57 protein-coding genes (2 of these 57 running past the window's edge) are annotated in these 55641 nt (G+C 68.4%); 29 read left to right on the plus strand and 28 right to left on the minus strand.

From position 1 onward, the window contains the following. Positions 1–176, plus strand: the final stretch of a protein-coding gene (locus tag AC5Y6X_RS10725; RefSeq protein ID WP_499986396.1) for a Gfo/Idh/MocA family protein. The gene continues 832 nt to the left of window position 1, outside the view; the window shows 176 of its 1008 coding nt (coding positions 833–1008); its start codon lies beyond the left edge, outside the window; it ends in the stop codon at positions 174–176. 5 nt (positions 177–181) lie between these two features. Here AC5Y6X_RS10725 and AC5Y6X_RS10730 read toward each other — a convergent pair whose 3' ends face one another. Both AC5Y6X_RS10730 and AC5Y6X_RS10735 read right to left on the minus strand, forming a co-directional pair. Continuing rightward, the gene (locus AC5Y6X_RS10730) at positions 182–1021 is read right to left on the minus strand and encodes a sugar phosphate isomerase/epimerase family protein (RefSeq protein ID WP_499986397.1); all 840 of its coding nucleotides are present in this window, start codon (positions 1019–1021) and stop codon (positions 182–184) included. Beyond that, the gene (locus AC5Y6X_RS10735) at positions 1018–1590 is read right to left on the minus strand and encodes a preprotein translocase subunit SecD (RefSeq protein ID WP_499986398.1); all 573 of its coding nucleotides are present in this window, start codon (positions 1588–1590) and stop codon (positions 1018–1020) included. Before AC5Y6X_RS10735 ends, AC5Y6X_RS10730 begins: the two co-directional genes overlap by 4 nt. A 142-nt stretch (positions 1591–1732) precedes the next feature. Here AC5Y6X_RS10735 and AC5Y6X_RS10740 point away from each other — a divergent pair, with 142 nt between their 5' ends. From AC5Y6X_RS10740 to AC5Y6X_RS10770, 7 genes are all read left to right on the plus strand, one after another. After that, positions 1733–2404 (plus strand): TetR/AcrR family transcriptional regulator, encoded by a 672-nt coding sequence (locus AC5Y6X_RS10740; RefSeq protein ID WP_499986399.1) that lies wholly within the window; start codon positions 1733–1735, stop codon positions 2402–2404. After that, entirely contained in the window at positions 2401–3615 is a 1215-nt protein-coding gene (locus AC5Y6X_RS10745; protein ID WP_499986400.1) for a cytochrome P450, read from the plus strand. The genes AC5Y6X_RS10740 and AC5Y6X_RS10745 overlap by 4 nt, the downstream gene beginning before the upstream one ends. After that, positions 3615–4451: a mycofactocin-coupled SDR family oxidoreductase gene (locus tag AC5Y6X_RS10750; protein ID WP_499986401.1), complete on the plus strand. Its 837-nt coding sequence runs from the start codon at positions 3615–3617 to the stop codon at positions 4449–4451. Before AC5Y6X_RS10745 ends, AC5Y6X_RS10750 begins: the two co-directional genes overlap by 1 nt. Before the next feature lie 18 nt (positions 4452–4469). Beyond that, positions 4470–5441: an enoyl-CoA hydratase/isomerase family protein gene (locus AC5Y6X_RS10755; RefSeq protein ID WP_499986402.1), complete on the plus strand. Its 972-nt coding sequence runs from the start codon at positions 4470–4472 to the stop codon at positions 5439–5441. A gap of 19 nt (positions 5442–5460) precedes the next feature. Beyond that, on the plus strand, positions 5461–7776 hold the full coding sequence (locus AC5Y6X_RS10760) for a CaiB/BaiF CoA transferase family protein (protein WP_499986403.1): 2316 nt from the start codon (positions 5461–5463) through the stop codon (positions 7774–7776). Next, complete coding sequence (locus AC5Y6X_RS10765; RefSeq protein WP_499986404.1) at positions 7773–8537, plus strand: SDR family NAD(P)-dependent oxidoreductase; 765 nt, start codon at positions 7773–7775, stop codon at positions 8535–8537. The genes AC5Y6X_RS10760 and AC5Y6X_RS10765 overlap by 4 nt, the downstream gene beginning before the upstream one ends. Positions 8538–8693: 156 nt before the next feature. Beyond that, on the plus strand, positions 8694–9887 hold the full coding sequence (locus AC5Y6X_RS10770) for an ATP-binding protein (RefSeq protein WP_499986405.1): 1194 nt from the start codon (positions 8694–8696) through the stop codon (positions 9885–9887). Between the two features lie 352 nt (positions 9888–10239). On the opposite strand, the gene AC5Y6X_RS10775 is transcribed toward AC5Y6X_RS10770, so the two are convergent. The 5 genes from AC5Y6X_RS10775 to AC5Y6X_RS10795 form a co-directional block, all read right to left on the minus strand. Continuing rightward, positions 10240–11232, minus strand: a complete 993-nt coding sequence (locus tag AC5Y6X_RS10775; RefSeq protein ID WP_499986406.1) for a threonine ammonia-lyase — start codon at positions 11230–11232, stop codon at positions 10240–10242. 17 nt (positions 11233–11249) lie between these two features. Then, positions 11250–12389: a M24 family metallopeptidase gene (locus AC5Y6X_RS10780; protein WP_499986407.1), complete on the minus strand. Its 1140-nt coding sequence runs from the start codon at positions 12387–12389 to the stop codon at positions 11250–11252. After that, a complete protein-coding gene (locus AC5Y6X_RS10785) occupies positions 12379–13548 on the minus strand; it encodes a M24 family metallopeptidase (protein WP_499986504.1) in 1170 nt (389 codons plus the stop codon). Before AC5Y6X_RS10785 ends, AC5Y6X_RS10780 begins: the two co-directional genes overlap by 11 nt. A 62-nt stretch (positions 13549–13610) precedes the next feature. Then, positions 13611–14192, minus strand: coding sequence for a hypothetical protein (locus AC5Y6X_RS10790; protein WP_499986505.1), 582 nt, complete (start codon positions 14190–14192; stop codon positions 13611–13613). Between the two features lie 88 nt (positions 14193–14280). Then, a complete protein-coding gene (locus AC5Y6X_RS10795; protein WP_499986408.1) occupies positions 14281–15225 on the minus strand; it encodes a LysR family transcriptional regulator in 945 nt (314 codons plus the stop codon). A gap of 180 nt (positions 15226–15405) precedes the next feature. Between AC5Y6X_RS10795 and AC5Y6X_RS10800 the strand changes: the two genes are divergently transcribed. Continuing rightward, a complete protein-coding gene (locus AC5Y6X_RS10800; RefSeq protein ID WP_499986409.1) occupies positions 15406–16509 on the plus strand; it encodes a sulfite oxidase in 1104 nt (367 codons plus the stop codon). A gap of 11 nt (positions 16510–16520) precedes the next feature. Here the strand turns inward: AC5Y6X_RS10800 and AC5Y6X_RS10805 are convergent, their stop codons facing one another. Then, positions 16521–17153 (minus strand): hypothetical protein, encoded by a 633-nt coding sequence (locus AC5Y6X_RS10805; protein ID WP_499986410.1) that lies wholly within the window; start codon positions 17151–17153, stop codon positions 16521–16523. A gap of 107 nt (positions 17154–17260) precedes the next feature. After that, positions 17261–18070 (minus strand): SigB/SigF/SigG family RNA polymerase sigma factor, encoded by an 810-nt coding sequence (locus AC5Y6X_RS10810; RefSeq protein ID WP_499986411.1) that lies wholly within the window; start codon positions 18068–18070, stop codon positions 17261–17263. Between the two features lie 415 nt (positions 18071–18485). On the opposite strand from AC5Y6X_RS10810, the gene AC5Y6X_RS10815 reads away from it, so the two are divergent. The 4 genes from AC5Y6X_RS10815 to AC5Y6X_RS10830 are packed head-to-tail and all read left to right on the plus strand — an operon-like array spanning position 18486 to position 21916. Beyond that, positions 18486–19430: an SDR family NAD(P)-dependent oxidoreductase gene (locus AC5Y6X_RS10815; RefSeq protein ID WP_499986412.1), complete on the plus strand. Its 945-nt coding sequence runs from the start codon at positions 18486–18488 to the stop codon at positions 19428–19430. Between the two features lie 39 nt (positions 19431–19469). Next, entirely contained in the window at positions 19470–20705 is a 1236-nt protein-coding gene (locus AC5Y6X_RS10820) for an FAD-dependent oxidoreductase (RefSeq protein ID WP_499986413.1), read from the plus strand. Further along, complete coding sequence (locus AC5Y6X_RS10825) at positions 20702–21283, plus strand: DUF4389 domain-containing protein (RefSeq protein ID WP_499986414.1); 582 nt, start codon at positions 20702–20704, stop codon at positions 21281–21283. The genes AC5Y6X_RS10820 and AC5Y6X_RS10825 overlap by 4 nt, the downstream gene beginning before the upstream one ends. A gap of 12 nt (positions 21284–21295) precedes the next feature. Further along, a complete protein-coding gene (locus tag AC5Y6X_RS10830; protein ID WP_499986506.1) occupies positions 21296–21916 on the plus strand; it encodes a class I SAM-dependent methyltransferase in 621 nt (206 codons plus the stop codon). Positions 21917–21920: 4 nt separating this feature from the next. Here AC5Y6X_RS10830 and AC5Y6X_RS10835 read toward each other — a convergent pair whose 3' ends face one another. Together AC5Y6X_RS10835 and AC5Y6X_RS10840 are read right to left on the minus strand one after the other, a co-directional pair. Then, positions 21921–24428 carry an FtsX-like permease family protein gene (locus AC5Y6X_RS10835; RefSeq protein ID WP_499986415.1) on the minus strand — a complete coding sequence of 836 codons (2508 nt, stop codon included), beginning with the start codon at positions 24426–24428 and terminating at the stop codon, positions 21921–21923. Then, positions 24425–25165, minus strand: coding sequence for an ABC transporter ATP-binding protein (locus AC5Y6X_RS10840; RefSeq protein ID WP_499986416.1), 741 nt, complete (start codon positions 25163–25165; stop codon positions 24425–24427). Before AC5Y6X_RS10840 ends, AC5Y6X_RS10835 begins: the two co-directional genes overlap by 4 nt. A gap of 320 nt (positions 25166–25485) precedes the next feature. Between AC5Y6X_RS10840 and AC5Y6X_RS10845 the strand changes: the two genes are divergently transcribed. From AC5Y6X_RS10845 to AC5Y6X_RS10855, 3 genes are all read left to right on the plus strand, one after another. Further along, positions 25486–26895: a WS/DGAT/MGAT family O-acyltransferase gene (locus AC5Y6X_RS10845; RefSeq protein WP_499986417.1), complete on the plus strand. Its 1410-nt coding sequence runs from the start codon at positions 25486–25488 to the stop codon at positions 26893–26895. A gap of 104 nt (positions 26896–26999) precedes the next feature. Then, entirely contained in the window at positions 27000–27785 is a 786-nt protein-coding gene (locus AC5Y6X_RS10850; RefSeq protein ID WP_499986418.1) for a heavy metal-binding domain-containing protein, read from the plus strand. Between the two features lie 10 nt (positions 27786–27795). Continuing rightward, entirely contained in the window at positions 27796–28173 is a 378-nt protein-coding gene (locus AC5Y6X_RS10855) for a DUF5073 family protein (protein ID WP_499986507.1), read from the plus strand. Positions 28174–28231: 58 nt separating this feature from the next. Here the strand turns inward: AC5Y6X_RS10855 and AC5Y6X_RS10860 are convergent, their stop codons facing one another. Further along, complete coding sequence (locus tag AC5Y6X_RS10860; protein WP_499986508.1) at positions 28232–28642, minus strand: hypothetical protein; 411 nt, start codon at positions 28640–28642, stop codon at positions 28232–28234. Between the two features lie 149 nt (positions 28643–28791). On the opposite strand from AC5Y6X_RS10860, the gene AC5Y6X_RS10865 reads away from it, so the two are divergent. Then, complete coding sequence (locus AC5Y6X_RS10865; protein WP_499986419.1) at positions 28792–29337, plus strand: class I SAM-dependent methyltransferase; 546 nt, start codon at positions 28792–28794, stop codon at positions 29335–29337. Between the two features lie 3 nt (positions 29338–29340). On the opposite strand, the gene AC5Y6X_RS10870 is transcribed toward AC5Y6X_RS10865, so the two are convergent. The 3 genes from AC5Y6X_RS10870 to AC5Y6X_RS10880 are packed head-to-tail and all read right to left on the minus strand — an operon-like array spanning position 29341 to position 31243. After that, entirely contained in the window at positions 29341–29682 is a 342-nt protein-coding gene (locus AC5Y6X_RS10870; RefSeq protein ID WP_499986420.1) for a thiocyanate hydrolase, read from the minus strand. Further along, positions 29679–30389: a thiocyanate hydrolase subunit gamma gene (gene scnC / locus AC5Y6X_RS10875; protein ID WP_499986421.1), complete on the minus strand. Its 711-nt coding sequence runs from the start codon at positions 30387–30389 to the stop codon at positions 29679–29681. Before scnC ends, AC5Y6X_RS10870 begins: the two co-directional genes overlap by 4 nt. Next, positions 30386–31243: an SH3-like domain-containing protein gene (locus AC5Y6X_RS10880; RefSeq protein WP_499986422.1), complete on the minus strand. Its 858-nt coding sequence runs from the start codon at positions 31241–31243 to the stop codon at positions 30386–30388. The genes scnC and AC5Y6X_RS10880 overlap by 4 nt, the downstream gene beginning before the upstream one ends. Positions 31244–31344: 101 nt before the next feature. Between AC5Y6X_RS10880 and AC5Y6X_RS10885 the strand changes: the two genes are divergently transcribed. After that, a complete protein-coding gene (locus tag AC5Y6X_RS10885; RefSeq protein WP_499986423.1) occupies positions 31345–32187 on the plus strand; it encodes an enoyl-CoA hydratase-related protein in 843 nt (280 codons plus the stop codon). A 48-nt stretch (positions 32188–32235) separates the two neighbouring features. Here AC5Y6X_RS10885 and AC5Y6X_RS10890 read toward each other — a convergent pair whose 3' ends face one another. From AC5Y6X_RS10890 to AC5Y6X_RS10925, 8 genes are read right to left on the minus strand one after another with little or no spacing between them, the layout of a single operon-like run. After that, positions 32236–33936 (minus strand): FAD-binding protein, encoded by a 1701-nt coding sequence (locus AC5Y6X_RS10890; RefSeq protein ID WP_499986424.1) that lies wholly within the window; start codon positions 33934–33936, stop codon positions 32236–32238. After that, positions 33933–35294, minus strand: a complete 1362-nt coding sequence (locus tag AC5Y6X_RS10895; RefSeq protein ID WP_499986509.1) for an aromatic ring-hydroxylating oxygenase subunit alpha — start codon at positions 35292–35294, stop codon at positions 33933–33935. Before AC5Y6X_RS10895 ends, AC5Y6X_RS10890 begins: the two co-directional genes overlap by 4 nt. A gap of 19 nt (positions 35295–35313) precedes the next feature. Then, entirely contained in the window at positions 35314–36843 is a 1530-nt protein-coding gene (locus AC5Y6X_RS10900) for an acyl-CoA synthetase (RefSeq protein ID WP_499986425.1), read from the minus strand. Positions 36844–36851: 8 nt separating this feature from the next. Continuing rightward, complete coding sequence (locus tag AC5Y6X_RS10905; protein ID WP_499986426.1) at positions 36852–37724, minus strand: enoyl-CoA hydratase/isomerase family protein; 873 nt, start codon at positions 37722–37724, stop codon at positions 36852–36854. A 38-nt stretch (positions 37725–37762) separates the two neighbouring features. Beyond that, the gene (locus AC5Y6X_RS10910) at positions 37763–37999 is read right to left on the minus strand and encodes a lipoyl domain-containing protein (RefSeq protein WP_499986427.1); all 237 of its coding nucleotides are present in this window, start codon (positions 37997–37999) and stop codon (positions 37763–37765) included. Continuing rightward, entirely contained in the window at positions 37992–38996 is a 1005-nt protein-coding gene (locus AC5Y6X_RS10915; RefSeq protein WP_499986428.1) for an alpha-ketoacid dehydrogenase subunit beta, read from the minus strand. Before AC5Y6X_RS10915 ends, AC5Y6X_RS10910 begins: the two co-directional genes overlap by 8 nt. Beyond that, entirely contained in the window at positions 38993–39979 is a 987-nt protein-coding gene (locus AC5Y6X_RS10920) for a thiamine pyrophosphate-dependent dehydrogenase E1 component subunit alpha (protein ID WP_499986429.1), read from the minus strand. The genes AC5Y6X_RS10915 and AC5Y6X_RS10920 overlap by 4 nt, the downstream gene beginning before the upstream one ends. A 43-nt stretch (positions 39980–40022) precedes the next feature. Beyond that, complete coding sequence (locus AC5Y6X_RS10925) at positions 40023–40886, minus strand: mycofactocin-coupled SDR family oxidoreductase (protein WP_499986430.1); 864 nt, start codon at positions 40884–40886, stop codon at positions 40023–40025. Between the two features lie 205 nt (positions 40887–41091). On the opposite strand from AC5Y6X_RS10925, the gene AC5Y6X_RS10930 reads away from it, so the two are divergent. Further along, positions 41092–42321: a CaiB/BaiF CoA transferase family protein gene (locus AC5Y6X_RS10930; protein WP_499986431.1), complete on the plus strand. Its 1230-nt coding sequence runs from the start codon at positions 41092–41094 to the stop codon at positions 42319–42321. A 21-nt stretch (positions 42322–42342) separates the two neighbouring features. Here AC5Y6X_RS10930 and AC5Y6X_RS10935 read toward each other — a convergent pair whose 3' ends face one another. Then, positions 42343–42717, minus strand: a complete 375-nt coding sequence (locus tag AC5Y6X_RS10935; RefSeq protein ID WP_499986432.1) for a thioredoxin family protein — start codon at positions 42715–42717, stop codon at positions 42343–42345. 114 nt (positions 42718–42831) lie between these two features. Between AC5Y6X_RS10935 and AC5Y6X_RS10940 the strand changes: the two genes are divergently transcribed. From AC5Y6X_RS10940 to AC5Y6X_RS10970, 7 genes are all read left to right on the plus strand, one after another. Then, a complete protein-coding gene (locus AC5Y6X_RS10940; RefSeq protein ID WP_324677469.1) occupies positions 42832–43101 on the plus strand; it encodes a metal-sensitive transcriptional regulator in 270 nt (89 codons plus the stop codon). A 45-nt stretch (positions 43102–43146) separates the two neighbouring features. Beyond that, positions 43147–43569: a DUF302 domain-containing protein gene (locus AC5Y6X_RS10945; protein ID WP_324677467.1), complete on the plus strand. Its 423-nt coding sequence runs from the start codon at positions 43147–43149 to the stop codon at positions 43567–43569. 12 nt (positions 43570–43581) lie between these two features. Beyond that, the gene (locus tag AC5Y6X_RS10950; RefSeq protein ID WP_499986433.1) at positions 43582–43941 is read left to right on the plus strand and encodes a carboxymuconolactone decarboxylase family protein; all 360 of its coding nucleotides are present in this window, start codon (positions 43582–43584) and stop codon (positions 43939–43941) included. 119 nt (positions 43942–44060) lie between these two features. After that, positions 44061–45425, plus strand: a complete 1365-nt coding sequence (locus tag AC5Y6X_RS10955) for a wax ester/triacylglycerol synthase domain-containing protein (protein WP_499986434.1) — start codon at positions 44061–44063, stop codon at positions 45423–45425. Positions 45426–45672: 247 nt separating this feature from the next. Then, complete coding sequence (locus AC5Y6X_RS10960; RefSeq protein ID WP_499986435.1) at positions 45673–45963, plus strand: ANTAR domain-containing protein; 291 nt, start codon at positions 45673–45675, stop codon at positions 45961–45963. A gap of 226 nt (positions 45964–46189) precedes the next feature. Then, a complete protein-coding gene (locus AC5Y6X_RS10965; protein ID WP_499986436.1) occupies positions 46190–47545 on the plus strand; it encodes an FAD-binding oxidoreductase in 1356 nt (451 codons plus the stop codon). Further along, positions 47546–48352, plus strand: coding sequence for a DAPG hydrolase family protein (locus AC5Y6X_RS10970; RefSeq protein WP_499986437.1), 807 nt, complete (start codon positions 47546–47548; stop codon positions 48350–48352). Here AC5Y6X_RS10970 and AC5Y6X_RS10975 read toward each other — a convergent pair. Next, positions 48345–48890: a TetR/AcrR family transcriptional regulator gene (locus AC5Y6X_RS10975; protein ID WP_499986438.1), complete on the minus strand. Its 546-nt coding sequence runs from the start codon at positions 48888–48890 to the stop codon at positions 48345–48347. The two genes, AC5Y6X_RS10970 and AC5Y6X_RS10975, sit on opposite strands and share 8 nt — an antisense overlap. A 188-nt stretch (positions 48891–49078) precedes the next feature. Here AC5Y6X_RS10975 and AC5Y6X_RS10980 point away from each other — a divergent pair, with 188 nt between their 5' ends. After that, a complete protein-coding gene (locus AC5Y6X_RS10980; RefSeq protein ID WP_499986439.1) occupies positions 49079–50287 on the plus strand; it encodes a cytochrome P450 in 1209 nt (402 codons plus the stop codon). A 17-nt stretch (positions 50288–50304) separates the two neighbouring features. Here the strand turns inward: AC5Y6X_RS10980 and AC5Y6X_RS10985 are convergent, their stop codons facing one another. After that, positions 50305–52062, minus strand: coding sequence for a DUF4407 domain-containing protein (locus AC5Y6X_RS10985; protein ID WP_499986440.1), 1758 nt, complete (start codon positions 52060–52062; stop codon positions 50305–50307). Between the two features lie 199 nt (positions 52063–52261). Here AC5Y6X_RS10985 and AC5Y6X_RS10990 point away from each other — a divergent pair, with 199 nt between their 5' ends. Beyond that, entirely contained in the window at positions 52262–52819 is a 558-nt protein-coding gene (locus AC5Y6X_RS10990; RefSeq protein ID WP_499986441.1) for a hypothetical protein, read from the plus strand. A 78-nt stretch (positions 52820–52897) separates the two neighbouring features. Beyond that, entirely contained in the window at positions 52898–53326 is a 429-nt protein-coding gene (locus AC5Y6X_RS10995; protein WP_499986442.1) for a type II toxin-antitoxin system Rv0910 family toxin, read from the plus strand. Positions 53327–53363: 37 nt separating this feature from the next. On the opposite strand, the gene AC5Y6X_RS11000 is transcribed toward AC5Y6X_RS10995, so the two are convergent. Together AC5Y6X_RS11000 and AC5Y6X_RS11005 are read right to left on the minus strand one after the other, a co-directional pair. Further along, positions 53364–55169, minus strand: coding sequence for a molybdopterin-dependent oxidoreductase (locus tag AC5Y6X_RS11000; RefSeq protein WP_499986510.1), 1806 nt, complete (start codon positions 55167–55169; stop codon positions 53364–53366). Between the two features lie 257 nt (positions 55170–55426). Then, positions 55427–55641: the end of a nuclear transport factor 2 family protein gene (locus AC5Y6X_RS11005; protein WP_499986443.1), read on the minus strand. Its footprint extends 259 nt past the window's final position; 215 of the gene's 474 nt are visible here — the last part of the coding sequence; the start codon falls outside the window, past its right edge — the gene reads right to left on this strand; the stop codon is at positions 55427–55429.

The following is a 55641-nucleotide window of genomic DNA, read 5'->3' on the forward strand; positions in this document are numbered from 1 at the left end:
AACGTGCGGAGCGATTCCCGCGCCGCGCCTCCTACGCGTACCAGCTCGACGCTTTCGCCGCCGCCGTGCTGCGGGGCGAACCGATCAAGACGACCCCGCAGGACGCGATAGACAACATGACCGTCGTCGACGCGATCTATCGCGCCGCCGGCCTTCCGCTGCGCGAGCCGAGCTGAACGCGCTAACCCGTTGACCCACTTGACACTTCGGCCAGCAGACGGCGCGCCGCATCGACACACGGGCGAAGCCGGTCCAAGGGACCGACGCCGGCCAGCGCCAGCGACCGCCGGGGCACTTCGAGCTCGATCACGACGCCGGGCGGCAGCGCGGACAAGATGTCGTGTAGCGGCAGTTCGCCCTCACCGGGAACCATGCGTTCATACATGGCCTCCTCCATGTAGTTGTGGATGGAGTTGTCCACGCGCGGTTCCAGCGTCGTGTCGCTGAGTTGGGCGTAGCCAATGCATTCCGGGTCCAACGCCGCAAGGTCCGCGGCGCCTGCCCCCGAGCGCACCAGGTGCATGGTGTCGATCAACAGCCGGAACTCGGGACGCCCGACCTGTCGCACAGCCGCGACCGCGGTGGCCAGGTCGCCGACGGTCAGCCCCGGCACCGGTTCGACGTTCGTCTCGATGTTGCGCTGCGCAGCCAGCTCGGCCAGCGCGCCGAACTGGTCGAACGTGCGACCGAGATCGGGGTCGAGGCTGACGGTGTTGATCCGCGGAACGCCGAGCTCGGCCAGGACGTCGAGATCGGCACGGAAATCCCGCATGTCGGCACCGGGTTGCACCAGGAAGCCGTCGCCGAGCGAGATCGTCACGCCGCGGTCGCTCATCGCGGCGAGCAGCTCCTTCCTCGTTGTGGCGTCCTTCAGCGAGAACGGCGGAAAGCCGAGCGGCAGCAACGGCCGCCCCCGCACGCTAGTCGAGATGTGCCGGCAGCCAAGGTCGGCCGCGATGCCCACGAATTCCACTGGCGGAAGGGCGAATACGCTGAGCAGGCCGATCGCGAGCTCCGTCACCCGGGGCGGCCCGCCAGACGGGCCAACTGGTCCGCGGCCTGAATCGTCTGCGTGGTCAGCGCGATCTGACCGGAGGCGACCTGGTATTCGATCAGCGGGGCTTCCAGGACGAGATCGTCACGGGTGAAGGCGACATGGTCGTGCAGGTTCGCGGCGGTGAACGACGCCCAGGCGGTCGCCGACGGCGGGTCCAGCGTCAGCAACACCTCATAGAAACCCGCGGTCAGCGACTTGGGCGGGTCCACGTGAGTCAGGCCCAGCCGCATCGCCTCCGGGCCCAACGTGTAAAGAGTGGTCCGGGCAACGTCACACGTGGTGAGAACCTTGTCCGGCGCCGCGGGCGCACCCGGATTCGTGGCGGGGCACTTGTCGGGCCTACTCGGTTGCGAGTTCCGCACCGGCCGAACCGGCAGCGGCTGAATGTTGACGGCCGGCGCGGGCGGTTGCGTCGTCGTCGACGTCTCGGCGGTCGACGTGGCGGGCGAGGCCGGGTGTTGGGCCGTGTGGCATCCGCACGTCACCGCGCCGAGCAGCACGATGCCCGTCAACGCGTTCTTGGCCCTATGCATCGCACCCCCTCTCGCAGATCAACCGGATTTAGCAGGGTAGCTCGCGGTCGCGTCCGGCGCGCGTTGCCCTCGCCGAAGCGCGTCAGATCCTTTACCGACTCCTTTACTGACACTACGAACATAGAGTATTGTCGTCCGTCTCATGGTCCGATACACGCCCGCCGCGGCGAAACGCCGCAAGCCCAATCCAGCGGAGCGCCGCCGCGACCTGTGCGATGCGGCGATTCAGCTGCTGGCCGACGACGGGGCCAAGGGCCTGAGCCATCTCAAGGTCGACCGCAAGGCCGCCGTTCCCGACGGCACCACCTCGTTCTATTTCCGGACCCGCTCGGCGCTGTTGCGCGCCGTCGCCGAGCGGCTGGCCGAGCTGGACCTCGCGACGTTGCAGTCCGTCGCCGACAGCGCCGGCGGGCCGGGAGAACATCCGTCGCCGTCGCGGTTGTCTCAGGTGGTGATTCAAGCGGGCACCGCGCCGCAGTTGTCACGGACGAAGGCGAGGTACGAGCTCACCATGCAGGCCGCCCGCGATCCCGCGATCGCCGCGATCCTGCAGCAAGCCACCGACGGCTTCACCAAGCTGCACCGCGAGATCCTGGTGCAGCTCATGCCGCGCGGCGCCGAATTGGAGTCGGCGGTGGTCGAGGACCTGAGCAACATCACGCTGACGTTCATCAACGGCCTGCTGCTGCGATACGTCCAGGGCGACCGGATCATCGACAGCCCAGCGCAACTCGACAGGATTCTGGCCGCGATCGCCGCCGGCATCCTGAAGAGCCCGGACAAGGGACGCCTGACCTCAGGAGGGATTTCGTGACGGCCGGCACCGATAGCCAGGTTCATTTCGACCCGTACTTCGATCCATACAATGTCGACCTCATCGCCGACCCGTATCCCATGTTCAAGCGGTTGCGCGACGAGGCACCGCTCTACTACAACGCGGAATACGACTTCTTCGCGGTGAGCCGGTTCGCCGATGTCAACAAGGCCGTGATCGACTACCGCACCTACAGCTCCGCGCGAGGCGTGATCCTGGAGCTGATCAAGGCCAACCTCGAAATCCCGTCGGGCATGCTGATCTTCGAGGATCCGCCGATCCACGACGTGCATCGCAAGCTGCTGTCGCGAATGTTCACCCCCCGAAAGATCAACGCGCTGGAGCCGATGATCCGCGACTTCTGCGCGCAACTCCTGGATCCGCTGGTGGGATCGGGGCGATTCGACTTCGTCAAGGATCTGGGCGCGATCATGCCGATGAAGGTCATCAGCATGCTGCTCGGCATCCCCGAGGACGATCAGGAATACATCCGCGACCGCGCCAACGCGCAGCTGCGCACCGAGGCGGGCAAGCCGATGAAGGCCGTCGAGCAGGGCTTGTCCGTCGGCGAGCAGTTCGAGGCCTACATCGACTGGCGCGCCGAGCATCCGTCCGACGACATCATGACCGAGCTGCTCAACGTCGAGTTCGTCGACGAAACCGGCACGACACGACGGCTGACGAGACAGGAAATACTGGTGTACCTCAACGTCGTGGCCGGCGCCGGCAACGAGACGACGACGCGGTTGATCGGTTGGGCCGGAAAGGTTCTCGCGGAGCATCCCGACCAGCGCCGCGATCTGGTGCGCAATCCTGGGCTCATCCCGCAGGCGATCGAGGAGCTGCTGCGTTACGAGCCGCCCGCTCCGCACATGGCTCGGTACGTGACCCGCGACGTCACCCTGCATGACCGCACGGTGCCCGAAGGCAGCGTGATGCTCATGCTCCTCGGGTCGGCGTGCCGGGACGAGCGCCAGTTCGGGCCCGACGCAGCCGAATTCGACATCCGTCGCGAACCCCGCCCGCACCTCGCATTCAGCGTGGGCACCCACTTCTGCCTGGGCTCGGCGCTTGCGCGCCTGGAAGGCCGGGTGGCTCTCGAGGAGATCCTCAAGCGGTTCCCCGAGTGGGAGCTCGATCTGGCCAACGCCAGGCTCAGCCCGACGTCGACGGTGCGTGGCTGGGAAACCCTGCCCACGGTGGTGGCGTGATGGCCGGCCGGGTTGAGGGCAAGGTCGCGTTCATCAGCGGCGCCGCCCGCGGGCAGGGCCGCAGCCACGCGGTGCGCCTGGCGCAGGAGGGCGCCGACATCATTGCGGTCGACATCTGCGGGCCGATCGACAACCTGGCCTACCCGCACTCCACGCCCGCCGATCTCGCCGAAACCGCCGACCTGGTGAAGGCCCAGAACCGGCACATCGTGACCGCCGAGGTCGACGTGCGCGACTACGACGCGCTCAAGGCGGCGGTGGACAGCGGCGTGGAGCAGCTCGGCCGGCTCGACATCATCGTCGCCAACGCGGGCATCGGCACCTTCGGCAACAAGCTGCACAAGATCGGCGAGAAGGTCTGGCAGGACATGATCGACGTCAATCTCTCCGGCGTGTGGCACACCGTGAAAGCCGGTGTGCCGCATATCATCGCCGGCGAACGCGGCGGCTCCATCGTGCTGACCGGTTCGGTCGGATCGCACAAGGCGATGGCGTACACCGGCCACTACATCGCCGCCAAGCACGGCGTCATCGGGCTGATGCGCAGCTTCGCCGTCGAGCTGGGGCAGCACCGGATTCGGGTGAACTCGGTGCACCCCAGCCAGGTCAACACACCGATGACCATGAACGACGTGACGTTCAAGCTGTTCCGGCCGGATCTGGAGAATCCCGGGCCCGACGACTTCGCCCCGTTCTCGCAGATGACGCACACGCTGCCGGTGCCCTGGGTGGAGGCCATCGATATCAGCAACGCCGTCCTGTTTCTCGCCTCTGACGAATCTCGTTATGTCACCGGCGTTTCCCTGCCCGTCGACGCGGGCGCCTTGCTCAAATAACCGAACTGGAGAGAACCCATGCCCGAGTACGACTACGAGAAGTTGAAGAAGGAAGCCGAGCAATACATCAAGTTCGAGAAGGACAAGAAGAACAGGATCGCCTACATCACCTTCGACCGTCCCGACGCGCAGAACGCCACCACGCTGGGAATGCGGCAGAACTACGCCGATCTGATCCACAAGTGCAACGTGGACGACGACGTGAAGGTGGTCGTGATCCGCGGGGAGGGCGAAGATTTCGGCAGCGGCGGCGACCTGCCCGAGCAGCGCCCGATGCTGGAGAACCCCGGCCTGCCGCTGCTGCACGAGCTCGCGATCAACGACGACGACGTCAAGTACCCACCGGGTGGCTCGTACCGATACCTGTCCACCGTCACCGACTTCTACGCCAAGGCGCGCGCGGGAAACCGGCCGCTGCAGGAACTTCGCAAGATCAGCATCGTCGAGGCCAAGGGTTACTGCTACGGGTGGCACTTCTACCAGGCCGGCGACGCCGATCTGGTGATCTCCTCCGACGACGCCCTGTTCGGGCATCCGGCGTTCCGCTACGTGGGCTGGGGCCCGCGCCTGTGGTGGTGGGCCGAGACGATGGGCCTGCGAAAGTTCTCCGAAATGCTGTTCACCGGGCGGCCTTTCAGCGCAAAGGAAATGTACGAGTGCGGCTTCGTCAACAGCGTGGTGCCCCGCGACAAGCTGGAGGACGAGACGCTGAAGTACGCGATGGCGTGCGCCCGCTCCCGCCCGACGGATACCGTCGCCGTGCAGAAGACGTTCCTGGAGCTGTACAAGCAGCACAAGGGCGAGTACTTCGGCAGCCTGCTCACCGGCCTGGTCGAGGGCATGCTGCCGCTGATCGCCAACGACCAGGAGAATGAGGTCGACCTCACGGAAGGCACCTTCGGCAAGGGGCTCAACAACGTGGTCAAGGACAACGACCTGAACTTCCCGCCGGAGTGGCGGCTGAGTCGTTCGGGACGCAAGAAGCCTTGACCGTCCTGCGAGTTCGCGCATGTCGGCGCTGAAGGGCGTTCGGGTCGTCGAGCTGGCCGAGTCCGTCGCGGGGGAGTACTGCGGGAAGCTGCTGGCCGATTTCGGCGCCGAGGTCGTCAAGGTCGAGGCGCCGGGCCGCGGGAGCCGCACCCGGGCGATGGCGCCCATCCTCGGCGACGGGCGCGAGGCCAGCGCGCTGTTCGCCTACCTCAACACGAACAAGCGCTCGGTCGAGCTCGCTTCGGGCCAACTGGATCGGCTAATCGTCACGGCCGACGCGGTCATCGAGGACCGCGCGACGGACCTGTCGGAACGAAACCCCGGCGTCGTGTTCTGCTCGATCACGCCCTTCGGCCTCGGTGCGCCCGCCGAGTTCGACAACGCCAAGAGCATCAACGTGTTCCACGCCAGCGGCTGGGGTTACCACACCCCCAGCCACGCCGATCCGTGCCGGCCGCCGCTGCAGGGACCGGGCCGGTTTCTCGCCGACTACGAGGCGGGGCTGGACGCGGCGCTGTGCATCGCGTCAGCGCTGTTCGGTCGCCTGCACACCGGCCGGGGCGAGTCGATCGACATCTCCGCACATGCCGTGCTGGCCTCCCGCGCCGACTGCATCCTGGGCCGCTTCATCACGGGCGAGGTTCCGGCGGCGGGAACCCGCGACGACTACGACCAGCAGGGCCCGGCGGCGTTTATCCCGTGCGCCGACGGCTTCGTGTATCTGTACATGACCAGTCGCGCACACTGGCGCGGCGTCAAGACGCTCATGGGGCATCCGGAATGGCTCGACGCATTCGACGACGATTGGCTGGAGTTCTCGGTCACCCCGGAAAAGGTCGCCGCGTTTCAGCGGGGATTCGCGGAGTGGGTCCGGGACTTCGCCAAAGAGGAGGCGGCGGAGCGGGCCCAGCGGTCCGGTGTGCCGCTGGTCCCGGTCAACGACGCCGCGGACCTGCGCCGCTCGCCGCAGTACCGCCATCGCGGTTTCTTCCGGGACGTGACACACCCCGTCCTGGGTCGCGCGGCGTATCCCACGGTGCCGTACCTGCTGAGCGCTTCGCCCGCCGAGATCACCAGTGCCGCACCCAGTCTCGGCCAGCACACCGCCGCGGTGTTGCGGCGCCTCGATGCGCCGCGGGCGGTGGCGGCGGTGAAGTCGCCGCAACTCAAGCCGCCCGGCAACCCGCGCGGTGGTCCTCTCGAAGGGGTGCGCGTCGTCGAGCTGACCAAGGTGTGGGCCGGTCCGTATGCGGGCAAGCTGCTGGCCCTGCTGGGGGCCGAGGTCATCAAGGTCGAAACCGCCGCCAGCCCCGAGGAGATGCGCGCCTACGGCGGCACCGACGTCAACCAGGCCCCATACTTTCTGAGCATCAACCCCGAGATCCTCAGTGTCGATCTCGACATCAAATCGCCGGACGACATGACGCGGCTGCGCGAGCTCATCGCCCGCAGCGACATCGTCATCAACAACCTTCGCCCGGGCGCGATGGAGCGCCAGGGTCTTGGTTACGAACAGCTCGCGGCGATCAAGCCGGACATCATCTCGGTGTCGATCAAGATGTGGGGCAACGACGGACCGCTCGGCCACCAGACCGGCTACGCCCCGTGCTTCGCCGCGCTGGCGGGCCTCGCGTCACTGGTGGGCTATCCGGGCGGGCCTCCGCTCGGGACGAGCATGCGCTACGGCGATTCCACCGTCGGGGCGGCCGCCGCGTACGCCGCGGTGGTCGCGTTGCTGCATCGCGAACTCACCGGCGAGGGACAATTCGTCGATGTGTCCGCCGTGGAGACGCTTTCGTCGATGATCGGGGACCGCCTCCTCGAACAGAGCCTCACCGGCATGCGCCTCGGGTCCGACGGCAACCATCACCCCGACATGTGCCCGCACGGCTGCTATCCCTGCGCCGACGGCGCCTGGGTCGCCGTGGCCGTCGCCGACGACGACGAGTGGCGCCGGCTGTGCGAGGTGCTCGACGCTTCGGCACTGGCCGCCGACCCGCGGTACGGCACGATGACGGCGCGGCATCGTCACGCCGAGGCGCTCGACGCGGACCTCGCTGTGCTCACCCAATGCCACGACGCCGAACAACTGGCGCAGCGTCTGCGCGCGGCGGGCGTGCCGGCGACCAAGAGCGCCACCGCGATCGACGTGATCGGCGATCGGCGGCTGTGGGACCGCGGGCTGTACCGCTTCGTCAGCGATCACCGCGAGGGCCAACGTCCGATCCTGGGGCCGTCATGGCGGCTGGCGCGGGCGCCGGCCCGGATCGCGCGTGGCGCACCCGATCTGGGCGAGGACACCCACTACGTGCTGCGCGAGATACTCGACTCATGACGGCCGCACTCGCGGGCACGGCGGCGCTGGTCACCGGCGCCAGCAGCGGCATCGGCGCGGCGACGGCGCGGGCGCTGTCCGAACAGGGCGCCGCGGTGGCGCTGCTCGCCCGTCGCGCCGACCGGCTGACCGAGCTGAAACGAGACATCGAATCCGTCGGCGGCACAGCGCTTGTCGTGCCCGCCGACGTGACCGACGCCGAGCAGGTCGCCTCCGCCGTGCAGCGCACCGTCGCGGAGTTGGGACGCCTCGACACGCTGGTGAACAACGCCGGGCTGATGCAATCGGGGCCCGCGGCCGAGGCGGCACTGCGGGACTGGGACGACATGGTCGCGGTCAACGTGCAAGGCGTGCTCTACGCCACCCGCGCGGCGCTTCCGCACCTGATCGACGCGGCCGCCGACTCCCCGCGCGGCGTGGCCGACCTGGTCACCATCAGCTCGACGGGCGGCTGGGTGGCCCGACCCGGCACCGCGGTCTATTCGCTGACCAAATTCGGGGTGAACGCGTTCAGCGAGGGCATCCGGCAGGAGCTGCTCGGCAAGCGGGTCCGCGTGGGCGTGGTGGGCCCGGGAACCGTCGACACCGAGATCTTCACCCACTTGCCCGCACCATCGCGCGAAGTGTTCGAAAAGCGAACCGCCGGCATGGTCAAGTTACGGCCTGAGGACATCGCGGATGCGGTGCTGTACATGGTGACTCGAGACCGCCGGGTGGCGGTGAATCAGATGCTGGTGCGCGCGGCCGAACAAACCTGGTGATCCGTGCGTGCAGAGACTGACCGTTGGGTTGCCGGCGATCGAGTGTCCAGACATTTGATCACCTGATCGATCGAGCGGTGGCGCCCACGCAGCGAACTATAACATTCTCTAATTCCGTATAATGCTCTACGTTATACGCTATGATAGAGTCTGATTATGGATCCTGTGCAGAACCCGTATCGGCCTGGTGCTGGGCGGCGCCCGCCAGCACTGGCTGGTCGTGATGCCCTGCTAACTGCGTTCGACGTGGTAATGCGGCGCTGTGAAGACTTGGGGGAGGGTGATCGCGGTTGGATTCTGAACGGGTTACGCGGGGTCGGCAAGACCGTATTGCTCAACGAGCTACTCCGGCGGGCAGGCGAGCGAGATTGGATTACCGCGAAAGTGGAGGCGGGCGCAGGCGAATCCCTGCCGGTCGCGTTGTCGCACGCGTTGGTGCGGGGAATGCGCACGGCAACAGGGCGGCATCCAGAGTCACGGCTACGCCGCATGCTGGGGGTGTTCAAGGCATTCAGCATCAAGGCCGACGCGACAGGAATGGTGTCACTCGGTGTGGAAGTCGAGCCGATCGGCGGCGTGGCAGATTCGGGACGCTTCGCAGACGATCTAGCGGCCCTGTTTGAGGTGATGGGGGAGACCGCACGCGAGCTCGGCATCGGTGTGCTCATCCTCGTCGACGAACTGCAAGAGGCCGACGCGACCGAGCTGGCGGCGATCAACACGGCATTGCACCAGCTCGGCCAGGCCGAGACACCGTTGCCTCTGATGCTCGTCGGGGCTGGTCTGCCCTCGTTGCCAGCTCTGCTGGCCGACGCCACCAGCTATGCTGAGCGGCTCTATGACTACCGCCCGATCGGGCTGCTTGATCAGCCCGCCGCGGCGGCCGCCTTGACGATCCCCACGCAGGCGCTTGCAGTCGATTGGGACGACGGGGCATTGACGATGGCCGCCGACGTCGCCGGCGGATATCCGTACTTCCTGCAAGCGATCGGGAAACATGTGTGGGACAACGCGATCAGTTCCCCGATCAGTGCTGACGACGTACGAGTCGGACTACACGAGGCCCGCCGGGAGGTCGACGACGGTCTCTACCGCTCCCGCTGGGAACGCGCCACCCCCGCCCAGCGCGAACTGCTGCGCGCGCTCGCCGACCTAGCCGGCGATGGTCCGGCAACGGTGTCCGCCTTGGCCTCTCGGATGCATAAATCGCGCGCCAGCGACCTGTCTGTCGCCCGCAACGAACTAATCAAGAAGGGCCTGGTCTACCCCCCCGAACGCGGCATGTTGGCCTTCACCGTGCCTGGCATGCACGAGTTCATCCTTCGACAAGACGTACCAGACGTCGGCTAGCGCGATGTGGTCACCTTTCGGACCCGGAAGTTACCCACAAAGTTGGCCTATCGGTCCGTGATTGGAGCTCGCATCGCACTGGGCCGTTTCGCGTCTCTGGATGTAGTCGAGGATGCAAGCGTCGTGGGCAGCGGGATCGGTGATGCCGATACAGGGGTCGTCGGTGCGTGCTTGTGCCGGTGGAATGCAGATGGATGCCAGTGCTATAGCCACCGCCGACACGCGCAGTATTGCCTTGTTCATCAGTTATTCCTTCTGTGGCCCCCTGATGGCCGCGTTGTCGTCACCTACCCAGTGTCGCACCTTTTTTGCTGACGGAGCAGACGTTGCGCCCGGCCGCTTGGCGCGCCTGCTAGGAACCCTCTCGGTCGCGCCTGGGGACAGGGGTCACGCCGACCCAGCGACGGTAATTGTCTGGGTCGACGTTGCTGCCGCACACGATGGTGACGATGTGTCGGCCAGCGAAGCGGTCGCGGTCTTCGAGGACCGCCGCGACACCGAGCGCGGCCGAGGGTTCCACGACAAGGCCAGCGCCATCGAGCAGCACCCGCATGCCCGCGACGATCGATGCCTCCTGCACCAAGACGGCGTCGTCGGCAACCAGCAGGAGGTCGTTCAGGACAGCCGGAAGTGGACGCCGCTCGACGACAGCATCTGCGATGGTGTCAGACGACTCGGTTGTGACAACGCGCCGCTGGCACCACGAAAGTGTCATCGCCGGCGCACCGGCCGGCTGAACGCAGATCACCTCCACCGCGGGCGCGAAGGCCTTCAGCACATGCCCGACGCCGGTAGCCAGCGCTCCGCCGCCCAGAGCGATCAGTACGGCGTCGAACGACGATGCAGCGTCCACCAGTTCCAGGCCAATGGTCGCCGCGCCCTCACAGGTTTCGATGTCCAAGCTGTCTTCGAGCAACCGGATGCCGTCATGCCGCGCGATGGCTGCCGCTCGCGCACGGGCCATCTCGGGGCCCTCGACTAATTCCAATCTGGCGCCCAGTGCGCGCATGCGATCGAGCTTGACCTTGGGCGAAAACCGCGGCGCCACGACCGTGACGGCCAGACCCCTCCGGCGACCAGACCAAGCGAGGGCCTGGCCGAGGTTGCCGCCGCTGGCACACACCACGGCGGGCGAGCCATTGTCCGCGAGCAGGCTTGCGACGACCTCTGCGCCGCGGGCCTTGAAGCTGCGCACCGGGTTCGCCGTTTCAAGCTTGATGCTCACCGCGCACCCGAGGTCGGGCTCCAGCGCCTCGCAGCGGTACAGCGGGGTGTCCAGAAAAACCGGGTCAATTACCCGGCGGGCGGCCCGGATCCGAGCTGTGTCGAGGCGTGTCCCTTCCACGACACAGCAGCGTAGCGCTATCTGCGCTGGTCATCTGCCTTGTCCGACCGCGACGGGCTGGCAGTCAACACGTCGGCGCCGTCGTCGGTGATGTGGACGGTGTCTCTGCGGAACACCGCCCCGACGCCCTGCTGCCACGCGTAGCCGGTGATGGCCAGCACCATCCCGGCCTCGAGGCGGTCGTGCTCGCCGGCGGCCCAGAGCGGCTCGGACACCACCGGCGGGTCGAACCCCAATCCCAGACCATGCGCGACGGGCATCGGCGGCACCGGCTCGCCGGCGGCCTCGTAGGCGGCGAGTAGCTCGCTAGTCGACGCGCCGGGACGGCACGCGGCAAGCATCTTGTCGTACAACGTCTTTGACCGCCCGAACAGGTCGCGAACAGCTCCGCCGGCCTCGCCGGCCGGCCACGTCCGGCCCACCTCGGCGACATAGCCGCCCGCCAGCGCGCCCGCGGCGAACGCGACGAGATCACCCTGCCGCACCTCGCCCCCGTGAGCGCGCCGCCACGGCTGGTCCCGCGACGTGACCCACGCACCATCCTGGGTGGCCGGGGTGCTCACCCCGCCCGCAGCCATGGCCTCCAGCATGGCCCCGGTCAACGTCCGCTCGGACACCCCCGGCCTCAATCCGCCGACGGCGGCGGCGAGCCCGGCCTCCGCGACGCGCAGCGCCTGGCCCATCGCGGCGATCTCGTCGGCCGTCTTGATGCGGCGCGCCGCACGCATGGCCGGCTCGGCGTCGACGATGTCGGCGTTGGGAAACGCGTCGGGCAACAATGCGGCGAAAGTGGGTGTGATCGCGTCGGTTCCGACCCGGCGTGCCGCCTCGGCGCCCTCGACCTTCTTCAACACGTCGATGAGCGTCATCGGATTCCAGGCCAGCCCGTAGAGATGATCGTGGCCGATCTCTTCGGGGACGCCCTCGTCGTCGGTGCTGTTGAGGTAGATGTCCCCGGTGGCGCGCACCACCACGCACATCGGCCCGAACGGCCGCGTCCCGGCGATCCACAGCTGCGGGGCCCCGGTGACATAGCGAATGTTGGCTTGCCGGCCGAGGACCAGGATGTCGAGGTTGTGCGCGTCCATCTGGGCCAGCGCCCGCTCGCGGCGTCCGGTCCGCAACGCCATGGCGTCCGGCGATACTTCAGTCGCCATAAGGGGAGTAGGGGTAGTCGGTAATCGGCGTGAAACCGTCCTCGGTGATCACCACGATCTCCTCGCTGCGATAGCCGCCGGTCCCGTCCGCCCACACGACGGGCTCCAGGACCAGGACCATGCCGGGCGGAAAGACGAAGTTGTCGTCGAATTCCTCGCCGAGGTCCGTGCCGATCATGGGGGCCTCGGCGGGGTAGGTGCCGATGCCGTGGCCCAGGTAGAAGTGGGGCAGCCACGGCTTGCGGCCTGCGTTGGCCGCGATCGCCGCCCGCGCCAGATCCCCGGACGTGGCACCGGCTTTCGTCACCGCGAGCACAGCCTCCAGGATCGCGCGCCATCGATGGAATTGGTCTTGTTGCCGCGGAGTGGGTTTCTCGCCGACCACCCAGGTGCGGCCGAAGTCGGAGCAGTATCCGGCGTAGGTGATGCTGATGTCGGTCCACAGCACATCGCCGGCGGCCAGTTCGCGATCGGTGGGCAGCAGCGGCAGCGCCAGGTCGCCGTGCGTCGTCCACACCCCGGCCTCCCGCGAACTGGGCATCACCTGCCAGATCGCCTCCAGCATGTTGGTGGTGGCGCCCAGCTCGAAAGCGCGACGCACCAGCGCCGCCGACAGGTCGATCTGCCGCACGCCCGGCGCCAACGCCCGCTGCACGTCCACGATGGCGCGTTCGGTGATGCGTGACGCGCGGCGCAGGCAGGACAGCTCGTCGCGCGTCTTGACCAATTGCGCGGCCCCGACCACGATCGCCGCGTCCGTCGGCGGACCGCCGGGGAACAGCGTGCGCGCCGCCCGGCGCATCGCGCCGGTCAGCTCGTCGACCGCGACGTTCGCCCGCGCGGGGACCAACCCGGCCAACTCCGCGGCGAAATGCTCCACGCCCCGGTCGAATTCGAGATATGCGGGCCCGTGCAGGTGGTCGTCGGGCACCGGCGACTCCACGGACGCGCCCCCGCGGAACGGCATGAACAGGTGCGGATGCTCGTCGTCGGCGAGCACGACCGCCACCGGACGTTCCGCGTGCGACAGGCCGGCATCCAGCAGCGGCCAGCTGACACCGGTCGCGTACGTGACGTAGCCGTTCATCAACAGGATCAGCGCGTCGACGCCGTGGTCGGCCATTGCGGACCGCAGCCGTGCGCCGGTCTCGGCGCGCATGCGGGCCCAGTCCGGCTCGTCGGGGATGTCGAGAACCGGACCGCGGGCGGCGATGGTGTGCGTCACAGCCCCTTCTTGATGGCCGCATCCTGTTTTTGACCGACATCCGTCACGAAGTCCGGCGGCACCAGTGAATCTGGCGGGCCGTCGAATTCCAATTCGGCAAAGGCCCTGCCCTCGGTGAACATCAGCACGGTAACGCCCTTGGCGCCGTCGGGCGAGGGACCCGAGATCGTCGTTCCACCGGTGCCGATCGCGATGGGTTCGGGTATTCCATGCACATAACCATTCGTAGTCGCCTTCGCCGCCTCCAGCGCGCGGGCGGCGGCGGCCGGATCCGGCAGGACCCGGATGCCGTCGAAGATGACGTGGGTGCGGTCTTGGTTACTGAACGTGATGCTGACTCCGGGCTGGCCGTTCGGATTCTCGACGGGCGGTGTCGCCGTGAAGGTTTCGGGCGCGTCGATATCGCCGGCCCGGATCAGCAATCCGGAGTAGTCGGAACGCTGCGAGGCCGGCGACGTCGACACCGGGACCGTGGCGACGGGAGTCGCCGAACCCGGCTTGGCCGGTGGTGACTTTGCGCCGCCGCTACAGCCGGCCGCCACCGCAAGCGCCGCGGCGACCAGCATCGGGGTGATCACCTTGTCGAAGCTGTCGTCGCAGTGTCCGTGAATCAGGTCCATCGGGACGCTCCGTTCATTCATCTGGGAGTGTTGCATCCGGCAAGGCCTAACGCCCGGTGATGTGAGCCAATAGGTCCCGGGACGCCCCGGCGGGCGGGTTGCGGCCCCCGACCCAGATCGCCCGCAGCTCGCGCGTCAGGTCCAGCTCGGGAACCGCGACCGCGCGCAACCGCCCGATCGCCAGGTCGTCGGCGACGGCCAGCCGGCTCATCACCGCGGGTCCCGCGCCCGCGGCGACGGCGGAACGCACCGCGGCGGCGGAGGACAGTTCGAGGACCGGCTGCGCCTGCTCGACGCTGTCGCTCGGCGAATGTGACAGCGCTTGGGACAGCGCGGCGGTCAACGAATCCCGCGTCCCCGAACCCGGTTCCCGGGTGACCAGCGGCGTGCGGCTCAGTTCGGCCGCGGTTACCGGTCGCTGACGGCGCGCCCACCTGTGATCGGCCGGCACGACCAGCACGAGCTCGTCGCGCCCGATCACGCGGCTGCGCAAATTCGTTGGCACGTATGGGGTCTCGACGAATCCGAGATCCGCGCTCCCGTCGCGCACCGCGGCGATGGCGTGGTCGCTGTTGGTGGCGGTCATGATGACCTCGGGAGCGGCGACGCCCAATCGATTCGCCGCCACCTGAAGCGACACCAGCCAGCGCGGCATCAGTTGCTCGGCGATCGTGAGGCTGGCCGCCACCCTGACCCGGTTGCGCCGTTCCGATCGCAGTGAAGTTAATCCGGCGTCCACGTATCGGGCGACGTCGATCAATCGATCCGCCCACTCGGCGACGACGACTCCGGCGGGCGTCAGCTTCGATCCCCTCGGGGTCCTGACGACCAGCGACACGCCGGTCTGCGCCTCGATCGACGCCAACCGGGCCGACACCGCCTGTTGGGTCAGCCCGAATTCCCTTGCGGCAGCGCCCAGGCTTCCCGTGCGGGCGATCGCCAGGAAGACCTCGAACGCGGACAGCTCGGGCATGTGAGCGCTCAGCGGCATGACAGCCCCTCCCGCCGCACCTACAAGCCGGCCTTGTGGGATCCCCTTCGGACACAAGTAAAGCTTGTGAGCCCACAAAACGAAAGCCGGTAGCCGTCGCAGCCCGAATGGGTAACCATCACCAATAAGCCATCCGAAATAAGCCATCCGACCGAACAAAAGACGGTGACAATGATCGCCATGACGAAGCCCGCGGCGCTGTGCGGCAAGCGCGACGACATGATCGTGCGCGGGCAGCTGCCGTACAACGCCGAGCCACCGGCCGCGGTGTTGGCGAGTGGCGCCATCACCCCGATCGATGCGTTCTATGCGCGCAATCACGGCCCGTTCCCCGACATCTCGCCGCGGCAATGGCGGCTGCGGATCGACGGGCGCGTGGACGAGCCGCTCGTCCTGACCTACGACCGGCTGACCACCGAGTTCGACCGGCACAACGTGGTGGCGACGCTGGCATGCGCGGGCAATCGGCGGGCCGAGCTGCTGCGGGTGCGGCCCATCCCGGGCAAGGAGCCGTGGGCGCACGGGGCGATCTCGACCGCGGAGTGGGGCGGCGTGCGGCTGTCGGACGTCCTGGCGGCCGCGGGTGTGCACCGCGACGACGGCCTGCACGTGGCGTTCGAGGCCCCCGACGTCGCCCCGGAGGCGCGGCCCGTCCAGGCATACGGCGCCTCGATCCCGCTCAGCAAGGCGCTGTCGCGGGAGGTGCTGCTGGCGTTCCAGATGAACTCCGAGCCGCTGCCGCGCGCCCACGGTGGACCGGTCCGCATCGTGGTGCCCGGCTACGTCGGCGCCCGCAGCGTCAAGTGGGTGACGGGCATCCGGGTGCAACCGGGACCGTCGGACAATTACTTTCAGGCCCGCGACTACCGCATCCTGCCGCCGGAGGCCGACGCGGACGCGGCCGCCCCGGGCGAGGGCATCCCGCTGTCCGCGCTGGCCCTCAATTGCGACATCCTCGACCCCACCGACGGCGACCGGGTGCCGGCGGGCGAGCTGACCATCCGCGGCTACGGCATCGCCGGCGAGGGCCGCAGCGTCGAGCGCGTGGACGTCTCGGTCGACGACGGCCTCACCTGGCGGCAGGCCGACCTGCATCGGGCGCCCAGCGAGTGGTCCTGGCGGCCGTGGTCGCTGACGGTCGCGGTCGAAAGCGGGCCGCTGAGCATCGTCGCGCGCGCCTGGGACGACACCGGCGCGCTGCAGCCGGAGTCAGCGGCGTCGCTGTGGAACCCGCGCGGATACGGCAACAACGCCTGGGCTCGCGTCCCCGTGCGGGTGGTGTGACCGGCGGCGGCTCAGCCGCCCAGCCCCTTCTTGATCGCCGCGGCTTGCTTCTGGCCGACATCGTTGACGAAGTCGTCGGGCGGCAGCGAGTCGGTCGGCCCGTCGAATTCCAGCGTGACGAACGCCCGGCCCTCGGTGAACAGCAGTATCAGCACGCCCTTGGACCTGTCCGGCGCGTTCCCCGACAGCGTGGTCGCGCCGGTCCCGACGTTGGCGGTGCCCGTCTGCGGGTTGTTGATGCCGCTACCCGCCGACGCCTTCGCGGCGTTCAATGCGTTCGTGGCCGCGGCGGGGTCGCTCAGCACCTGGATGGTGTCCTTGATGACGTGGCTGCTGTCCTGGGTGCTGAACGTTGTCGCGACGCCGGGTTGCCCGTTCGGGTTGTTGACCGGCGGGCTGCTGGTGAACTGCTCAGGCGCGTTGATGTCGCTCGCCTGGATCAGCAGCCCGGCGTAGTCGGAGGGCTGCACCGGCGCCGAAGAAGCCGGCCCTGAGCTGCTGGTAACCGAGGTGCCGGACCCCGACTTGGTCGTCGAGCCGTGCCCCGGGCCAGTAGACGTCTTGTTGCCGCCACATCCGGTCACCGACACCGTCAGCGCAGTTGCCGCGGCCACGCTGGCGACCACCATCCGGGAAATCCTCATCGCACATGCTCCTTCCGGGCTGCTCGTGGCGACACGTTCGACTTCGTCCGCCCGAACCGCACAGTACAGTGCGCGTGTCGATAAAGGGCCCGGTGGCGACGGGCGGATTACTCGAGTTGGTCCCGCAGCGATCGCAGGGTGCCGGCCAGGATGCGCGAGACCTGCATCTGTGACACCCCGATGCGCTCCGCGATCTGGCTTTGCGTCATCGACTCGAAGAACCGCATATGCAAGACCTCGCGTTCGCGCCGCGGCAGCGCGGAGACCAGCACACGAACCGCTTCCCGGTTGGTGATGTGCTCGATCTGCGGGTCGATCGCGCCGATCGCGTCGGCGACCAGGCGCGGCTTGTCGGAGCCGTCCCCGCCCAGGGGCGCGTCCAGGGACTCGAGCTGGTAGGCGTCGCCCGCGACGAGGCATTCGATGATCTCCTCGCGGGGAACGTCCAACGCCTGCGACAGCTCCGAGGCGGTGGGCGCCCGGCCGAGCGTCTGGACCAGCTCACCCGTGGTCCTGCTGATCTGGATGTGCAACTCGCGCAGCCGGCGCGGCACGCGCATGCCCCAGCTGTAGTCCCGGAAATAGCGCCTGACCTCGCCCATCATGGTGGGAATCGCGAAACCGATGAAACTGGGTCCCTTGGCCGGGTCGAACCGGTTGATGGCGTTCATCAGCCCCAGGCGCGCCACCTGGGTCAGGTCGTCGAGGCTTTCGCCGCGGCGCCCGAAGTGACGGGCCACGTGGTCGGCCAGCGGTAGGCATCGGGAAACGATGCGTTCCCGCTGACGCCGGTATTCGTGTGATTCCGCGGGCAGCTGCCGCAGAGCCAGAAACATGCCGACGACGTCGTCGTAGGAATCGTCGGATTGCGTGGTGGTCGCCCGGGCGGGGCGGGGTGGAGCAATTACGTCGGTCATCTGCTGAACCGCCTCCTGCAGACTCAGCTAGTGGCGAAAACGCTTGCGCGCGAACGCGTTTGTATTGCCGGCAGCCACTCCTTCCGAGTGACGTCGACGAGACTGTGCGCGCAGTCGTCTACCACTACACCCGTTTCCATACGGGTCGGTTGTCAACAGCGCACGCGGTGCTGGGGAGGGTGACCGGAGGTTCATCGCCGAAGCCACGCAAGCCCTGCAGCCGTGTGGGCTGATTGGCCGCTTTCCGCTAAACGGCGACGTGTCCAGAATGGACGTCGCCTCCGATACTACCGCCTGACGCGGGTGCCCGCGATCGCCGGTTTCGGTTCACCGCTCAACGGCGGTGACGGTCGTGCCGCCGCCCCTGCACCGGGCGGGTTCTTCTTTCCGCGGCCGACTGGGTACTGTACGGCTGATGTGCATCAGGCGCGCCGAGCCGCCCACGCCGCCGGGCCATCGAGAAGCGGGCTCGCACAACGCATTCCGGGGTCTGCTGGCCGGGCGTGGTGCGGTGGTGTCGGGTGGCAGCCGTGGCATCGGGCGCGCGGTCGCGGAGTTGCTCGGTGACCTCGGCGCCGGCGTCGTGGTCAACGGGCGCGACGCCGACGCGGTGCAAGCGACCGTCGCGGCGATCAACGCGCCGGGAGGCCGCGCCACCTCCGTGGTCGGGGCGGCCGACGACGAGGGCGTTGCCGCCGCGCTCATCGAAGAATGCAGGACGGCGTTCGGACGGCTGGACATCCTGATCAACTGCGCCGGGATCGCCGAACCGCCGGGTTCCTCGATCCTGAGCATCTCGCCCGCCGAGTTCGACCACCTGATCGGCGCGCACCTGGGCACGGTGTTTCACACCTGCCGGGTCGCGGCCCGGGTCATGGCGGCCCAGGGGCACGGGGCGATCGTCAACACCAGCTCCGTGGCGTTTCTCGGCGACTATGGCGGCACCGGCTACCCGGCGGGCAAGGGCGCGGTCAACGCGCTGACGATGGCCGTCGCCGCGGAACTGAAGGCCCATGGTGTGCGGGCCAACGTGGTGTGTCCCGGCGCGCGGACGCGGCTGTCGACGGGCGCCGACTACGAGAAGCACATCGAGGACCTGCACCGGCGCGGGCTGCTCGACGAGGTGACCATGCGCGCATCCCTGGACAGCGCGCCGCCCGCGTTCGTCGCTCCCGTCTACGCCTACCTGGCCAGCGACTTGGCGCGTGACGTGACGGGTCAGATCTTTGTTGCCGCAGGCGGATTCGTCGGCCGCTTCGACCGGCCGACGCCGCGCGTGCTGGGTTATCGCGACCACCACGACGCCGAACCGTGGTCGATCGCAGACGTGCACGAGATGGTCAGCGCGGCCGCGCGATGAGCGCTTGAACCGATTCGGGCGCGGTTACGTTTCCACAGAGTGACGGGCGCAAGCTTGGAACCCGGCCGGCCGCTTCGGGTCCTCGTCGTCGGCGCGGGCGTGAGCGGGATTTCCGTGGCCAGGGGATTGTTGCGGGACGGCCACGACGTCACGGTGTTCGACCGGCGCGCGGACACGCGGGCGGGCGGCGGCGCCGTGACCACCTGGTCCAACGGCGAGACGGTGCTGCGGCAGCTCGGCGTCGACATGGACGGGGCCGGTCAACTGCTGTGCAGCGTGCACGTGATGACGTCCCGCGGTCACCGCATCGCCACGGTGGACGTGGCCGCGATGGTGCGACGGCTGGGTGCGCCCGTCCGGATGGTTCCCCGACGGGTGCTGCAGGACAGGCTGCTGGCCGGGTTCCCGGCCAATCGCATCCGGTGCGGCGCCCGCGCGACGAGCGTCGCCGCCACATCCGACGGCGTGCGGGTCGGATTCGGCGACGGCAGCGTGGCCGAGGGCGACCTGCTGATCGGCGCCGACGGGCTGCATTCGATGGTTCGGGACGTCGTCGGGGCGCGCACCGCGGAACCGACCGGGTGGTGCAGCTGGCAGGGACTCGTCGACGTTCCGGAACTGCCCGACAAGGGCGCCGGGCTCATCGTGATCGGCCGGAACGGAAACACCGGCGTGTGGCCGGCGGGCGGCGCCACCGTGCAGTGGTGGTTCGACCTGCCGTGGTCGGATGACTTCGTGCGGCCGCGCAGCCCGATCGAGGTGATCCGTTCCAATTTCGGCGGCTGGTCCGATTCGGTCGACCTGGTGCTCGCGAAATTGACCGACGACGATCTGGCCGGCTCGCCGTATCCGCATTTTCGGCACCCGATTCCCCGGCCGGTGGACGCCGGCGCGGTGACACTGCTCGGCGATGCCGCGCACACCATGCCGCCCACCCTCGCGCAGGGCACCAACCAGGCCCTGCTGGACACGATGGTGTTGTGCAAGGCGCTTTCGGGTTTCCGCGCGGGGGCGAGTGGCGACGGCGCCGGCCTGTCCGGCGCGCTGCGCTGGTACGAGAACACCCGGCGGCGCCGGGTGCGCGCGGTGTCCCGGGTGGCGTCGCTGCAGGTGGCCCACGGTGAGGGGGCGCTGCGGCCGGCGACGTTGATCTCGGACCGGTTGCACACCTGGGCGCTGACCACGTTCTTGCGCCTGACCAGCCACCGCCGGATGTCCAGCGAAATCGACCGCGGCCTCGGCGCCCGCAGTGCTATCCCGGCCTGCCGACCATGACCGTACGGGTCCGGTGCGATTTCGACGCGCCGTCGCGCTGGCTCTGGCTCGTCAAGTGGTGTGTGCTGGCCGTTCCGCACTATCCGATATTGATACTTCTGTACCTGGTGTATCCGCCGCTGACGGTCGCGGCCGGCGTCGCGATCCTGTGCACCGGGCGCTATCCGCGGCCCATCTTCGACTTCAACATCGGGGTGCTGCGCTGGTCGTGGCGGGTGATGAATTACCGGTTCCCGATGAACAGCACCGACAGGTACCCGCCCTTCACCCTCAAGGCCCGGCCGTACTACCCGGGTGATCTCGAAGTCGACTATCCGGAGCGGCTCAGCAGGTTGGCGGTGCTGGTGAAGTGGTGGTTGCTGGCGCTCCCGCAGATCCTGCTGTGCTGGGCGATGGAACCCCTGCTGCAGGTGCTCACGGTCATCGCCGCGGTGGCCCTGTTGTGCACCGGGACGATCCCGCCGGGAATGTTCGATCTGCTCATGGGCATCGTGCGGTGGCGCTACCGGGTGGCGGTGTATGTTTCGCTGATGAGCGACGAATATCCGCCGTTCCGAATGGATCTCGGCGGTCGATGAGCCAGGTAGCCGATAACGCGCGATAATCCCCTGTTCCCCTACGTGTATCGGTTGGGGCAGCCAATCTTCGACCGTCTGTTCTACAACCGGTATCGTCGCGCCGCGATCGCACACGCGACCGGTCGGTTGCTGATGGTCGGTCTGGGGCCGGGGACCGACTTGAAATTTCTGCCGCGCGCGGTGACCTCGGTTGCGGCCGTGGAGCCGGTGGCCGCGTTCCGGCGGATGGCGTCTCGTCTCGCGGCTCGCCACGGCATCGAGGCCGACATCGTCGATGGGACCGGAGAGTCGATCCCGTTCCCGGACAACAGTTTCGACTCGGCCCACGTCGGGCTGGTGCTGTGCTCGGTGGACGATGTGGCCGCGACGCTGAGCGAGATCCGCAGGGTGCTGGTGCCGCAGGGCAGACTGGTCGTCCTCGAGCATGTCCGAGGCGAGGGTGCCGTGGGTCGATTCCAGGACCTGGTGGCCGGGCCATGGTCATGGCTGGCCGGTGGGTGCGAGCCGAACCGCCGAACCGCCGAGGCCATCGCGGCGGCCGGCTTCGATATCGGGGGACTGCGCCGCATCCGGACCCCGGTGCCGTTCCCGTGCAAACCGCATCTGCAGGGATTCGCCACGCTGGTGGAATAGTCCGCTATTCGACGCTCACCGCTTCGATGATGTTGAGCCGGGCCGCGCGGCGGGCGGGCGGCGCCGAGCCGAGCAGGCTGATCGCCAGTGCGCCGAGGGTGAAGGCGACCGCCATCGAACTCGGCCGGAATGCGACCTGGAAATTCATCATGTCGCCGCTGACTAGGCTGAACAGCCACTGGTCGGCGCACCCGAACGCCAGGCCCAACGCGCCGCCGACGACGCCGATGCCGGTCGCCTCGACCAGCACCATCCGCAGGGTGAATCGTCGGCTGGCTCCCATCGCCCGCAGCACACCGATTTCGCGGCGCCGTTCCAGCACCGAGAGCGTCAGCGTGTTCAACAGCGCCACCGCGGCCACGAACACGACGATGATCCACACCGCATTGGCGATGAACATGCTCTGCTGCATCGGCGCCTCGAGGCCCGCGAGCTCGGTGCGGCCGTCGTACACATGGTTCGGCGCGGGCACCGCGCGGCGGACGTCGGCCAGCAGGCGGCCGGGATCCGCACCCGCGGCGGCGGTGATCTGCAGCGTGGTCGTCACCGGGCGGTCGAACCAGGCCCGCAGTTGATCAAGCCCCATGCCGACCGTGCCGATGACCGTCGAGAAGTACGGCACCAAAGCGAGCACCGTCGTCTGCTGGGGTCCGTGCGGCGTCTGCATCCGCAGTTGGTCGCCCACCCGCACGTGCAGCACCTTGCCCAGGTTCGCCGACAGCGCCACGCCCCGGCCGCCGAGCACCTGCTCGCGCACCCGATCGTCGAGCGCGCGGTAGAGCGGGTCGGCGGTTCCGGCGGAAAACCCGTCGAGCATCACGCGCGTGCTCCCCACTTGCGCGAATCCGAATGCGCCCTCGGTGACGCGGCCGGCGCCGGGCAGCTCGGCCAGCTTTTCCGAAAGGCCTTGCGGCAGCGCGTCGGTGGGGAAGCTGTCGGGCGGATTGGCGCTGACCCACACGGGGACATCGGCGACCGGGGCGAAGATGCGTCTCGCGGATTGGATCATGTCGTTGTTCGTGCCGGTGATCGCGACCGTGGTGACGACCGCGATCAGCACGGTCATCACCGTCGCCCACACCCGCCGCGGGGCGCGCTCGATGGTCGCCGCGGCCAGCGCCCCGACGGAGCCGAAGGCTCGCGCCGTCCCGGCGGTGGCGTTGACGACGGGCACGGTGAGCGCGAAGCCCAGCGCGACCTCGGCCGAGAACACCGCCGCCATCGCGACGAACGCCACCACGCCCCGTTGCGTGATGACCGCGAAAAGCGCCACGGCGAACACGACGGCGGCGCCGACCCCCGTCGCGATGCGCAGCCAGCGGGGCACGCGGTCCGCCGCGGAAACGCCGACGGGTGCCAGCGCCTCGATCGGTGCGACCCTGTACACCTGCCGCGCCGCCATCGTCGACGCGATCACGCTGGTGAGCGCGGTGGCCGCGACGGCGACCGGTGTCGCGTAGCCGGGCAGCCAGTACTCGATGCGCGCTTCGAGCCCCTGGGTCATGGCCGGCGGCAGCCGGCCAATGGCGATGCGGCCCAACAGTATTCCGGCGGCCGACCCGATGGCCCCGCCGATCGTTCCCAGGATCGCCGCCTCGCCGAGCATGTCGCGAACGACGATCATGCGTCGGCCGCCGATCGCGCGCAGCATCGAGATGACCGGCCGGCGCTGGGTGATCGCCATGGTCATCGTGGTGTAGATCAGGAACGCGCCGACCATCAGCGCGACCATCGCGCCCATCAGGGCCATGTAGTTCATCAGCTGCACGCCGTCGCCGGCGCGGGTTGCCCTCATGCTCGGGTCGGCGACGATGGCCCGGCCGTTCACCGCGGCGCCGACCGCGGCGCGAACCTCGGCCGGGTCGGTGCCGGGTTTGACGGTGATCAGGATCGAGTCGAGCCGGCCCTGACGCCCGGTGATGTTCTGCGCCAACGCAAGCGGGGCGAGCACGTAGTGCCCGCCGTTGAGGGCGCCGGCCCGCTCGCCGTCGAGCACCTCGGTGACGGTGACCGGACCCGACCCGAGCTGAAACGTCTCGCCCCGGGCGTGACCAATGCCCGGCCCGACGCGGACCCCGTCCGGCGGACCGGGCGGCCGCCCCGTTTCGCCGCTGTTCAGCGCGTCCTTGAGGGCGCCGCCCAGCGCCGCGATGCGGTCGTCGGCGCCGAACAACAGGACCGGGCCCGACGTCGTGGACGCCGACGTCCGGATCATCGGCGCCGCGACCGCCACGCCGGAAACCGCGGCCACGTCGGAGGCCACCGCGTCGGGAAAACCCGCGTCGGTGATGCCCGACACCTCGATCGAGGCGATGCCGGCGATCCCGTCGGCGAGGCGGTTGACCGAACCGGTGATCGAGCCGAAGATGCCGAACACCGCGACCAAATACATTGCGGACACGGCCATTACGGCGATCGACGCCATCGTGCGGCGCCGATGCACGGCGAGTTCGCGCAGGCTGAACACGCGCAGCCGGCTCGCCGCGGCGCCGATGGCGGGCCCCGGTCTCACACCAGGACCGCCGAGCGCTCGGGGGTGACGACCCGACCGTCCTGCAGCATGATCACTCGATCGGTCGCCTCCGCGGCCTCCGGGTTGTGGGTCACCATCACCACCAGCCGGCCGCGGCCGGGTTCGTGCGCCACCTCGCGCAGCAGCGCCAAGATCGATGCGCCCGTGGCCGAATCGAGGTTCCCGGTCGGTTCGTCGGCGAGAATCAGCGGCGGGTCCATCATCAGCGCGCGCGCCACCGCGACCCGCTGCATCTGGCCGCCGGACAGCTCCGCGGGCCGGTGCTCGGCCCGGTTGCCCAGCCCCACCCGCTCCAGCAGCCGCATGGCATCCGGTTTGGCCCTGCCCAGCCGGACCCCGTCGAGCAGCTTCGGGACCGCCACGTTTTCCCACGCCGACAGCGTCGGCAACAGGTTGAAGAACTGGAATACGAAGCCCACCCGGTGATGGCGAAACTCCGACTGCTGCTCGTCGCCGAGGTGGGCGATCTCGTCGCCGTCGAATTCGATCGACCCGGAATCGGGGGAGTCCAATGCGCCGAGCAAATGCAGCAGGGTGCTCTTGCCCGCGCCCGACGGCCCGACCATCGACACGAACTGCCCACCCTCGAGCCGCAGGCTGACCCTGTCGAGGGCGCGTACGGTCTGGCCGCCGACCCGGTACTCGCGCACCACGTCGAGCAGGTCGATGGTCAGCAGTTTGTGCTTGGGACCGCGGGTGTCGGCTCGTCTGAACATGGTCCTCCCGCGGGTGGCCCCAAGCCGCTGATGTCGGAGCCGCTGATATCGGGGATAACGAGTTCTGGCCGCGATCGGTTCAGCAAGCTGTTGACGGTGGGCCGCCCGCGGCGAGGTTTAGCGTCCCCGCCGTTCGGGGAACACCGTGCACCATCGACTGAGTGTGGGGCGCACCCGGCAGCTCGTCGTGCCCGATGCACACCGGGCGCCCGCGATGTTTGGTGCGAAAAACCTTGTCGGGGTGTGGATCTCCACTTTTGCGCCACCTAAACTCGCTACGGGGGCAGACAGTTCCCGAAGTCCTGGTCGAGCAGGCGGCTATGGAACGACTGAGTGGACTTGACGCGTTTTTCCTGTACATGGAGACGCCGACGCAGCCACTGAACGTGTGCTGTGTCTTGGAGCTGGACACCTCGACGATGCCGGGCGCCTATACGTACGGCCGCTACCGTGCCGCGCTGGCAAAGTGCGTGAACGCGGTGCCGGAATTCCGGATGAGGCTCGCCGACACCCAGCTGAACCTGGATCACCCGGTGTGGGTGGACGACGAGAACTTCCAGCTCAGGCACCACCTGCATCGGGTCGGCGTGCCGGCGCCCGGCGGCCGCCGCGAGCTGGCCGAGATCTGCGGCTACATCGCCGGACTGCCCCTGAACCGCGACCGCCCGCTGTGGGAGATGTGGGTGCTGGAAGGCGGCGCCCGCGGTGGCTCGCTGGCGGTGCTGCTCAAGGTCCACCACGCCGTCGTCGACGGCGTTGCCGGCGCGAACCTGCTGGCCCAGCTGTGCAGCCTGGAGCCCGGCGCGCCGGCGCCGCGGGTCGCCGCCCGGGGCGCGGGCGGCGGCAACCCGCTGCAAATCGCGGGGAGCGGGCTGATGGGCTTCGCGATGCGGCCGTTGCGGCTGGCGACCCTGCTGCCGGCGACGATGCTGACGCTGGCCCGGACGGCTCTTCGCGCTCGCCAGGGCCGCACCATGGCCGCGCCGTTCTCGGCGCCGCCCACGCCGTTCAACGGCACCGTCAGCGGCTACCGCAACATCGCCTACACCCAGCTCGACATGCGCGACGTCAAGCGGGTCAAGGACCGCTTCGGGGTGACCGTCAACGACGTGGTGGTGGCGATGTGTGCCGGGGTGCTGCGGCGATTCCTGCTCGAGCGCGGCGAGCTGCCCGACGACCCTTTGATCGCCACGGTGCCGGTGTCGGTGCGTGGCATGTCCGGCCGGCCCGGGCGCAACCAGACCACCTGGATGTTCTGCCGGCTGGAGACCCAGATCGGCGACCCCGCCGAGCGCATCCGCAAGATCGCCGCCGGAAACGCCGCCGCGAAGGACCACACCGCGGCGCTGGGCGCCAACCTGCTGCACGACTGGACCCAGTTCGGCAACCCCACCATGTTCGGCACGGCCATGCGGATCCTGCCGCGCATCCCGATCAGCCACGGCCCGGTCTACAACCTGATCCTGTCGAACGTGCCCGGCCCGCAGGCTCAGCTGTACTTCCTGGGCTGCAAGCTCGACGCGATGTATCCGCTCGGCCCGATCCTCGGCGGCTCGGGACTCAACATCACCGTCATGTCGCTCAACGGCGCGCTCGGCGTCGGCATCATCGCCTGTTCCGAGCTGCTGCCGGACCTGTGGGGGATCGCCGATGCCTTTCCCGACGCGCTCAAAGAGCTGCTGGAATGCCGCATCGGCCATCCGGACGGTGGGGTTCCGCCGGATTCTTGAGCCGGGCTACCCGATGCCGGGGCCGTTGCTGACGTTGCGCGTTACGGGTGTGCGGAGAGCTCCCGCGTCCTACGCTGTGCGGGACCTCAGGAGGGTATTCAACGATGCAACCGAACCCGCTCGACCCCGTCGCCAGCGAACGCCTGTCGCACGCCGGAAGTGTGTTCACTTCCGACCTGTCGATCAATGAATTCGCGCTGCTGCACGGGGCGGGATTCGAACCGATCGAGCTCGTGATGGGTGTCTCCGTCTATCACGTCGGCTACCAGTTCACCGGCATCAGGCAGCAGTCGGAGTTGCCCGTCCTCACCGACGCGACGTACCGCGCGCGCTGGAATGCGATGTCGCGGATGCAGGCCGAGGCCGATTCGCTGGGCGCCGACGGCGTGGTCGGTGTCCGCCTCGAATGGCGTCATCAAGGGGAGGGCGAACACCTCGAGTTCATCGCGGTGGGTACGGCCGTGCGCTTCACGGCCAAGCCCGGGGCGTTTCGCCGCGCCAACGGTCAAGCATTCACCAGCCACCTGTCCGGGCAGGATCTGACCACGCTGCTGCGGTCCGGGTATACGCCGGTCGCTTTCGTGATGGGCAACTGCGTGTTCCACATCGCCGTGCAGGGATTCCTGCGAACTCTCAGTCAGGTGGGCCGCAACGCGGAGATGCCGCAGTGGACGCAGGGCAGTTATCAAGCTCGTGAACTGGCGATGTCACGCATGCAGAGCGAGGCCGAGCGAGACGGCGGCAGCGGTGTCGTCGGCGTGCATTTCGCCATCTCGAATTACGCCTGGGGGCATCACACCGTGGAGTTCTATGTTGCGGGAACCGCCGTGCGCCGCAACGGCGAAGCGCAAACCATCACGCCGTCGTTCGTTCTGCCGATGAGTGAATGATGGGTGAATGATGACAGGCTTCGACCACGAGCGGGTCAGCCGTGCCATCGGAGCGGCTCTGGCCGGTCCCGGGGGAGTGGGGCTGGTGGTCAGGGTGTTCTGCGGCGTTCCGGGAGTGATCCTGACCCCGGCGCGGCGGGGCGTTTTCCGGTCGCAGCCGGAGCGGATCCAGATCGGCGACTGGCGGTATGAGCTCACCGCCGACGGCCGGCTCAGCGCGGCCCACGTGGTGAACGGCATCGTGCTTGCCGAGGAGGTTCTTGCCGCCGGCGCCGTCGGTCCGCACATCGCCCGCGCGCTCGGGCAGGTGGCGGGCAGCTACGGCCCGACGATACTTCCCAACATCGATGCGGCCCTCGAGGTGCTCGAGGCGGCGCCGCGCTTCTGATGGCGGGCCGGAATCACCAAGCAACACAACACATTCGGCCGCTCCGGTACGTCGGCACCTAAGGCTGGTCATGACGGCGCCGCCACCTCGTGGGCGAGAGGGCGGTCCGCAGCAGGCCGCGCAGTGTGTAAACCGCGGCCACCACCGACAGCAGGATCAGCAGGATGAACATCGGCAGCCAATTGGCCCGGCTGTGGTCGACGTCCCACCAGATGACCATGAACAACAGCACGCAGAGCAACAGCACGACGTCGCGCCAATTGCCGTGGTAGGACATCGCGGCCCGGCGCAGCCTACGGCCCCGGTCGGCGGCCTCCACCAGGTCGTCGATGCGTGCATCGATCGTCCGCTGCAGCTCGGCGCGCCGCTGCGCGGCTTCCGGCGGGAGTCGATCGAGCAGGTCCATGTCCTGCTTGATCAGCCCTCGATAGTCCGGTCCCCTGAATTGCCCGGCCGCAATGGCCAGCATGGCGCCGCCGAAAACCGGCGCACTGTTCAGCGCGATTTGTCCCAGACCGGTCACGTCAACTCCTTCTCGGTTCGACGTCGGCTTGGATAAACGTAACCCCGGCTACGGTTCGGGTGATCGCTGCCCGGAAGGGTCCTAGGGTTGTGGGCGTGACCTGGGAGGACCGGCGCCGCTGGGACGAGCGGCACACCAGTCAGGGCCCGGCACCCGCCGGCGCGGTCGAGGCGCCCGCGGTGTTCGCCGGCCACGCCCACGAGTTCCCCACCGAGGGACGGGCCCTCGACGTGGCGTGCGGCCAGGCGGGCGGTGCGGTTTGGCTTGCCCGGCGCGGCTTGCACGTTTGGGGAGTGGACGTCTCCGCCGTGGCGATCGACCAGGCGCGGGATCTGGCCGAGCGCAACGGCGTCGCCGACCGCTGCCGGTTCGACGTGGTCGACCTCGACGAGGGTCTGCCCGACGGGCCGCCCGTCGACGTCATCCTGTGCCACAAGTTCCGGGACCGCCGCCTGGACCGGGCGATGATGGGGCGGCTCGCGCCGGGCGGGTTACTCGCGATCGCGGTGCTCAGTGAGGTCGGGGCCGCCCCCGGTCCGTTCCGCGCGGCGGCCGGCGAGCTGCCCGCCGCCTTCGCCGGCCTGGACGTGATCGCCGCCGGCGAAGGGGAGGGCTGCGCCTGGCTGCTGGCGCGGGCCTGAGGTTCAGGCCTCCAGCCTGGCCCGGACGATCGCCATTCGCGCTTCGAGCTCCGCTTCGTCGATGACGCCGCGGGCCAGGAGCGAGTGCGCCAGCGCGACCAGCCGGTTCTCCGGGTACGGCAGCTCCGAATAGACGGTGGCCGACAGCATGTCCTCTTCCTTGCGTCGGTCGACGAAGCTGAGTATCTCTGGGCCGCAGGCGCTTTGATCGAGCGCATCGCATATGCCGTCGAGGCTCGTCTTCCACGGCGGCACGGGGTTGTCGACGCCGTACTTGGCCGCCATGCGGCTCCAGACCTGGTTGCGCTCAACGATTTTGGCCAACGGCGAAATCCCGGTGCTCATCGGTGCTCCACGGGATGGATGGCCGGGCGGGTCGCGGTGATCGCGTTCGTCGTCACCCCGACCTTGGGCAACGCGACGCCGATCAGGCAGTCGCGGGTGACGATTTCCGCGAGCTGGTCCTCCGTCCAGCCGTCGGTGCCGTCGGGACGGACGGGCATGACCATGAAGCGATGCTTCTGGTTGGAATCCTCCACCCGGATCTCGACCTCTTCCGGAAGGTACAGCCCGAACTCGGCGAGCACCTCCCGCGGCCAGCGCACGATGCGGCGGCGGAAGTTGGGTGTCCGGTACCACTCGGGCGAATTGCCGAGAATGGGACGCGGGTAGCAGGAGCACAACGTGCAGACGATGACGTGGTGCAGGGTGGGCGTGTCCTCGAGCACGTGGAAGGCCGTGAAATCACTCGGCGTCCCGAAACCCGTCGGCTGCAGCCAGTCGACCCCGACTTCCTTGCTGGCGGCCATCGGGTCGGCGAGGGCCAGCTTCTTGAACTCGGGATCAAGCCATGCCCGGGCGACCAGGTGTGCCGCCGGGGTGGGGCCGATCTGCTCGGCGAATTCGGTGAAGCGGCGATGGTCCTCCGCGGTGAAAATTCCCTTCTCGATGCATAATTCGCGAAGGGCGATCTCGAGAACTTCGAAGTCGGTGATGTCGTCCACCATCGGGGCGGCGGTGCGGTCGTGGTCATCGTGGTCGTGGTCGGTCATGCCGGGTTCCGTTCTGGCGGTGCCGCTTCCAGCCACCGCTCGGGGATCTCGGTCTGCACCGTGTCGTTGTCCGGCCCGGTGTAGCCGTGCCACAGCTCGGCGAGGTTGAACCGAACGATGTAGAACCACTCGGGCTTTTGGTCGGGCCCGTCGAAGGTTTCGTCCTCGGCGACGGGGCTCTCGTACGACACGACGGCGATCTCGCCCGTGGCGCCGCGGACGTACTCCTGGGTGCGGGTGTAGAACAGGACGGGAAGTTCCCGAACGACAACCTTGTCGCCGACGCGGAACTTCGGTTCGCCCGCCTGTCCGGCATATACCTGCGGGTCGCCCTTGCCCACCGCGTGCTCGTGGTGCCGGTTGCGGTTGACCTTGGCGGGATCGCCCTCGAACTTCGGCTTGGCCTCCAGGCGCTTGCCCCGCAGGCCGCCGGCATAGCGCGCCCTGACCTCGGCCATGCGTTCGGCCAGCTCGGTCAGCCCGATGTGGTGCTTCTCGGCGAGGACGCGCGCGACGGCCAGCAGCCACCTTCCGTAATAGGGCAGCCCGAGATAGATAGTGCGGCCCAGGTCGACGTTGCCCATCCGGCGTCGTTCCTCGGACAGCCAGATTCCGCGCCAGCCGAGCACCTCGCACATGACGTAGGTGTTCTCTTCCCACGCCTCGTATTGCTTGTTTTCCCACGGGATGGGCGCGTCCGGCTCGCCGCCGACGTCATGCGGGGTCTTGGTGTAGGCCGTGAATCGCTCGTGGTCGATCAGATCGGGCGGGGGCGCGTCGGGAAGTTCCGGGTACGAGGATTTGAGGCGGGCAACCAGGTCCAGATGGGCCACCCGCTCCCGCGGAGTCGTCATCGGCGCTCCATTCGTCGTCGGTCGCGTGGGATATAGCTCACTCCTAGCGGCGAGATCGCGCAACCACTAAGGAGATTCCGCGGTCCGGTAGTGTCACGAACATGGAGCGGCGCGAGCTCGAAGCGGTCATCTACGAACGCGAACCGCCGATTGCGCGGATCATTCTGAATCGGCCTGAGAAGGCCAACACCAAGGATGCGGTCCTGGTCACCGAAGTCGACAGTTGCCTGCACGAGGCGGACCGCGACAAGGGGATCAAGGTCGTCATCCTCAAGGCAAACGGGAAGGGCTTCTGCGGCGGCCACGTGGCCCGCTGGGGTCCGGAGGAAAACCCGTACCCGGATTTCGGGGACACGTTCGAGGACCTGTACAAGGGAACCGCCGACCTGTTCCTGTGGCCGACGCTGTATTTGTGGGAGTTCCCCAAGCCGACGATCTCGCAGATTCACGGGTATTGCATGGGCGGCGGTATCTACCTCGGGCTGCTGACCGATTTCTGCGTGGCGTCCGACGACGCTTATTTCCAGATGCCCCTTGCCCAAAGCCTCGGGGAGCCCGGCGGTCACACCATGATCGAGCCGTGGCTGATGATGAACTGGCACCGGACCATGGACTGGCTGTTGCTGGCGCCGACCCTGTCGGCGCAGCAGGCCCTCGACTGGGGGCTGCTCAACAGGGTGGTGCCGCGCGAAGACCTCGAAGACACCGTCGAGGAGATGGCGCGCAGGATCGCCCAGATCCCGTTGACCACGCTGATGGCGGTGAAGAGCAACGTCAAGCGGGCCTGGGAGCTGATGGGTATGCGGGTGCACCTCCAGGTCAGCCACATCCTGACCAACATGGTCGGCGCCGCGTCCGATGTTCAGGCGCGGCGGGCCGAGCTGATGCAGTCGGGCATGAAGCCGCGCGAATTCGTCGACCGGGCCGAGGGTGAGCAGACGTAAAAGCCCCCAATTTCGGCACGAAATAGGGGCTTTTACGTCTGCTCGCGGTTACTGGCGACCTTTCTCGCCGGCGATCTTGCGGCCCGCGGCGTGCCGCGCGGCGACGTAGCCGAACACCATCGAGTTGGCGATGCTGGCCCCGGCGCCCGGGTAGGTTCGGCCCATCACCGTCGCGGTGGTGTTGCCGGTGGCGTACAGCCCGTCGATCACGCAGTCGTCCTCGTCGAGTACCTGGGCGTGCTCGTTGGTGATCACGCCCCCGCAGGTGCCGACGTCGGCCGGCAAGACCCGGGTCGCGTAGTACGGCGCCCGGTCGAGCGGGCCCACGGCGGCGTTCGGCCGATACCCGGGGTCGCCGAGACAGTCGTTGTAGGCCGACTGCCCGCGGCCGAAGTCGGGGTCGAGCCCCTTGGCGGCGAACCGGTTGAACCGCTCGACGGTGCGCGCCAGTTCGTCGGCGGGAAGGTCGATCTGGCGCGCGAGGTCGCCGATGGTGTCGGCCCGCTTGACCGCGCCGCTCTCGATCAGCCCCGGCGGCAGGTGCTGATTGCGCTTGAACGGGTTGGCGCTGGTGACGTACCGGCGCACGTAGCCGTCGTCGAAAATCATCCAGCAGGGCACGGCCTTGTTGGCGTACATCGCCTTGCCGACCTCGACGTAGGAGTTGGACTCGTTGCAGAACCGGCGGCCCGTCGAGTCGACGTAGATGGCCCCGGGCCGCTGTCGTCCCGAACCGAGCGACGCCGCGGCGGCGCCGCCGTTGGCGATGAAAACCGAAGGCAGCCACCATGCCTCGTCGAGCAGATCGGTTTTCGCGCCCAGCCGCATCGCGGTCTGCAGCACCTCGCCGGTGTCTCCGGCGTTGGCGATCGACCACTGCCCCTCGTTGGGCTGGTCACCGCTGTATCGGCGCCGCATCTCCTTGTTGTGGCCGAAGCCGCCCGCGGCCAGCAGCACACCCCTGCGCGCCTCGATGTTCAGCGTCTCGCCGTCGCGGCGGACGCGCGCGCCGACCACCCGACCGTCCTCGACGACGAGGTCTTCCATCGCCGTGTTCGTCCACAGGGGTGGCCGGCCGTCACCCAGCTCGATCAGCGCCTTCAGCATCTGCCCGATCAAAGATGCGCCGTTGGTGAGGATCTGACGCCGGCGCGCCCGCGCCGCCGCGGTGCGCAGGAACACCTTTGTCGCGACCGCGAACGCGCGCGGTGAGCGGTTGAAATACTGAACCGAGCGCAGCTCGTTGGTCAGCACCACGTACCCGTAATTCTTGGCCAGCGGCGGCTGCACCTTGTCGCGCCAGCTCCCCAGCTCGGCGGCGTCGAACGGAATCCCCTCGACCGCCCGGCCGGCCTCGTTGCCGCCCTTGTGATTTGGGTAGTAGTCGCTCCAACCCGCGCACCGGATCAGCCGAACACCCTTGCGGACAAGGAAGTTGATCATCTCGTAGCCGGCGGTGAGAAAGACCTCGCGGCGCGCGGGGGTCGACGCCGCGCCGACGTCACCCACCACGTCGGCCAGGTAGGCCAGACCGTCCTCGTGGGTGTCGGTGATCCCGTCGGCCCGCATCAGCGGGTTGTTCGGCAGCCACACGATGCCGCCCGAAAGCCCGGTCGAACCGCCGACGAGGGCCTGCTTCTCGACGATCAGCGGCTCGAGCCCGCAGTCGAGCGCGGCCAGCCCGGCCACCATGCCGCCACCGCCGCTGCCCGCGATCAGCAGGTCGACGGAGCGGTCCCACCGGGTCATCGCAGCGCCCCGTCGGAGCCGAACCCCAGGTCGGCGACCGGCACGTCGATGGTGGTGTTGGTCCTCCGGATCGCGGGAACCAGCGACTCGTACGGCAGGCCCGCGAGGAAGCCGTCGACGACGCGTTCGAAGTTCGAGATCAGGCCCTCGATCCGGTCCGATAGCCGCATGTATTCGAATCCCCTTGAGCGCAGCCCCTTTTGCTGCCGCGGCAGGTTGGAGAAGTCCTGGGCGGGGATGGGCGGCCAGCGCGGATCGTCGGGCGCCATCGGCTCGGGGGGTGTGGGCTTGCCCGCGGAGCGGTCGCCGGGGAAGCGGGTCAGTGACCAGATCTCGAACAGCGTCTCCTCGGGCCCCAGCGGGCGGATCCGGTACGACGACGCGCTGCTGTAGGTGGGCAGGATGAAGTGGTGCGGGAAGCAGAAGCCGATCGCGTCGGTGATGCCGCGGCGGACCAGCTTGTTGAGGTCGGGCATGTCGCTGCCCCGGGCCCGGTGCCAGGCGACGACGGCGTCGTTGAGCGCGGCGCGCCAGGCGGTCATCGCCTCGGCCGGATCGGACGGCAGCGCGATGTTCTGCAGGCCCTCGGCGATGCGGACGTCGTTCTCGTGGGTCATGCCGCCCATGCCGTCGCCCAGGGTGCGCATGAAGTACAGGCTGCTGGCCACCACCGGATGCACCGCCTCGGACGGGCTGCCGGTCTGCGCCGACGGCAGCAGCTGCGGGTGGGTCTGCGGGACGTGGTAGCCCTCCATGAACGCCGCCGTCGCCAGCTTCCAATTCACCGGCAGCCGACAGGATTGCCACCACTCGACGCGCAGCGATTCCACCTTCCAGGCGTCATAGGTCGACGCGAACGGCTCCGTGCAGCCGCGCAGCGGGGGCGCGTTGTCGTCGAGGTTGATCCAGGCGCACCCGCCCCAGAGCTCGCACCGGACCGGGACGAGCTGCAGGTCGTCGGGGCGCAGGTTCTCCTCGGCGAACTCCTCGGGCCGCAACACGAAGGTGTTGCGGCCGTCGATGCCCCAGCACCAGCCGTGGAAGGGACAGACGAACGTGCGCCGATTCCCGTTGCCCTCCACCAGCTTTACCCCGCGATGGCGGCACGCGTTGTGGTAGGCGCGGACGGTCTGGGCGTCGACTCGCACCACGATGATCGACTCGTCGAGGATCTCGTACTCCACGAAATCGCCGGGCTTGGGGATCTCCTCGAGCCGGCAGGCCATCTGCCACACCCGCGGCCAGAACATCTCCTTCTCCAGCGCGTAGAACTCCGGGTCGTAGTAGCGCTGCTTGGGAATCCGGTCGGCGGTCTTGACCGCCCACGGCACCGGCAGCGGCGTCCAGTGCACGTCCATACTCATGGCCATTCCTCGTTCATAGGATTCGTGATACCCGCCCCTGCCAGTAGCGTTCGCGGATGCGCCGCTTGTAGAGCTTTCCGTTCGGGTCGCGGGGCAACTCCGGCTCGAAATCGACTGTGCGCGGGCACTTGTAGCCTGCCAGGTGCGCCCGGCAGTATTCGATGAGCTCGGCCTCGAGATCGGGACCCGGTGTGACGCCCTCGACGGGTTGCACGACGGCCTTGACCTCCTCGCCGAACTCGTCGTTGGGGACGCCGAACACCGCCGCGTCCACCAGCTTGGGATGCATGATCAGCACGTTCTCCGCCTCCTGCGGGTAAATGTTCACCCCGCCGGAGACGATCATGAACGTCGATCGGTCGGTCAGATACATGTAGCCGTCCTCGTCGACGTAACCCACGTCGCCCAGCGAGCGCCACCCGCGGTCGTTGCACACCGACGCGGTCTTGGCGGGATCCTTGAAGTACTCGAAATCGGGGCCACCCTCGAAGTAAAGCTCGCCGGGCTCCCCGATCGGAAGCTCCCGCCCGTCCTCGTCGAGGACGTGCACCGGGCTCATGGGTATGCCCACCGAGCCGGGGTGGGCCAGCCACTCCTCGGGCCCGATCGTGGTACCGGCGAATCCCTCTGTGCCGCCGTAGTATTCGTGGATGATGGGCCCGAACCACTTCATCATTCGGTGCTTGACGTCGACCGGGCAGGGCGCGGCGGCGTGAATGACGCACCGCAGACTCGAGACGTCGTATTTTTCCCGGACGGCCCGGGGCAGCTTGAGCATCCGCACGAACATCGTCGGCACGAACTGGGCGTGGGTGACGCCGTGGGTCTCGATCAGCCGCAGCACGGTCTCGGCGTCGAACTTGGGCATGACGATCGACGCGGCGCCCACCCGATTGACCGCCATGGTGTAGTTCACCCCGGCGGCGTGATAGAGCGGCGCGGGGGACAGGTATACGCTCGACGGGCTCATCCCGTACTTGTGGATGAGCGCCAGCTCCAGCACCGACTGGGCCCATGAGCCGTTGCCGTCGGTCGGAAGCGGCCGGCGAACGGCCTTGGGCCGCCCCGTCGTTCCCGACGAGTACAGCATTTCCGAACCGTCCGACGACGGCGGCGGATCGCCCGCCGCGGCCAGCGCGGCCTCGTAGGCCCGCCAGCCGGGCAGGTCACCCCCGACACAGACGTGCACGGCGGCGTTGACGTCGCGGACGTGGGCCGCCAGGTCGGCCATCGACGCGTCCACGAACACCGCCTTCGCGTCGGAGTCGTCGACGACGTAGGCGACTTCGTCGGGGGTGAAGTGGGTGTTGACCGGGGTGTAGTAGAGCCCGGAAAGCTGGCAGCCCCAGGTGATTTCGAAGAACTCGGACCGGTTCGGCAGGACCAGGGCCACCCCGTCGCCGCGGCGCAGTCCGGCGCCGTGCAGCGCCGCGGCGACCCGCAGGCTGCGGGCGTGCAGCTCGCCGAACGAGACCGTGCCGCCGCCGGACATGATCAGGGCCGGTGCGTGGGGGTCGGTGCTCGCGTGATCGGCGATGTTCACCGGCGGACCTAAGTTGCTGGGGCGCCGTCGGTCTGGGCGGCCGCCGCGGCCTGGCGCCGGGCCTGCTCGGACGGCAGCACCTTGTCCTTGAACACCTGCTGGATCAGCTCCTGCACGTCCTTGCTGATCGACGCCAGCGCGACGAGGTCGTTGGAGCTTTGCCAGTGCACCCGCATGCCCATCAGCTCCCAGGCCCGCTTGAGATTCGCCTTGGTCGCCAGCAGCGTCGTCATTGGCGCCTGGGCGATGTGGCGGGCGATGGCCTCGACGCGGTCGTTGAGTTGCTCGCGGGGCACCACCTCGTTGACCAGGCCGACCTCCAGCGCCTTCTTGGCGTCGATGACCTCGGCGAGGTACAGGTAGTACGCCGCGCGCCGCCAGTTCATGAACACCCACGGCTCGATCGAGCATTCGCCCGAGGGCATGCCGAAGCCCTGCAGCGGCGGGTAGGAGAAGTAGGCGTCCTCGGAGGCGATGACGATGTCGGTGGTCAGGCCGTAGTGCGTGCCGCCCCCGACGCAGTAGCCGTGCACCGCGGCGATCGTCGGCTTGGAGAACTCCCACAGGTTCAGGATCGGCTTGACGAACAGGTCGGTCTGCGGCTTCCACGGTGTGCCCATGACCTTTGCTCCCGCAACGAATTCCGGGTAGTCGACCGAGTTGTTGCCGATGGCGTGTCCGGAGCAGAAGCCCTTGCCGTTGGCCTTGAGGATCAGCACCTTGATGTCGTAGTCGCGGTCCGCGTCCAGCAGGGCGGCGTCGACCTCCTCGGCCAGCTTCTGGTCCTGGGCGTTGGCCTTCTCGGGCCAGTTCAGTGTGACCCGAGCGATGGGGCCTTCCTTTTCGTAGATGATTCTCTCGCGGGTCTCGTTGAGATCCATTGTCTGCCCTTACCTTTCGCTTTCTGATCGCTCTCTGATTATGGGGTGATGACGCCGATCTCGGCGCCGATGTCGTAGGTGGTTCCGATCTGGCCCGTCCACTGCACGATGCCCGACGCCCCGGCTTCGATCTCCTGTTCCACCTTTTCCGTGGCGATCACGTAGAGCGGGGTTCCCTCTTCGACGCGCTCACCGGCGTCGACCAGGAAGTCGGTGAGCTCGGCCTCCGAGACGGCCACCGACACCCGCGGGATGCGAATGATGAAGTCAGCCACGGGCTTCCGCTCTGTCGAGGGTTCGCTGCGCGGCCGCGACGATCCGGGCCGGCGACGGGTACACCTGCGCCTCGAGCGCGGTCGCGGCCGGGTTGGGGACGAACCTGGCGCCGACCCGCTCGACGGGCGCGGCCAGCTCGCCGAACAGCTCCGATTGCAGTATCGCGGCGACTTCCGCTCCGGGCCCGGCGAATTGCACCGCGTCGTGGACGATCACCGCCCGGCGGGTGCGGCGCACGGATTCGACGATGGTCTCGACATCCAGCGGGACCAGGGTGCGCAGATCGACGACCTCCGCGTTCACGCCCTGCTCGGCCAGCGTGGCCGCCGCCGCCAGCGCGTCGTGCACGGCGCGTCCGTAGCCGATCAGGCTCACGTCGGAGCCTGGCCGCTTGATGTCGGCCCGGCCGAGCGGAATCGAGAACCCGGGGTCGAGAGGGACGGGCCCCTTCTTGCTCTGCAGGCGGATCGTCTCGACGAACAGGCAGGGGTCCTCGTCGAAGATCGCCGAGGTCAGCAGGCCCTTGCCGTCGCGCGGGGTGGACGGCACGATCACCTTCATCCCGGGGATGTGCATGAACCACGCCTCCAGGCTCTGCGAGTGCGTGGCGCCGGTGGCCAGCCCCGCGTACACCTGGGTGCGGATGGTGATCGGTGCGCATGTGCGCCCGGCGGTCATGAAGCGCAGCTTGGCGGCGTTGTTGATCAGCTGGTCGGCGGCGATCCCGATGAAGTCCATGATCATGATCTCGGCTACCGGCAGCAGCCCGTCGATGGCCGCGCCGATCGCCGCGCCGACGATCGCGGCCTCCGAGATCGGGGTGTCCAGCACCCGGTCGTGGCCGTACTTCGTGGACAGCCCCGCGGTCGGGCCGGACGCGCCGGGATCGGCAATGTCCTCGCCCAGCAGGAAGACTCGGTCGTCGGCCCGCAGCGCCTCGTCGAGCGCGAGGTTCAGCGCCTCGCGCATGGTCATCTCTTTGTCTTGCGCAGTCATACCGGGAACCTGATCGGCGTCGCGTACACGTCACGGTCGAGTTCGTCGATCGACGGGGGGTCGGCACCCATGACGGCCTGCAGCGCGGATTCGACTGTCCGCGAGGCCTCCTCGTCGATGCGGTCGAGCTCCTCCTCGCCGCAGACACCGGTTTCGGCGAGGTGGGCGCGGAACCGCGGCACCGGGTCGGCGTCCAAAGCCGCGGCCAGCTGCTCCTTGGGGATGTAGGGCATCCGATCACCGAAATAGTGGCCGCGGAAGCGGAACGTCACGCACTCGATGAAGGTCGGGCCGGCGCCGTCGCGGGCCCGCCGCAGCGCATCGTCGAGCGCGGACTTCACCGCGAGCGGGTCGTTGCCGTCGACCCGGACGCCGGGCATGCCGTAGCCGGCCGCCCGGTCGGCGACGCGCTCGAGCTTCATCGTGTCCGACGTCGGCGTCATCTCGGCGTAGAGGTTGTTCTGGCACACGAACACCAGCGGCAGGTCCCACAACGCGGCCATGTTCGCCGCCTCGTGGAACGAGCCGGTGTTGGTGGCGCCGTCGCCGAAGCTGACCACCGTGACCCGGTCGATGCCCTTGCGCCTGGCGGCCATCGCCAGCCCGACGGCCACCGGCGGACCGGCGCCGACGATCCCGGTCGAGAGCATCACGCCCCTGTCGGGATTGGCGATGTGCATGGTGCCGCCCTTGCCGCGGCCGGCGCCGACGGTGCGCCCCATCATCTCGCCGTAGATCTCCTCGAGCGGAACCCCCTTGCCGATCAGGTCGTGCAGGCCCCGGTAGGTGGTCACCAGCTGGTCGTCGGGCCGCAGCGCGACGCCCATCGCCGCGGCGATCGCCTCCTGGCCGCGCGAGGGCCAGTACACGCACATGAACTCGCCGGTGCCGATGCCCTTGGACAGCCGATCGTCGGCGGCCTTCATCAGCACCATGAGCGCGTAGATGTCGCGCTGAACGTCGGGGGACACGGCGTCGGTCATCGCGGAGTTCCGTTGCGGTGCGGTCCGATTGGTGCCACTGCCGTCACGCACCCGACCAGGGCTTGACCTTGAGGAAACCTCCGCCGTCCACCCGCAACTGCTGGCCGGTGATGTAGCGGGCCGCGTCGGAGGCGAGGAACACCACCGCCTCGCTGATGTCCTCGGGTTCGACGTAGGGGATGGGCATCGCCTGCACCACCGGGAAGACCGGTTCGGCGTCCTCGCGCTTCGGGTCCTTCAGGTCGGGCCGGAACGCCCGGTACATCGGGGCGCTGTGCAGCATGTCGGTGTTGACGTTCGTCGGGTGCACGGCATTCATCCGAATGGAGAACTTGGCCAGTGCCAAGGCGAAGTCGTTGACGTAGTGTGCGGCAGCCAGTTTCGCGAAGGCGTACCCGGCCCCGCCGGGGCCGCCGTCGATTCCGCTGGTGTTCATCGACGACATGAACGCCGCGTTGGAACCGATCACGATGATCGACGCCCCGGCTTGCAGGTGTTTGAGGCTCGCGTGCACCAGGTTCAGCACGCCGAGCAGGTCGACGTCCACCGCGTCGGCGAACGCCTGGGGTGGTAGGCCCGCGGTGAGCGGGCAGATGCCGGCGTTGGCGACCACGACGTCGAGATGCCCGAACTCCGCGACGCCGTCGTCGATCGCCTTGGCCAGCGCCACCCGGTCGCGGACGTCGGCGATCGCGGTGAGCGCGCGCTGCCCCTCCTTCTCGACCAGCCGCGCCGTCTCTTCCAGATCCTCCGGCCGCGCCAAGGGGTATTCGTTGGTCTCGATGTCCGCGCACAGGTCCACCGCGATGATGTCGGCGCCCTCGGCGGCCAGCATCCGCGCGTGCGACCGCCCCTGACCGCGCGCGGCGCCGCTGATGACGGCGACCTTGCCGGCTACCCTTCCCATCGCCCGCCCCTCGTTCGCGCGTCCATGCCAGCGGCTGTGTCAACGACCCCCGTTGGGGCCCAACGTCGTTCGAATCGGACCAACGGTCGGCTCCATCGCATCTCCGCCACGAAAACTGCCCGTGGCTGCGGCCGGGCTATCAATATCCCTTAGAGTAGCTAGAATACTTAAAATAGCAAGAAATGGTCGCGGCAGGGGGTCGACGATGTCAGGGGTCCGCGGTGTCCTCCAAGGTGTCCGGGTCGTCGAGCTGGCGTCGTGGACATACGTGCCGTCGGCCGGCGCCGCCCTCGCGGACTGGGGCGCCGACGTGATCAAGGTGGAAGGCGTCGCCTCCGGGGATCCGGGACGGGCGCTGGTGGTCGGCGGCTTCACCCGCGAAGCCGCGCGCCCGGACGCCGACTTCATCCTCGAGCTGGGCAACCGCGGCAAGCGCAGCATCGCCATCGACATCAAGTCCGAAACGGGGCGGGAGTTGTTCGGCCGGCTGTTGGCCAGTGCGGATGTGTTTCTGACCAATTGGCTGCCGGGGGCGCTGGAACGGGTCCGGCTCACCGTCGAGGACATCCGCGCGTTCAACCCGAAGATCATCATCGCGCGGGGCACCGGGCTCGGGGTGCGCGGCCCGGACCGGGATCGCGGCGGTTTCGACGCCGCCACCTACCTGGCGCGCGGCGGGGTGGCGTACACGCTGACCCCGTTCGGGTCCGAGACGCCCGCCGTCCAGGGGCCGGGATTCGGGGACCTGCAGGGCGGAGCGACCCTGGCCGGCGGTGTGTGCGCCGCGCTGTTCCACCGGGAGCGGACCGGCGAGCCGACGATCGTCGACTCGTCGCTGCTGGCCCAGGCGATGTGGGCCATCGCGCCCTCGATCTGCGCGGCCGATTTCTTCGACATCGACGGCATTCCGGGCGCGCCGCCCGGGCTGGCCATCAATCCGCTCGTGAACCGGTACAAGACCAAGGACGGCAGGTGGATTCAGCTGGTCTTCCTGCAACCCGACAAGTTCTGGGCCGGCTTCTGCGAGCGCATCGGCCTGCCGGAGCTGGCGACCGACGAGCGGTTTGTGCCGTCGAGCAACCTGATCGCCAACGCCGCAACGGCGACCGAGATCGTGGCCAACGCCTTCGCCGCCCACGACCTTGCGCACTGGCAGAAGGTGCTCGAGGACGAGCCGGGGGTGTGGGGCGCGCTGGCCACCCCGCGGGAGACGCTCAACGACCCGCAAGTGGAACCCAACGGGTACGTGATCACCAACGTCGACGACCACGGCGAGAAATACCGGATCGTCGCGGCGCCCGTCCAGTTCGGCGAGACCCCGCCGCGCCCCGCGCGGGCGCCCGAGCACGGCCAGCACACCGAGGAGATCCTGCTCGAGCTGGACGTCGACTGGGACGACATCGCCAGGGCGAAGGACCTGCGGGCCATCCTCTGACGGTCGGCCGGTCGCCGAATCTCAGCGGCCCGCGCCGGCGCGGCGGGCGGCGATCTTCGCGCGCACCGCGTTCATGTCGAGCGATTTCACCTGGCTGATCAGGTTGTCCAGCACGGCCGGGGCCATCGCGCCGGCCTGGCTGTAGACCAGCACGCCGTCGCGAAACGCCATGACGGTCGGCACGGAGCGAATCCCCAGCGCGGCCGCCAGCCCGGGCTCGGCCTGGGTGTCCACCTTGCCGTGCACGACGTCGGGGTGCGCCTGCGCCGAACGGTCGTAGACCGGCGCGAACGCCTGGCAGGGCCGGCAATACCCGGCCCAAAAGTCAACCAGCACAATGGGATTCTCCGTGATGGTCGACTCGAACGTCTCTTGCGTCAGGTTGGTCGTCGTCACCTTGGTTCCTTAGCTGTTCGGGCCCACTCGGGGCCGGTACGGACCTGTACAGGTGACAACTGATACCCATGGGGGTATATTCCATGGCAGTGGTACAACGATACGGAGGATCCAGTGACGGCTGATCAAGACAGCATCGCGGCGGTGCTGAACCGGCTGCGCCGCGCCCAGGGACAGCTTGCCGGGGTGATCTCGATGATCGAGCAGGGCCGCGACTGCAAGGACGTCGTCACCCAGCTCGCCGCGGTTTCGCGCGCCCTCGACCGGGCCGGTTTCAAGATCGTGGCGACCGGGTTGAGGGAATGCCTCACGGGTGTCACGGCCGACGGCGGGCCACCCATGAGCGAGGCCGAGCTGGAGAAGCTGTTCCTCGCGCTCGCCTGAGGCCGGGGGACACGACGAGAACACGACCAGAAAGGGAAAACCACGATGGACATCGCAATCGCGACGCCGCTGCACACCTCGTTCGAAGACGCGGTCGCGCGGACCCGGGAGGCACTCGCGGAGCAGGGTTTTGGCGTGTTGACCGAAATCGACGTGAAGGCCACGCTGAAGGCCAAAATCGGCCAGGAGATGGAGGACTATCTGATCCTCGGCGCCTGCAACCCGCCGCTGGCGCATCGCGCGCTGGAGGCGAACCGGCAGATCGGCCTGCTGCTGCCGTGCAACGTCGTCGTGCGGACCGACCCCGACCACGACGGCACGGTGCTGGTCGAGGCGATGAACCCCGAGCTGATGGTGGAGGTCAGCGGCGAGCCGAAGCTGCGCCCCGTCGCCGAGGAGGTCACCGGCAGGCTGCAAGCGGCGATCGACTCGCTGAAGCACAGCGAGACCGCGAGCGCCAGAAAGTAGCCCCGGGGGATCATGTCGGAACAGCAGCATCATCATGAGGTCCTCGACGACCTCCTGCCCCAGCATCGCGCCCTGCGCAAGCGGATCCCCGACGTTTACCAGGGGTTTGCCGCCCTCAGCGGCGCCGCCCTGGCCGACGGAGCGCTCAGCCGCAAGGTCAAGGAGCTGATGGCGATGGCGATTGGGGTCGTGCAGGGCTGCGACGGCTGCATCGCGTCGCACGCCCAGGCGGCCGCGCGGGCCGGCGCCACGGCGGAGGAGGCCGCCGAGGCGATCGGTGTCACCATCCTGATGCATGGGGGACCCGCCACGATTTACGGCGCCCGGGCCTACACCGCATTCCGCGAATTCGCGGACGCCGCGCCGTCGTAGCCCGTCGGTCCCCGGCGCGGGCGACGAATGACACCATTCGTGGGGACCAAAGTCATTGGCTGCCAATAAGCTACTGACCTTTGCCCCGACTGGTCGTAGGTTTGTGCGTGGAGCACACCATGACTGCATTCATGCGCAACAGCGACGCCTTCACCTGGGCGATGGAAGACGATCCACGGCTGCGGTCGACCGTCGTCAGCGTCGTGGTGCTGGATCGATCGCCCGAGTGGGGTTGGGTGCGCGACCGCTTCGACCGGATCAGCCGCAAGCTGCCCGTGTTTCGGCAGCGGGTGGTGCCGTCCCCGCCGCCGGCCCCGCCCCGGTGGGAATACGACCCGGACTTCGACCTGGACTACCACATCCGGCGCGCCGCCGCTCCGGCGTCGGGGAACTTCGACGACGTCCTCGAGGTGGCCCGACTGGCCCAGATGCAGGACTTCGACCGGGCGCGGCCGCTCTGGGAGACGACGTTCATCGATGGGCTCGAGAACGGCGCCGCGGCGATGGTCTGCAAGTTCCACCATGCGCTCACCGACGGAATCGGCGGCGTCCAAATAGCGATGAACCTCTTCCACCCCTCCGAGGATCTCCACGAGCGCGAGCCCCTGCCGCCGGCGCCGGAGGCATCCAGGCCCGCGCTGCTCGGCGGCTACCGCGACAGCTGGCGATACGACGCCCGGTTACTCGGTGGCGCCGTGACCGCGGCGGCCAGGTTGGCCCCGCGACTGGTGCACGACAGCGTTCGGCGGCCCGCCGCGACGATCCGGTCGGCCGCGGCCACCGGGGCGTCGATTTATCGCACGGTGCGGCCGATACGCCGGGCCGGGTCCCCGTTGATAACGGACCGCGGCCTGATCCGGCGCCTCGGGGTGCACGAAGTGCCGATGCCGCCGTTGCGGGAGGCGGCGCACCGCTGCGGCGGCGCCCTCAACGACGCGTTCGTCGCCGGCGTGGCCGGCGGGTTGCGCCGGTACCACGAAAAGCACGGCGTCGAGGTCGGCGACCTGCACCTCACGATGCCGATCAGCCTGCGGACAAAGTCCGACGAGATGGGCGGAAACCGGATCACGCTGATGCGGTTCGACGTGCCCGTGGGCGAGGCCGACCCGGCGGCGCGGATCAGGGCGATACACGAGCGCACCGCCGCGGTGCGCGACGAGAGATCGCTGCCCTACACACAGGTGATCGCCGGCATTCTGAACCTGATGCCGCGCTGGTACATCGGTTCGGTCCTGCGCCATGTGGATTTTCTGGCCAGCGACGTGCCGGGCGTCCCGGTCCCGGTCTTCCTGGGGGGTGCCCCCGTTCGCGCGCAGTACGCGTTCGGCCCGACGATCGGCTCCGCGGTCAATGTCACGCTGCTCACCTACGTCGACGTGTGCGCCCTGGGCATCAACGTGGACACCGCGGCGATACCCGACTACGACGTCTTCCATGACGCCCTCGTTGCCAGCTTCGACGAATTGCTCTCGCTTGCAGGCTGATTCGAATAATCTTCGAATAATCGTTGACGGGCGCGATCCGGCGCACCGAAATCTCCGGGCGATCTCAACACGATCACAACCGCGTATCGATGCGGGCGACGGTCTGGCACAACGGGTTCGATCCACAAATCATTGCACAGGGCACCTTTTCGGGATCGAATCGCGAGTTGCGGGGACTCGCAGGGATCCTGACCCGCTATGTGAGATAGCGGATTTCGTCAAGGCGTCAACAGGAGGTATCCACAGCATGATGGCGAACTGGGTTCCCGCCCAGACTACGTGCGGCCCGAACTCCGGTCGCATTCTCGACACCGCGAGGGGCATTCTCATCGGACTTCGGCGCTGCCGCTCGGACGTGGCCTTCGACGAATTGCACAGCGCGGCAGTGCGTCACAGGGTGCCGGTGTTCGCGATGGCGTGGGCGCTGGTTCACCTGGCCGGCGACGGCGAGAAGACGGCCAGCTTCACCGATGCGCAGTCCGCGGCCCGCCGCGAGTGGGGACCGCTGTTCGCCGAGTCGTCTGCGGTGAGCTGTTGAGTGGTGACCTGTTGAGTGACGATGAGGAACTTGGCACGGCCGGGGTCCCGGGGGGTGCCGCGGCCGTTGCCAACTCTCATCGACCCGTCGTCGACCAAAGGCCCTCGGAGCACGATGTTTTCCCGCTCCGCCTGCACTGGCCGGCGCGATCGCGAGGCATCAGGCACCACCGAAAAGGTGCGAAAATCTCGTCCGTGATCGACGATCCCGCGGTGGGCTTCTTCCGGTGACGCCCGTCGGCCCCGCGTCACTGCCGGCGGGACGGCACTACTTCCGCGGCGACGAGGGGTATGAAGCGGCTCGCCGCGCCACCGTGTGGAACCAGCGTGTTCCCCCGCGATTCCCGGACGTGATCGTTCAGGCGGTCGACGCCGACGACGTCGTCAACGCCCTGCGGTATGCCAAGGCCAACGGCCTCAAGGTCAACATCCGGTCGGGCGGGCACAGCTGGGCCGCCAACCATCTGCGCGACGGGGCGGTGCTGCTCGACGTGAGCCGCATCGACCACGCGAGGATCGACGCCGAAAGGGGAGTGGCGGTGGTCGGTCCGGGTAAGGGCGGCAGCGTGCTCATGAACGAGCTGGAGGCGCAGAACCTGTTCTTTCCCGCGGGGCACTGCAGGGGCGTCTGCGTCGGGGGCTACCTGCTGCAGGGCGGCTACGGCTGGAACAGCCGCGTCTGGGGCCCGGCGTGCGAGAACGTCGTCGGCCTGGACGTCGTCACCGCGGACGGCGAGCAAATCCACTGTGACGCAGACAATCACGCCGACCTGTACTGGGCAGCACGCGGCGCGGGCCCCGGCTTCTTCGGCGTGGTGACGTCGTTCCACCTGAAGCTCTACCCACGCCCGGCCGCCTGCGGCACCAGCTTCTACATCTACCCGATCGAGCTCGCCGACGAGATCTACACCTGGGCCCGCAACGTCAGCGCCGAGGTGGACCGTCGCGTCGAGATGCAAATCGTCGCGACCAAGAACGTCCCGAACATGAATATCGACAGCCCGGCCATCACGTTCGCGTCCCCGGCATTCGCCGACTCCGAGAGGGAAGCTGAGGAGGCCCTGGCGATCTTCGGCACGGTCCCGGTCGTCGACCGGGCGCTGGTCAAGATTCCTTATATGCCAACCGATATGCCCACCTGGTACGACGCCGTGATGGGCAACTATTTGCCCGACCATCGCTACGCCGCGGACAACATGTGGACGTCGGCCTCCGCCGAAGACCTGCTGCCCGGAATCCACGACATCATCGACACGATCCCCGACCACCCGTCGCACTTCCTGTGGCTGAACTGGGGACCGTCCCCGCCGCGCCCGGACATGGCCTACAGCCTCGAGGACGAGGTCTACCTGGCGCTCTACGGCGGATGGAAGAACGCGGCCGACGACGAGAGGTACGGCGACTGGGCGCGGTCGAACATGGCGGCGATGTCCCACTTGGCCACCGGAATTCAGCTCGCCGACGAGAACCTGGGTCAGCGGCCGGCGCGGTTCGCCACCGACGACGCCATGGTGCGCCTGGACCGGGTGCGGGCCGCCTACGACCCGGATGGCCTGTTCCACAGCTGGATGGGACGACTGTAGATGGCCGGCGAGCTCTACCTCGGCTACCGCGGCGACGACGCCCAGACACCGTTCGGCAAGTTCTTCAAACCCGAGATGGCTGCGCTGCCAAGCCATGTCGTCGACGCGTTACACCATGGCCCGCAGGCCGGGCCGGCGTTGCTGGCTTTCGACGACGCGGCGAGCCTCGCCGACGAGGGTTACCACCGGACCGAGAACGGCTACGGAATGCTCGACGACGGGAGCATGCAGGTCTCCGTGCGCACCGACATGCCCGGAGTAACCCCCGCGATGTGGGTGTGGTGGTTCGGCTGGCATGGCGGCGACACCCGCCGCTACAAGCTGTGGCATCCACGGGCGCACCTGTCCGCCCGCTGGAACGACGGCGGCCGGGGCGGGCAGCGCTACATCGGGCGGGCGTCGATGATCAGGGAGTACATCGGCTCGACCATGGTCAGTGCGGCAATCCAATTCGTCGCGCCGGCCAGCGTCGGTTTGCCCGCCGACAGCGACGATGCCGTGTCGATCTGCGCGCGGCTGGGGTCCGGTGACGCCCCGGTGGACGCCGGCTGGTTCGTCCATCACATCCGGTCGACGGCGGGCGGGGCCGAAATGCGGTCACGGTTTTGGATGGGCGGGCCGCACATCGCGGTGCGCCACGCTCCCGGCCTGGCGTCGCGGGCGGTGCGTCCCCTCGCGTCGCGGGTACTCGGCGGCTCGGAATCCACCGCCCGCAATCTGCTGGTGCACTGCGCGCAGGAGATGAACCACCTGGCGGGTTTCCTGCCCGAGCTGTACGACGCGCTCGGCACCGACGGGCTCAGGTGAAGGCCGGCGCGACGAATCGTTGCACGAGTTGGCGTTCGGTCTCGTCGTCGCCGGCGGGCCAGTACATCAGCGACAGCACAACGCGAACCACCCACAGGGCGGCCTGGGGGTCGCGGTCGGTCAGCCCCGTCAGTTCGGTGGCGAAACGCGCCAACAGCGGCGACCCGGTGAGCCACAGCATCTCGTTGGCCCGCACCGAGCTGACCATCAGCGGATACAGGGGATCGGCCCGGATCAGCCTGAGCGCCACCGTGATTGCGGTGACCACTCGCTCGGGCCCGCTCATCGTGTCGACGATTTGGCGCACCGCTTCGATGATGCGCGACGCCGTGCGGGCGACGACCGCGTCGCGGATGGCGGCCTTTCCGCCGGCGTAGCGGTAGATCGTGGCCCGGGAGCAGTGCACCCGCTTGGCCAGCCGGTCGATGTCGAAGGCATCCGGGCCTTCGCGGGTGATCATGTCGGTGGCGGCGGCATAGATGCGTTCGACGGCGACCTCGCGGCGATCGCCCCCGACCAACCAGTCGTCACCCGGCACTTGACCTCCCGCTCGCGAAGCAACCACATCACGATCTCACCGTGAGACAGATTCCGCTGATTTTCTCAGCTTAGCCGCAGCTCCCGGACCCATGCTGAGACGGGCGGGGCCACCGGCTCCAGCCGGCGGGTTTCAACCTCGCGCGGCGGCGTTGACGTGCGAATATCACGGCCAGCACGCTGTGGAGTGTGACAGTCGCCGCGGACGCGTTCTTCAGCGCCGAATCCCTGCAGGATCCGTACCCGCTCTACGAGCGGATGCGCGCGGCCGGGCCGGTGCACCGGATCGGTGACTCCGGGTTCTATGCGGTGTGCGATTGGGACGCGATCAACGAGGTCATCAACCGGCCCGAGGACTTTTCGTCGAACCTGACCGCGACCATGACGTATACGCCCGAGGGGACAGTCAAGGCGTTCGAGATGGACGCCCTCGGCGGCCCGACCCACGTGCTGGCCACCGCCGACGATCCCGCCCACGCGATCCATCGCAAGCTGTTGGCGCGCCACCTGGCCGCCAGGCGCATCGGCGCGCTCGAGCGGTTCGCCACCCAGACCGCAGAGCGGCTGTGGAGCGACGGGCTTCGTGACGGGCGCATCGAATGGATGGGCGCCATGGCCAACCGGCTGCCGATGATGGTCGTCGCCGAGCTGATCGGCGTGCCCGACACCGACATCGACCGGCTGGTGAGATGGGGGTACGCCGCCACCCAGCTGCTCGAAGGTTTGGTCAGCGAGGAGCAACTCGCCGCCGCGGGTGTCTCCGTGATGGAGCTCAGCGGCTACATCGGCGAGCAATTCGCCCCCGCCACGGACGATCCGCAGGACAATCTGTTGGGCAAGCTTGCGCGCGCCTGCGCCGCGGGCGAGCTGGACAGCTTCGCCGCCCAGGCGATGCTGGTGATCCTGTTCGCCGCGGGCGGAGAGTCCACCGCGTCGCTGCTGGGCAGCGCGGCGTGGATGTTGGCGCGGCGGCCCGACGTCCAGCGGCAGCTGCGCGAAAGCCCGGAATTGCAAGCGGCATTCATCGAGGAGACCCTGCGCTACGAACCGCCGTTCCGCGGCCACTACCGGCACGTGCGCAACGACGCCACCCTGGGCGGCGTCGACCTGCCGGCCGGCTCGCGCCTGCTGCTGTTGTGGGGGGCGGCCAACCGGGACCCGGCTCACTTCGAGACGCCCGGTGAATTCCGCCTCGACCGGCCAGAAGCTAAGGGGCACATCAGCTTCGGGAAGGGAGCGCACTTCTGCGTCGGTGCCGCGTTGGCACGCCTGGAGGCGCGGATCGTGTTGCGCCTGTTGTTGGATCGCACATCGGAGATCGCAGCGGTCGACGTGGGCCGGTGGCTGCCGAGCATCCTGGTGCGCCGCCTGGCGCGGCTCGAGCTGGCCGTGGGCTGAAGCGGCTTATCTCGCAATCATTTCGGTGGCGGTAGTTCGCGGGGGCCTTCGGGCGCACGGACCTCGCGGAACCCGCCGCGCTCCGTCAACTCGAGACCGCGGTCGCGCACCGCCAGCGACCGGTCCTGGTCATCGCCGGCGGACAGGCGCCCCACCCCGCGGTGGGCCCGGTGTGACGACTCGTCGTGGCGGCGACCCGCGCGCGACGAATGAATCCGGCTTGGGTGCGACGGCTCGTCCGCGGGCTCCGAGGTCTCGGAGGCCTCGGAGGTCTCGGAGTCGACCGTGACCTTGCGGGTGCGCTTGAGCGAAAACGTGATCTCCTCAACCTCTTCGAACACCTGCCGCGCGGTGCGCAGGGGCTGGGTCGTGTTGTCGATCACCCGCGCCACGAAGGGCGGCACCAGCGGGCGAATCCACCGCGCCGCGGCCCTGGTCGCGTCCGGAATCGAAGGGATCAACGGCGCACCGCCCTCCTCGTGGACTTCGACCTCGCGACCCGGCTCGTCGCCGGTGCGCTCTTCCGGTGCGCCGGCGGGCAATTGGGTGAGTGCGCGGCTGGCCGCCTCCGCTTCCGCGGCGATCGGCAGGTACATGTCTTCCTCCACTGGCTCGAAGGTACGCCGCGCCGACGCGCGCACCGGGGCATCCAGGGCCTCCGCGACCCGGCGCCGCTGCTGCTCGCGGTCGATCTGGGCCTGGGCCTCGATGGCGAGGCGGGCCTGGGTGAGTTGGTGCTCGGCCCAAAGCATTTCGGCCTCACGGCGAACCTCGGCCCGCTTGATCGCGATCGCGGTGTCCGCATCGAGTTCGGCGCGCTCGCGCTCGGCGCGCGCCGACGCGCGGCGATCCTGGGTCGACTCGCCCCGCCACAGCCGCAGGATCAGCGGCAGCAGATACAGCAGCGCGAAGACCCCGATCGTCAGCAGCCGCAGCGTCAGGGCGCCGGCGCCGGCGAACGTGACCTCGTTCAACGCGACCCAGCGCGCACCGAGCCCTCGCCCGGCGTCCGCCACCACGTGCCGGCGGGCCTCGGCAAGCGCCTGCTGCCCGCGGGAGATCTCGGCGTCCAGCCCGGGGGCCCGGCGGTCGCGGGCCGCCAGCGCGTTGTCCAGCTCGCGCTGCGCGTCGGCGAGAAGCTGGTTCGCCGTTCGTGTTTCGGGCCCGGCACCGGGAACCCCGGTGATGCGGGTCTGCGGGCAAGCCGGGGTGGGATTGTATTCGCAGCGCGCCACCACCAGCGCCCGGTCCTGGTGCAGGCGGGCCTGTTCGACGGCGTTGTCGAGTGCGGCGCGCGCATCCCGCGTCTGCTGCAGCGCCGCCGACGCCTGCGCGACCGCGGGCGACGACTCGGCGGTGCGCAGGGCCCGCTCGTCCAGGCGACGCTCGATCGGGGCGGAGAACACCACGAGCGCGGCCAGCTCGCCGACGACGACGCCGACGGCAACCGCGACGCCCGCGCGGCACGCGATGCCGGGCCACCCGCGATCGGGGCCGCCGGCGATGCCGCGCGTCACCGCGCCGACCAGCAGGCCGAAGACGAGGGTCAGCGGCACGATGGCAGGAGCCGGCCAGCTCGTCGCCCCGGAAACCGCCAGGCTCGCCACCAGCCAGGCCAGCAGGGCCCCGACAAGCACGACGGCGCCGGCCACGGCATGGGTGGACCGCTCGTGACGCTCGGCGAGTTCGGGCCGGTGCCCACCGCCGAACCAGGTGAGCATCCCCGCGACCCGGGACGCGGCCGAGCGCGACTCAATAACCTCGTGGGCGCTCATAGGACTCCCAAACACCTCCAACTCCTCCAAGCCTCCCAGGCCGCCGGCCGACACACCGAATCGAAGCGACTGGGTGTGGTGTTGTTCACAGACGCAGGCCGACGCCGCGGCCCCCGTCGGCCTGCATCTGGCGCGAAATTCCTGCGACGCGAGCAGATCAGCGGCCGTTCCGGCGGGTGACGTGAGACGGTATAAGCCTATGCAGACCCACGATTATGTCACCTACGAGGAGTTCGGCCGCAGGTTCTTCGAGGTCGCCGTGACGCCCGAGCGCGTCGCCGCCGCGTTTGCCGACATCGCGGGCAACGAGTTCGCGATGGAGCCGATCGCTCAGGGGCCCGGTGGAATCGCCAAGGTCAGCGCCAACGTCAAGATCCACGACCCGCGCGTCACGCGGCGCCTGGGTGAGGCCATCACGTTCGTCATTCACATCCCGCTGTCCATCGACCTGCTCCTGGACCTGCGGCTCGACAAGCAGCGGTTCGTGGTGTCCGGGGACATCGCCCTGCGGGCCACGGCGCGAGCCGCCGAGCCGCTGCTTTTGATCGTCGACGTGGCGAAGCCGCGGCCGTCCGACATCACCGTCAACGTGTCGTCCAAGTCCTTCCGCGGCGAGGTGCTGCGCATCCTTGCCGGCGTCGACGGTGAGATCCGCAGATTCATCGCCCAGTACGTCGCCGAGGAGATCGACTCGCCGCAATCGCAGGCCGCGCAGGTCATCGACGTGGCGCACCAGTTGGACAAGGCCTGGCCCTAGGGCGCCACACATCCGCCGCGTTTATCGGCCGCGCCCACCCGGGTATGCAACCCCTCAAGCGAAAAGCGGGGGTAAGCCTTGGCACGAGTGGATGTTTCGACGTCGTCGGACCTGGAACCGGAAGCGGCCTGGAAGCTGGCGTCAGACCTGAGTCGACTCGACGAGTGGATGACGATCTTCGGCGGGTGGCGGAGCGAGGTGCCGTCGACGATCGGGGAGGGCACCCGGGTTTCGTCGTGCGTCAAGGTCAAGGGCTTTCGCAACATCATTCACTGGACGGTCACCCGGTACGACGAGCCGAAATCGATTGAACTGCAGGGGCGGGGCCGCGGCGGAATCCGCATCGCGGTGGCGATGGACGTTGCCGACGACAACCCGGGGTCGACCTTTCATCTCACCGCCGACCTCACGGGCGGCGTGCTCTCCGGGCCGATCGGACGGGTCGTCGCCAGGGTGGTGCGATCGGACGTGCGCAAGTCGGCGAACAATCTGGCCGCGCTCCGGTAGCCCGAAAACCCCGACCCCACACGGGTTTTCGTTGCCCCTACAGGGTCTGGTGGCGCCCGAAGTACTTGTGGTCTTCGCTGTAGCCGCCGTAGCCGCTACCGATGTCGCGGTAGTCGGCGACGAACTCGATGCCCTTGATCCACTTCACCAATTTGAAGCCGTGCTGCAACTCGTTGCGCAGCCGCAGCGGCTTGCCATGCATGTAGGGCAGCGGCTGGTCGTTCATGTTGTACGCCAGCATCGTCATGTGGTGGTCCATCTGCTCGATGTGATGCGCGTTGTAGTAGATGCCGCCGGTGGCGCCGAGGCCCATCGAATAGAACACCACCCATTTGGCCTCGGGCAGCGGTTTGACGATGTCCATGATGGTCTTCATCTGCACACCGCCCCACTTGGCCACGCCGGACCAGGCCTGGATGCAGAAGTGCTGGCTGATCTGGTCGTGGTAGGGCAGCGCCTTCAGGTCGTCGAGCGAGAACTCCATCGGGCGCTCGACGAGGCCGTAGACCTTCAGCCGCCAATCGCGGAAGTCGTTGGCCTCCAACTCCTTGTACTCGACGGTCTCCGGCAGCCGGCCGTTGCGCCAGTGATGCGGAGAGATGTCCTCTTCGGTGAAGGCGCCGGGCTTGGGGTCGAGCCGCTCCAGCATCCGCTGGAACGGGCCGACCAGCGCGTAGCCGACCCGCTGCACGACGCGCGGGTGCTTGATGGTGAACGGGGTGGCCCACACCCAGGCGACGGCGGTCACGATCATCGCGAGGGCGAAGATCCAGAAGCCCATCCAGCTGTCGTCGTCGCGCGAGGCGAACATGTGGTTGAGGTTTCGCAGCGCGCCCGTCGTCAGCACCATCGTCACGTGAACGAGGATGAAGAACAGGAAGTACACCAGCACCAGGAAGTGCAGTGACCGCGCGTGCTGGATGCTCAGCCGCTTGCTGAGCCAGTGGACGCGCTGGGACAGCGCCGGCGACATCCCCAGGCCCGTGAGCAGCGCGGCCGGGGCGGCGATGAAGACGGTGGTGAAGTACGCCAGCAGCTGCAGGCCGTTGTAGGCCACCCAGCCGTTGTCCTTCGGCCAGTCCAGCGACAGGTACTGAATCGCCACCGACGCCGCGTTGGGGAACACGTCCCAGCTTGTCGGCACGACGTGCCGCCACTGCCCGGTGGTGAACAGCAGGACGTAGAAGACCGCGCCGTTGAGCAGCCACAGCACGTCGACGCCGAGGTGCCACCAGCGCGCCAGCCCGATGGAGTGCCGGAAACCCGGCAGCCCGAACTGCGGCGGCAACGCGACGGTGTCGGCGTTGGCGGTCCACAGCTCGTCGTCGGGGACCGGCGGGCCCACCCGGAGCCACTCGTCCTTGCCGGGGGTGGCGTTGCGGCTGAAGTAGAGCCGGGGATGGTCACAGAGGATCTGGATCCCGGTCCGGATGATGAACATCATCATGAACAGGTTGAAAAAGTGGGTCCACCCGATCCATGCGGGCAGGCCGGGGCTGACACCGGAGTGGGCGTCGGTGCCGGGGTAGCGCTGGACGAACGCGTGTACCGCCGGCATGTTGTACAGCCCCTTGCCGATCGCCACCCCCGCGATCAGCGCGGCGAAGCCGATCGGGACCAACCACAGCAGGTTGAACCACTTGTCGCGGCCGACGCGCAACTTCGGGGCGGTCGCCCGGCGGGTGAGGTCGAACCCCCCGCCGTAGGCCTCCACATCGATGGTGTCTTCGGCGGTGTGTATCTCGCTGCGGTAGTCGGGGTCCGTCAGCAGCGGCGTGCCTACCGCCAGCGTTGCGACCGAGCCGTTCGCCGCCGACCCCGCGGCGGCCCCGGCAGAACCAATGTCGTTACCTTCGGCATTCGTCACGCGCCCGAAATTACACCACAACAATTGTTAGACAGTGAAACAATCGCCGGGTGAAACCGGTGCTCAGGGTCCTGTTCGGCCCGATGGGCGAGTGGCCGCCACCGTCGCCGGGACGACTTCGGACGGCCGCGGGTCGGGATTTCCGCAAATTCTATGCGAATAGCTAATTCTATCCGCAAACGCGGTTTCTTAAGGAGCGCTGTGAGTTTGGGTATAACCTTCTGCCAGCGCGGCTAGGGCGAGTCGCGCGGCAGCAATCGGCGGACCGGCCGGGTTTCGATGGCGTTGACGGTCAGCACCCGGCGGGCGATCCGCCAACCCGCGTCGGTCAACGTGTAGTCGTCGTCGTAGCGCAGATGCCACACCACATCGACGACGTCGCCGCCGCGCTGGTCCCAGTGATGCGCGATGCAGGCGATGCGCCCCCGCGCGGTGCCGTGCCGGCCCG

Source organism: Mycobacterium sp. NGS26, from assembly GCF_059813025.1.

Bases quoted from the DNA above. Each gene is read 5' to 3' on its own strand.
- AC5Y6X_RS10885 (WP_499986423.1), top strand. From the start codon at position 31,345: ATGGAGCGGCGCGAGCTCGAAGCGGTCATCTACGAACGCGAACCGCCG.
- AC5Y6X_RS10750 (WP_499986401.1), top strand. From the start codon at position 3,615: ATGGCCGGCCGGGTTGAGGGCAAGGTCGCGTTCATCAGCGGCGCCGCC.
- AC5Y6X_RS10800 (WP_499986409.1), top strand. From the start codon at position 15,406: ATGACGAAGCCCGCGGCGCTGTGCGGCAAGCGCGACGACATGATCGTG.
- AC5Y6X_RS10920 (WP_499986429.1), bottom strand. From the start codon at position 39,979: ATGACCGACGCCGTGTCCCCCGACGTTCAGCGCGACATCTACGCGCTC.
- AC5Y6X_RS10960 (WP_499986435.1), top strand. From the start codon at position 45,673: ATGATGGCGAACTGGGTTCCCGCCCAGACTACGTGCGGCCCGAACTCC.
- AC5Y6X_RS10860 (WP_499986508.1), bottom strand. From the start codon at position 28,642: ATGCTGGCCATTGCGGCCGGGCAATTCAGGGGACCGGACTATCGAGGG.
- AC5Y6X_RS10825 (WP_499986414.1), top strand. From the start codon at position 20,702: ATGACCGTACGGGTCCGGTGCGATTTCGACGCGCCGTCGCGCTGGCTC.
- AC5Y6X_RS10785 (WP_499986504.1), bottom strand. From the start codon at position 13,548: ATGCGCGCCGAGACCGGCGCACGGCTGCGGTCCGCAATGGCCGACCAC.
- AC5Y6X_RS10805 (WP_499986410.1), bottom strand. From the start codon at position 17,153: ATGAGGATTTCCCGGATGGTGGTCGCCAGCGTGGCCGCGGCAACTGCG.
- AC5Y6X_RS10760 (WP_499986403.1), top strand. From the start codon at position 5,461: ATGTCGGCGCTGAAGGGCGTTCGGGTCGTCGAGCTGGCCGAGTCCGTC.
- AC5Y6X_RS10890 (WP_499986424.1), bottom strand. From the start codon at position 33,936: ATGACCCGGTGGGACCGCTCCGTCGACCTGCTGATCGCGGGCAGCGGC.
- AC5Y6X_RS10795 (WP_499986408.1), bottom strand. From the start codon at position 15,225: ATGCCGCTGAGCGCTCACATGCCCGAGCTGTCCGCGTTCGAGGTCTTC.
- AC5Y6X_RS10780 (WP_499986407.1), bottom strand. From the start codon at position 12,389: ATGGCGACTGAAGTATCGCCGGACGCCATGGCGTTGCGGACCGGACGC.
- AC5Y6X_RS10970 (WP_499986437.1), top strand. From the start codon at position 47,546: ATGGCCGGCGAGCTCTACCTCGGCTACCGCGGCGACGACGCCCAGACA.
- AC5Y6X_RS10855 (WP_499986507.1), top strand. From the start codon at position 27,796: ATGACAGGCTTCGACCACGAGCGGGTCAGCCGTGCCATCGGAGCGGCT.
- AC5Y6X_RS10770 (WP_499986405.1), top strand. From the start codon at position 8,694: ATGGATCCTGTGCAGAACCCGTATCGGCCTGGTGCTGGGCGGCGCCCG.
- AC5Y6X_RS10990 (WP_499986441.1), top strand. From the start codon at position 52,262: ATGCAGACCCACGATTATGTCACCTACGAGGAGTTCGGCCGCAGGTTC.
- AC5Y6X_RS10845 (WP_499986417.1), top strand. From the start codon at position 25,486: ATGGAACGACTGAGTGGACTTGACGCGTTTTTCCTGTACATGGAGACG.
- AC5Y6X_RS10840 (WP_499986416.1), bottom strand. From the start codon at position 25,165: ATGTTCAGACGAGCCGACACCCGCGGTCCCAAGCACAAACTGCTGACC.
- AC5Y6X_RS10915 (WP_499986428.1), bottom strand. From the start codon at position 38,996: ATGACTGCGCAAGACAAAGAGATGACCATGCGCGAGGCGCTGAACCTC.
- AC5Y6X_RS10895 (WP_499986509.1), bottom strand. From the start codon at position 35,294: ATGGACGTGCACTGGACGCCGCTGCCGGTGCCGTGGGCGGTCAAGACC.
- AC5Y6X_RS10735 (WP_499986398.1), bottom strand. From the start codon at position 1,590: ATGCATAGGGCCAAGAACGCGTTGACGGGCATCGTGCTGCTCGGCGCG.
- AC5Y6X_RS10815 (WP_499986412.1), top strand. From the start codon at position 18,486: ATGTGCATCAGGCGCGCCGAGCCGCCCACGCCGCCGGGCCATCGAGAA.
- AC5Y6X_RS10945 (WP_324677467.1), top strand. From the start codon at position 43,147: ATGGACATCGCAATCGCGACGCCGCTGCACACCTCGTTCGAAGACGCG.
- AC5Y6X_RS10870 (WP_499986420.1), bottom strand. From the start codon at position 29,682: ATGAGCACCGGGATTTCGCCGTTGGCCAAAATCGTTGAGCGCAACCAG.
- AC5Y6X_RS10950 (WP_499986433.1), top strand. From the start codon at position 43,582: ATGTCGGAACAGCAGCATCATCATGAGGTCCTCGACGACCTCCTGCCC.
- AC5Y6X_RS10850 (WP_499986418.1), top strand. From the start codon at position 27,000: ATGCAACCGAACCCGCTCGACCCCGTCGCCAGCGAACGCCTGTCGCAC.
- AC5Y6X_RS10810 (WP_499986411.1), bottom strand. From the start codon at position 18,070: ATGACCGACGTAATTGCTCCACCCCGCCCCGCCCGGGCGACCACCACG.
- AC5Y6X_RS10985 (WP_499986440.1), bottom strand. From the start codon at position 52,062: ATGAGCGCCCACGAGGTTATTGAGTCGCGCTCGGCCGCGTCCCGGGTC.
- AC5Y6X_RS10905 (WP_499986426.1), bottom strand. From the start codon at position 37,724: ATGGATCTCAACGAGACCCGCGAGAGAATCATCTACGAAAAGGAAGGC.
- AC5Y6X_RS10765 (WP_499986404.1), top strand. From the start codon at position 7,773: ATGACGGCCGCACTCGCGGGCACGGCGGCGCTGGTCACCGGCGCCAGC.
- AC5Y6X_RS10955 (WP_499986434.1), top strand. From the start codon at position 44,061: ATGACTGCATTCATGCGCAACAGCGACGCCTTCACCTGGGCGATGGAA.
- AC5Y6X_RS10740 (WP_499986399.1), top strand. From the start codon at position 1,733: ATGGTCCGATACACGCCCGCCGCGGCGAAACGCCGCAAGCCCAATCCA.
- AC5Y6X_RS10925 (WP_499986430.1), bottom strand. From the start codon at position 40,886: ATGGGAAGGGTAGCCGGCAAGGTCGCCGTCATCAGCGGCGCCGCGCGC.
- AC5Y6X_RS10880 (WP_499986422.1), bottom strand. From the start codon at position 31,243: ATGACGACTCCGCGGGAGCGGGTGGCCCATCTGGACCTGGTTGCCCGC.
- AC5Y6X_RS10930 (WP_499986431.1), top strand. From the start codon at position 41,092: ATGTCAGGGGTCCGCGGTGTCCTCCAAGGTGTCCGGGTCGTCGAGCTG.
- AC5Y6X_RS10755 (WP_499986402.1), top strand. From the start codon at position 4,470: ATGCCCGAGTACGACTACGAGAAGTTGAAGAAGGAAGCCGAGCAATAC.
- scnC (WP_499986421.1), bottom strand. From the start codon at position 30,389: ATGACCGACCACGACCACGATGACCACGACCGCACCGCCGCCCCGATG.